The 53,202-nt window shown below is 70.7% G+C and carries 41 protein-coding genes and 4 tRNA genes; 27 read left to right on the top strand and 18 right to left on the bottom strand.

All coding sequences use genetic code 11. The features are described from left to right. The 8 genes from D9R02_RS03025 to D9R02_RS02990 all read left to right on the top strand — a co-directional run. Nucleotides 1–1,051, top strand: a 1,051-nt coding sequence (locus D9R02_RS03025; protein WP_147435325.1) for a PH domain-containing protein, incomplete at its 5' end; no start/stop codon positions are given. A gap of 52 nt (nucleotides 1,052–1,103) precedes the next feature. Further along, the gene (locus D9R02_RS03020; RefSeq protein WP_019310543.1) at nucleotides 1,104–2,093 is read left to right on the top strand and encodes a Rossmann-like and DUF2520 domain-containing protein; all 990 of its coding nucleotides are present in this window, start codon (nucleotides 1,104–1,106) and stop codon (nucleotides 2,091–2,093) included. Beyond that, nucleotides 2,090–2,938 carry a pantoate--beta-alanine ligase gene (panC, locus tag D9R02_RS03015; RefSeq protein WP_053069381.1) on the top strand — a complete coding sequence of 283 codons (849 nt, stop codon included), beginning with the start codon at nucleotides 2,090–2,092 and terminating at the stop codon, nucleotides 2,936–2,938. The genes D9R02_RS03020 and panC overlap by 4 nt, the downstream gene beginning before the upstream one ends. Nucleotides 2,939–2,962: 24 nt before the next feature. Then, the gene (lysS, locus tag D9R02_RS03010) at nucleotides 2,963–4,495 is read left to right on the top strand and encodes a lysine--tRNA ligase (protein ID WP_019310541.1); all 1,533 of its coding nucleotides are present in this window, start codon (nucleotides 2,963–2,965) and stop codon (nucleotides 4,493–4,495) included. Between the two features lie 61 nt (nucleotides 4,496–4,556). After that, nucleotides 4,557–4,832 (top strand): hypothetical protein, encoded by a 276-nt coding sequence (locus D9R02_RS03005; protein WP_035885298.1) that lies wholly within the window; start codon nucleotides 4,557–4,559, stop codon nucleotides 4,830–4,832. A 220-nt stretch (nucleotides 4,833–5,052) separates the two neighbouring features. Beyond that, complete coding sequence (locus tag D9R02_RS03000) at nucleotides 5,053–5,394, top strand: histone-like nucleoid-structuring protein Lsr2 (RefSeq protein WP_019310539.1); 342 nt, start codon at nucleotides 5,053–5,055, stop codon at nucleotides 5,392–5,394. 283 nt (nucleotides 5,395–5,677) lie between these two features. Continuing rightward, entirely contained in the window at nucleotides 5,678–8,296 is a 2,619-nt protein-coding gene (locus D9R02_RS02995) for an ATP-dependent Clp protease ATP-binding subunit (RefSeq protein WP_070636670.1), read from the top strand. Nucleotides 8,297–8,417: 121 nt separating this feature from the next. Then, nucleotides 8,418–8,936, top strand: a complete 519-nt coding sequence (locus D9R02_RS02990; RefSeq protein ID WP_029603384.1) for an amino-acid N-acetyltransferase — start codon at nucleotides 8,418–8,420, stop codon at nucleotides 8,934–8,936. On the opposite strand, the gene D9R02_RS02985 is transcribed toward D9R02_RS02990, so the two are convergent. Continuing rightward, nucleotides 8,920–9,903 (bottom strand): iron-sulfur binding domain-containing protein, encoded by a 984-nt coding sequence (locus D9R02_RS02985; RefSeq protein ID WP_121566303.1) that lies wholly within the window; start codon nucleotides 9,901–9,903, stop codon nucleotides 8,920–8,922. The two genes, D9R02_RS02990 and D9R02_RS02985, sit on opposite strands and share 17 nt — an antisense overlap. 25 nt (nucleotides 9,904–9,928) lie before the next feature. On the opposite strand from D9R02_RS02985, the gene D9R02_RS02980 reads away from it, so the two are divergent. Then, nucleotides 9,929–10,666: a DUF4232 domain-containing protein gene (locus D9R02_RS02980; protein ID WP_121566302.1), complete on the top strand. Its 738-nt coding sequence runs from the start codon at nucleotides 9,929–9,931 to the stop codon at nucleotides 10,664–10,666. A gap of 28 nt (nucleotides 10,667–10,694) precedes the next feature. Here D9R02_RS02980 and disA read toward each other — a convergent pair whose 3' ends face one another. The 3 genes from disA to D9R02_RS02965 form a co-directional block, all read right to left on the bottom strand. Next, nucleotides 10,695–11,771: a DNA integrity scanning diadenylate cyclase DisA gene (gene disA, locus D9R02_RS02975; RefSeq protein ID WP_039101049.1), complete on the bottom strand. Its 1,077-nt coding sequence runs from the start codon at nucleotides 11,769–11,771 to the stop codon at nucleotides 10,695–10,697. A gap of 127 nt (nucleotides 11,772–11,898) precedes the next feature. Then, complete coding sequence (gene radA / locus D9R02_RS02970; protein ID WP_039101096.1) at nucleotides 11,899–13,290, bottom strand: DNA repair protein RadA; 1,392 nt, start codon at nucleotides 13,288–13,290, stop codon at nucleotides 11,899–11,901. 105 nt (nucleotides 13,291–13,395) lie between these two features. Beyond that, the gene (locus D9R02_RS02965; protein ID WP_039101050.1) at nucleotides 13,396–14,553 is read right to left on the bottom strand and encodes an FUSC family protein; all 1,158 of its coding nucleotides are present in this window, start codon (nucleotides 14,551–14,553) and stop codon (nucleotides 13,396–13,398) included. A 236-nt stretch (nucleotides 14,554–14,789) separates the two neighbouring features. Here D9R02_RS02965 and pstS point away from each other — a divergent pair, with 236 nt between their 5' ends. The 4 genes from pstS (at nucleotide 14,790) to pstB (ending at nucleotide 18,924) form a co-directional block, all read left to right on the top strand. Beyond that, a complete protein-coding gene (gene pstS / locus D9R02_RS02960; protein WP_039101051.1) occupies nucleotides 14,790–15,896 on the top strand; it encodes a phosphate ABC transporter substrate-binding protein PstS in 1,107 nt (368 codons plus the stop codon). 148 nt (nucleotides 15,897–16,044) lie between these two features. After that, complete coding sequence (pstC, locus tag D9R02_RS02955; protein ID WP_047979436.1) at nucleotides 16,045–16,992, top strand: phosphate ABC transporter permease subunit PstC; 948 nt, start codon at nucleotides 16,045–16,047, stop codon at nucleotides 16,990–16,992. Beyond that, nucleotides 16,992–18,110 carry a phosphate ABC transporter permease PstA gene (gene pstA, locus D9R02_RS02950; RefSeq protein ID WP_102613582.1) on the top strand — a complete coding sequence of 373 codons (1,119 nt, stop codon included), beginning with the start codon at nucleotides 16,992–16,994 and terminating at the stop codon, nucleotides 18,108–18,110. The genes pstC and pstA overlap by 1 nt, the downstream gene beginning before the upstream one ends. A 34-nt stretch (nucleotides 18,111–18,144) precedes the next feature. Then, entirely contained in the window at nucleotides 18,145–18,924 is a 780-nt protein-coding gene (gene pstB, locus D9R02_RS02945) for a phosphate ABC transporter ATP-binding protein PstB (protein ID WP_019310528.1), read from the top strand. Nucleotides 18,925–19,025: 101 nt separating this feature from the next. Here the strand turns inward: pstB and D9R02_RS02940 are convergent, their stop codons facing one another. From D9R02_RS02940 to glsA, 4 genes are all read right to left on the bottom strand, one after another. Continuing rightward, complete coding sequence (locus tag D9R02_RS02940) at nucleotides 19,026–20,057, bottom strand: inorganic phosphate transporter (protein WP_039101054.1); 1,032 nt, start codon at nucleotides 20,055–20,057, stop codon at nucleotides 19,026–19,028. Between the two features lie 6 nt (nucleotides 20,058–20,063). Then, nucleotides 20,064–20,681: a DUF47 domain-containing protein gene (locus D9R02_RS02935; protein WP_121566301.1), complete on the bottom strand. Its 618-nt coding sequence runs from the start codon at nucleotides 20,679–20,681 to the stop codon at nucleotides 20,064–20,066. Between the two features lie 339 nt (nucleotides 20,682–21,020). Beyond that, on the bottom strand, nucleotides 21,021–21,641 hold the full coding sequence (locus D9R02_RS02930) for a hypothetical protein (RefSeq protein ID WP_019310525.1): 621 nt from the start codon (nucleotides 21,639–21,641) through the stop codon (nucleotides 21,021–21,023). Between the two features lie 275 nt (nucleotides 21,642–21,916). After that, on the bottom strand, nucleotides 21,917–23,758 hold the full coding sequence (gene glsA / locus D9R02_RS02925) for a glutaminase A (protein WP_052239247.1): 1,842 nt from the start codon (nucleotides 23,756–23,758) through the stop codon (nucleotides 21,917–21,919). 259 nt (nucleotides 23,759–24,017) lie between these two features. On the opposite strand from glsA, the gene D9R02_RS02920 reads away from it, so the two are divergent. Continuing rightward, nucleotides 24,018–24,093: transfer RNA gene (locus tag D9R02_RS02920), tRNA-Lys, on the top strand. A gap of 249 nt (nucleotides 24,094–24,342) precedes the next feature. On the opposite strand, the gene D9R02_RS02915 is transcribed toward D9R02_RS02920, so the two are convergent. After that, entirely contained in the window at nucleotides 24,343–24,735 is a 393-nt protein-coding gene (locus D9R02_RS02915; RefSeq protein WP_239357802.1) for an SRPBCC family protein, read from the bottom strand. A gap of 610 nt (nucleotides 24,736–25,345) precedes the next feature. On the opposite strand from D9R02_RS02915, the gene D9R02_RS02910 reads away from it, so the two are divergent. Both D9R02_RS02910 and D9R02_RS02905 read left to right on the top strand, forming a co-directional pair. After that, nucleotides 25,346–27,502, top strand: coding sequence for a RecQ family ATP-dependent DNA helicase (locus tag D9R02_RS02910; RefSeq protein ID WP_039101056.1), 2,157 nt, complete (start codon nucleotides 25,346–25,348; stop codon nucleotides 27,500–27,502). A gap of 90 nt (nucleotides 27,503–27,592) precedes the next feature. Further along, nucleotides 27,593–28,711, top strand: a complete 1,119-nt coding sequence (locus D9R02_RS02905; RefSeq protein ID WP_065118169.1) for a glycosyltransferase family 2 protein — start codon at nucleotides 27,593–27,595, stop codon at nucleotides 28,709–28,711. 44 nt (nucleotides 28,712–28,755) lie between these two features. Here the strand turns inward: D9R02_RS02905 and D9R02_RS02900 are convergent, their stop codons facing one another. Together D9R02_RS02900 and D9R02_RS02895 are read right to left on the bottom strand one after the other, a co-directional pair. Continuing rightward, on the bottom strand, nucleotides 28,756–30,267 hold the full coding sequence (locus tag D9R02_RS02900) for a lipopolysaccharide biosynthesis protein (protein ID WP_050899492.1): 1,512 nt from the start codon (nucleotides 30,265–30,267) through the stop codon (nucleotides 28,756–28,758). Nucleotides 30,268–30,277: 10 nt separating this feature from the next. Further along, the gene (locus D9R02_RS02895) at nucleotides 30,278–31,399 is read right to left on the bottom strand and encodes a glycosyltransferase (protein WP_019310519.1); all 1,122 of its coding nucleotides are present in this window, start codon (nucleotides 31,397–31,399) and stop codon (nucleotides 30,278–30,280) included. A 263-nt stretch (nucleotides 31,400–31,662) separates the two neighbouring features. Here D9R02_RS02895 and D9R02_RS02890 point away from each other — a divergent pair. The 3 genes from D9R02_RS02890 (at nucleotide 31,663) to D9R02_RS02880 (ending at nucleotide 36,012) form a co-directional block, all read left to right on the top strand. Then, nucleotides 31,663–31,752, top strand: a tRNA-Ser gene (locus D9R02_RS02890). A 192-nt stretch (nucleotides 31,753–31,944) separates the two neighbouring features. Further along, nucleotides 31,945–33,921, top strand: a complete 1,977-nt coding sequence (locus D9R02_RS02885; protein ID WP_121566299.1) for a S8 family serine peptidase — start codon at nucleotides 31,945–31,947, stop codon at nucleotides 33,919–33,921. A gap of 87 nt (nucleotides 33,922–34,008) precedes the next feature. Next, nucleotides 34,009–36,012, top strand: coding sequence for an FAD/NAD(P)-binding protein (locus D9R02_RS02880; RefSeq protein ID WP_121566298.1), 2,004 nt, complete (start codon nucleotides 34,009–34,011; stop codon nucleotides 36,010–36,012). 57 nt (nucleotides 36,013–36,069) lie between these two features. Here D9R02_RS02880 and D9R02_RS02875 read toward each other — a convergent pair whose 3' ends face one another. Both D9R02_RS02875 and D9R02_RS02870 read right to left on the bottom strand, forming a co-directional pair. Beyond that, nucleotides 36,070–37,005, bottom strand: coding sequence for a sugar-binding transcriptional regulator (locus D9R02_RS02875; protein WP_121566297.1), 936 nt, complete (start codon nucleotides 37,003–37,005; stop codon nucleotides 36,070–36,072). A gap of 31 nt (nucleotides 37,006–37,036) precedes the next feature. Beyond that, nucleotides 37,037–38,254, bottom strand: coding sequence for a NupC/NupG family nucleoside CNT transporter (locus D9R02_RS02870; protein ID WP_019310515.1), 1,218 nt, complete (start codon nucleotides 38,252–38,254; stop codon nucleotides 37,037–37,039). Nucleotides 38,255–38,428: 174 nt separating this feature from the next. Between D9R02_RS02870 and D9R02_RS02865 the strand changes: the two genes are divergently transcribed. The 3 genes from D9R02_RS02865 to D9R02_RS02855 all read left to right on the top strand — a co-directional run bounded on the left by D9R02_RS02865 (nucleotide 38,429) and on the right by D9R02_RS02855 (nucleotide 42,176). Further along, nucleotides 38,429–39,724: a thymidine phosphorylase gene (locus D9R02_RS02865; protein WP_121566296.1), complete on the top strand. Its 1,296-nt coding sequence runs from the start codon at nucleotides 38,429–38,431 to the stop codon at nucleotides 39,722–39,724. Between the two features lie 92 nt (nucleotides 39,725–39,816). Further along, the gene (gene deoC, locus D9R02_RS02860) at nucleotides 39,817–40,473 is read left to right on the top strand and encodes a deoxyribose-phosphate aldolase (RefSeq protein WP_039101062.1); all 657 of its coding nucleotides are present in this window, start codon (nucleotides 39,817–39,819) and stop codon (nucleotides 40,471–40,473) included. Further along, on the top strand, nucleotides 40,473–42,176 hold the full coding sequence (locus D9R02_RS02855) for a phospho-sugar mutase (RefSeq protein ID WP_070636679.1): 1,704 nt from the start codon (nucleotides 40,473–40,475) through the stop codon (nucleotides 42,174–42,176). Before deoC ends, D9R02_RS02855 begins: the two co-directional genes overlap by 1 nt. A 97-nt stretch (nucleotides 42,177–42,273) precedes the next feature. On the opposite strand, the gene D9R02_RS02850 is transcribed toward D9R02_RS02855, so the two are convergent. Further along, nucleotides 42,274–42,361: transfer RNA gene (locus D9R02_RS02850), tRNA-Ser, on the bottom strand. A gap of 223 nt (nucleotides 42,362–42,584) precedes the next feature. Here D9R02_RS02850 and D9R02_RS02845 point away from each other — a divergent pair. The 5 genes from D9R02_RS02845 (at nucleotide 42,585) to D9R02_RS02825 (ending at nucleotide 49,909) form a co-directional block, all read left to right on the top strand. Continuing rightward, entirely contained in the window at nucleotides 42,585–43,568 is a 984-nt protein-coding gene (locus D9R02_RS02845) for an NAD(P)H-quinone oxidoreductase (protein WP_070636680.1), read from the top strand. Nucleotides 43,569–43,684: 116 nt separating this feature from the next. Next, complete coding sequence (locus tag D9R02_RS02840) at nucleotides 43,685–45,970, top strand: carbon starvation CstA family protein (RefSeq protein ID WP_121566295.1); 2,286 nt, start codon at nucleotides 43,685–43,687, stop codon at nucleotides 45,968–45,970. After that, complete coding sequence (locus D9R02_RS02835) at nucleotides 45,970–46,194, top strand: YbdD/YjiX family protein (protein WP_039101066.1); 225 nt, start codon at nucleotides 45,970–45,972, stop codon at nucleotides 46,192–46,194. Before D9R02_RS02840 ends, D9R02_RS02835 begins: the two co-directional genes overlap by 1 nt. Nucleotides 46,195–46,240: 46 nt before the next feature. Further along, complete coding sequence (locus tag D9R02_RS12320; RefSeq protein WP_039101067.1) at nucleotides 46,241–46,858, top strand: hypothetical protein; 618 nt, start codon at nucleotides 46,241–46,243, stop codon at nucleotides 46,856–46,858. A gap of 375 nt (nucleotides 46,859–47,233) precedes the next feature. Next, a complete protein-coding gene (locus D9R02_RS02825; RefSeq protein WP_121566294.1) occupies nucleotides 47,234–49,909 on the top strand; it encodes an HAD-IC family P-type ATPase in 2,676 nt (891 codons plus the stop codon). A 92-nt stretch (nucleotides 49,910–50,001) separates the two neighbouring features. On the opposite strand, the gene D9R02_RS02820 is transcribed toward D9R02_RS02825, so the two are convergent. The 4 genes from D9R02_RS02820 to D9R02_RS02805 all read right to left on the bottom strand — a co-directional run. Further along, a tRNA-Thr gene (locus D9R02_RS02820) sits at nucleotides 50,002–50,077 on the bottom strand. Nucleotides 50,078–50,164: 87 nt separating this feature from the next. Beyond that, nucleotides 50,165–51,739 carry an alpha/beta hydrolase gene (locus D9R02_RS02815; protein ID WP_121566293.1) on the bottom strand — a complete coding sequence of 525 codons (1,575 nt, stop codon included), beginning with the start codon at nucleotides 51,737–51,739 and terminating at the stop codon, nucleotides 50,165–50,167. 16 nt (nucleotides 51,740–51,755) lie between these two features. Next, on the bottom strand, nucleotides 51,756–52,883 hold the full coding sequence (locus D9R02_RS02810; protein WP_121566292.1) for a DNA polymerase III subunit delta': 1,128 nt from the start codon (nucleotides 52,881–52,883) through the stop codon (nucleotides 51,756–51,758). After that, nucleotides 52,880–53,202, bottom strand: a 323-nt coding sequence (locus D9R02_RS02805) for a dTMP kinase (protein WP_369007866.1), incomplete at its 5' end; no start/stop codon positions are given. The genes D9R02_RS02810 and D9R02_RS02805, both read right to left, overlap by 4 nt.

Below are 53,202 nucleotides of genomic sequence, written 5' to 3'. Positions count from 1 at the left end.
GGTGGCCCCGTGGGCGCTGGCCCCCGCGGACGGCCCGGGCGGCGTCGCCCACTCCGGTGCGGGGACGCAGGGGGCGGCCGTACGACGCCGCACCGGCATGGACCTGCGCATGGCCGAGAAGTACGGCCTGCTGAACCAGCAGGACGAGCTGCGGCGCGTGTTCATCGTGCCCACGGGGCGCGTGCTGCTCGGGCTGGTCTGCTCGCCGCCCGCCGTGGCGCTGGTGCTGATCGCGCTCATCACCGCGGGTCTGGCGCTGTGGTTCCCGGAGGCCCTGATCATCGTGCTGCCCTCGGCGATCGCGCCGCTGCTGGGTGTGCTGTCCGGGCTGTACACGCGGCTGGAGCGCAGCTGGGGATTCACGCTGAGCGAGGTCCCCTCCGGGGTGCGCACGCGCGCGGGGCTGTTCAACGAGCGCTCCTCCACGATCCCCACCGGCCGGGTGCAGGCCCTGCAGGTCACCCGGCCCCTGCTGTGGCGCTTCTTCGGCGGTCACAGGGTGGTGGTCACCACCGCGGGCAAGGGCGGCGCAGGGGAGACGGAGGACCTCGGCTCCGTGGTGCTGCCCGTGGGCACGTGGGACAACGTCCAGGAGATCCTGCGTCTGGTGCTGCCTCTGGAGCACGCCCCGCGTGACCTCGTGCGGGAGGGACTCTCGGGGGTCGGGGGCTCGTCACGGTTCACGGCGAACCCCCGCCGCAGCCGGTGGCTGGACCCGGTCACGTGGCGGCGCAACGGCTTCGCCCTGGACGACTCCTCCCTGGTGCTGCGCTGGGGCCGGATCACTCGCCACGCCTGCGTGGTGCCGCACCACAAGACACAGTCCGTGGCCGTTCGCCAGGGCCCGGTGGAGCGACGGATGGGTCTGAGCGGTGTGGCGGTGCACGTGACCCCGGGCGCCGTGACCACCGCGCTCGACCACCTGGACGTCCGCACGGCCCGGGAGCTGCAGTGGCGTCACGCGCAGCTGACCCGCGCCGCCAGGGAGCGGGACGCCGCCGGCGGGTCCTGGGCCGCGCTCCCGCCCGAGGGATCCGCGTCCGAGGTGTGAGCGCCGTGCGCTACCCTGTGCGTGCCGTCGTCCCCCTGTGAGGAGTTCCCGCGTGTCCCAACCCAGTCACCGTCCCGGCCGTCTCGGCGTGGGCGTCATCAGCGCGGGCAGGGTCGGTGCCGTGCTCGGTGCGGCGTTGCGGGGCGCGGGCCACGCCGTGGTGGGTGTGCACGCGTCGTCGGAGGCCAGCCGCGAACGCGCCGCGACCCTGCTCCCGGACGTTCCCGTGCTGGACGTGCAGAGCATCGTGGAGCGCAGCGAGCTGGTCCTGCTCGCCGTGCCGGACGACCAGCTTCCCGGTCTGGTGAGCGGGCTCGCGGCCACCGGTGCGTGGCAGCCGGGCCAGCTCGTGGTCCACACGGCGGGCCGCCACGGCACGGGCGTCCTGGAACCCGTCCGGGCGGCCGGTGGCATCGGGCTCGCCGTGCATCCCGCCATGACCTTCACGGGGCTCAGCCTCGACCTGCAGCGCCTCGCGGACTGCAGCTTCGGGGTCACCGCCGCGGCACCCGTGCTGCCCATCGCCCAGGCCCTCGTGGTGGAGATGGGAGCCGAGCCGGTGGTGGTCGCGGAGGCGGACCGCCCGCTCTACCACGCGGCGCTCGCCCACGGCTCGAACCACGTGATGACGGTTCTGGGAGAGTCCATGCAGCTGCTCGGGGAGATCGGGGTGGAGCACCCGGACCGCGTGCTGGGCCCGCTCGTGCGCGCCACGGTGGACAACGCCCTGGCCTCCGGGGAGAACGCCCTCACGGGTCCCGTGGCCCGCGGTGACGTCACCACGGTGGCCGCGCACGTGGCCGCGCTGCGGGAACTGGCGGGCGGCGGTGCCAGGGCCGGGCACGACGCCGCGGGCCCCGTTGGCAGCGCCGACCACGACGCCGCGGGCCCCACCGGGAACGCCGACCACGACGCCGCCCGGCAGCTGCTGGCCGGCTACCGCGCCCTGGCGAGGCAGACGGCCCGGCGGGCGGCGGCGTCGGGCAGACTGGACGAGACGAGCTACCGAGCCGTCATGGCGGCGATCGAGGAGGAGCAGTGAGCAGCACCGGACCCCTGGTGTGCACGTCCATTGCGCAGGTGCGCGAACAGATCGAGTCCCGCGTGGCGCGGGGCGCCCGCAGCGTGGGGCTGCTGCCCACCATGGGGGCGCTGCACCACGGGCACGTGCAGCTGGCGCGGCGGGCGCGGGACGAGAACGACCTCGCGGTCGTGTCCGTGTTCGTCAACCCGTTGCAGTTCGGACCGGGGGAGGACTTCGAGAGCTACCCCCGGCAGCTGGAACAGGACCTCGCCCTGCTCGCGGAGGTGGGCGTGGACCTCGTGTTCGCCCCGGACGTGCAGGAGATGTACCCGGACGGTGTCCCCGTGGTCTCGGTGACGTCCGGCGCCGCGGGAGGAGTCCTCGAGGGGGCCACTCGCCCCGGACACTTCGACGGCGCCCTGACCGTGGTGAACAAGCTGTTCACCATCATGGCGCCCGGGCCCGGAACCCCTTTCCGGGCGTACTTCGGTGAGAAGGACGCCCAGCAGCTGCTGCTCATGCAGCGCATGGCCCGTGATTTCGATCACCGCGTGGAGATCCGCCCGGTGCCCATCGTCCGCTCGGAACGGGGCCTCGCCCTGTCCTCGCGCAACCAGTACCTCTCCGAGGAGCAGGCGGAGCACGCTCTCGTGCTGCACAGCACCCTGCGCGCCCTCGCGGCCGGGGAACTCACCCTGGAGCAGGCCCGTCAGCGTGTGGACGCGGAACCGGAGGTCTCCCTGGACTACCTCGAGACCGTGGACCCGCGCACTCTCGAGTTCGTCGCGCCGGAGCCCGGGGTGCTGGCCCTCGTGGCCGCGTGGGTCGGTCCCACCCGGCTCATCGACAACATGCGGATCTGAGCGCTACCGGTATCCTGGTCCACTGTGACCGAGCAGCCTGAAACCACCGTTCCCGCCCAGCCCGCCAGCACCGATCCGGAGCTGAGCGCGCACGAGCTCAACGACCAGATGGCCGTGCGCGCCGCCAAGCGGCAGGCGGCCGCGGACGCCGGAATGGCGCCGTACCCGGTGGGCGTGGGGCGCACGGACACCCTCGCGCACGTGCGCGAGCAGTTCGCCCACCTCGAGGCGGGGGAGGAGACCGAGCACCGCGTGACCGTGGCCGGGCGTGTGGTGCACGTGCGCAACACCGGCAAGCTGTGCTTCGGGACCCTGCAGGAGGGGGACGGCACCCGGCTGCAGGTCATGCTGTCCAAGGCGAACGTGGGGGAGGACTCCCTCGCGCAGTGGAAGGCCCTCGTGGACCTCGGGGACTTCGTGGCGGTCACCGGCAACGTCATCAGCTCCCGGCGCGGTGAGCTGTCCGTGATGGCGGGCTCCTGGACCATGGCGTCCAAGGCGCTGCGCCCCCTGCCCACCATGCACAAGGAGCTCAACGAGGAGACCCGGGTGCGCCAGCGCTACCTGGACCTCATCGTGCGCCAGGAGGCCCGCGACGTCGTCCTGACCCGCTCCCTGATCACCCGCACCGTGCGCCGCGTGATGGAGGAGCAGGGATACGTGGAGATCGAGACGCCCATGCTGCAGCTCGTCCACGGCGGAGCGGCCGCGCGTCCCTTCGAGACCCACCTCAACGCCTTCGACCAGGACATGACCCTGCGCATCGCCACCGAGCTCTTCCTCAAGCGCGCGGTCGTGGGCGGCATCGACCGGGTGTTCGAGATCGGCCGCGTGTTCCGCAACGAGGGTGTGGACTCCTCCCACAGCCCGGAGTTCACCACCCTGGAGGCGTACGAGGCCTACGCGGACCAGTTCGTCATGGCGGACCGGATCCGCGAGATCATCCAGGAGTGCGCCCGGCAGCTGGGCGTCGAGGGCATCGACACACCGCAGGGGCGCATCGAACTGTTCGGTGAATGGCAGTGGGTCTCCGTGTACCCGGGCCTGTCCGAGGCCGTGGGGCAGGAGATCACCCCGGAGACTCCCGCGGAGCAGCTGCGGGCCCTGGCCGCGGAGCGGGAGATCCCGGTCAACCCCGCGTGGGACGAGCAGAAGCTCGTGATGGAGCTCTTCGAGGAGATCGTGGAGCCCACCCTCATCCAGCCCACGTTCGTCTACGACTACCCGCCGGCGGCCCAGCCGCTGGCCCGCCCGCACCGCGAGAAGCCCGGGCTGATCGAGGCCTGGGACCTCATCATCGGCGGCATGGAGCGCGGAACGGCGTTCTCCGAGCTCATCGACCCCGTGGTGCAGCGGGAGCGGCTCACGGAGCAGTCGCTGCTCTCCGCGGCCGGGGACGACGAGGCCATGCAGCTGGACGAGGACTTCCTGCGGGCCCTGGAGCACGGTGCGCCCCCCATGGGTGGTCTGGGCCTCGGTCTCGACCGCCTGATCATGCTCTTCACGAACCTCGGAATCCGGGAGACCATTCTGTTCCCGTTGATGAAGCCGGAGTGAGCCGGACCCGCGGAATCCTCCGCACAGCATTCGCACAGTCCCGGAGAGGATGATCTGCATCATGGAATACGTGGCGGTCTTTTTGCCCTCGCTGGGCGTGGGTCTGGTGTTCTACCTGATCATGAGGTGGTTGCTTCGGGGGGACCGCGCCGAGCGGTCTGCGCAGGGCGAGGCGCAGGCGGATGCCGAGCGCTGGTACCAGGCCGTCCGGGAGCGCGAGGGTGACAGGACGCCCTTCGGCCACCAGGAGGAGAATCCCCGTCAGCAGAGGGGTCTGGGGCTGCGGCACAGCATTCCCATTCGTGATTCGGCGGAAGACCGGAATCCTGCGGAATAGCCCGTGATGACAATTCAGGAATTGCGTGCCATGATGGGCCACGTGATTCGGAGATGAATTCTGTTCCAGGATCCGCGATAACCGTCTGATCCAGGGTGTCGCGCTGGGGCATTGATCGGGCACATCGCGCGAATGCCCGGGGAATCTCCGCATGGACCACATATCTTTGCACACGAACAAAAGACCTATGCAGCCCGCGGGGCGTTTGGAGGAGCTGACCATGGCTCAGACCGTGAAAATCATCCTGGAAGACGACATCGACGGCGGAGAGGCCCACGAGACCGTGCGTTTCGGCCTCGACGGCGGCCAGTACGAGATCGACCTGAGCTCGGAGAACGCCACCAAGCTGCGCGACGCACTGCGTCCCTTCATCTCCGCGGGTCGCCGCGCCACCGCCAAGACCGGCCGCAGTGCGACCACCACCACGCGGCCCAGCCGCTCGGGCAACCCCGAGACCCCGAAGATCCGGGCGTGGGCCAAGGAGCAGGGCCTGCAGGTCTCGGACCGCGGGCGCATCCACCAGGACATCCAGGACAAGTACTACGCGGCCCACAGCAGCTGAGCCGCACGCCGGGCGCACCGGCGGGAAGAGCTCTCCCACCGGGCCCCGCGCCCGGGTCCCCGGCGAACGACTCGGGGCCCTTTCCACGACGGCCGGGGCACACCAGATCTGGTGTGCCCCGGCCGTCGACGTTCGTGCCGGGATCGGGCTGCGGAACCCCCGGGGCCGGGGGTGGAAGGGCGATTTCGCCCCCGGCCGAGCACCGTGCGCCAGTGGCGAACAGTGCCCATGGCGGCCATTGCGGTGCCTAGCATCGTGGGCAGAGATCAATGAAGGAGTATCCATGTTCGAACGCTTCACCGACCGTGCCCGCCGGGTGGTCGTGCTGGCCCAGGAAGAGGCCAGGATGCTCAACCACAACTACATCGGCACCGAGCACCTGCTGCTCGGTCTGATCCACGAGGGGGAGGGCGTCGCCGCCAAGGCCCTCGAGTCCATGGGCATCACCCTGAGCGCCGCGCGCGAGCAGGTCCAGGACATCATCGGCCCGGGCCAGCAGGCGCCCTCGGGCCACATCCCGTTCACGCCGCGCGCCAAGAAGGTGCTGGAGCACTCGCTGCGCGAGGCCCTGCAGCTGGGCCACAACTACATCGGCACCGAGCACATCCTGCTGGGCATCATTCGCGCGGGTGAGGGTGTGGCCTCCCAGGTGCTCGTGAAGCTCGGCGCGGACCCGGCCAAGGTGAGGGCCACGGTGCTCGAGCTGATCTCGGGCTACCAGTCCGGGAACTCCGGCGGCGAGAAGGAAGCGGCCGGCGTCGGCGGCGGTGGACGTGCCGAGGGAACCCCGGCCGGTTCCGCCGTGCTGGACCAGTTCGGGCGCAACCTCACGGCGGCGGCTCGCGAGTCCAAGCTGGACCCGGTGATCGGGCGCTACCGCGAGATGGAGCGCGTGATGCAGGTGCTCTCGCGACGCACCAAGAACAACCCCGTGCTGATCGGCGAGCCCGGCGTGGGCAAGACCGCCGTGGTGGAGGGCCTCGCGCAGGCCATCGTCCGCGGAGACGTCCCGGAGACCCTGAAGGACAAGCAGCTCTACACGCTGGACCTCGGCTCCCTGGTGGCGGGTTCTCGCTACCGCGGTGACTTCGAGGAGCGCCTGAAGAAGGTGCTCAAGGAGATCCGCACCCGCGGGGACATCATCCTGTTCATCGACGAGATCCACACCCTCGTGGGTGCCGGTGCCGCCGAGGGCGCGATCGACGCCGCCTCGATCCTCAAGCCCATGCTGGCCCGCGGTGAGCTGCAGACCATCGGCGCCACCACCCTGGACGAGTACCGCAAGCACATCGAGAAGGACGCCGCCCTGGAGCGTCGCTTCCAGCCCATCCAGGTGGACGAGCCCTCCGAGGCCCACGCCGTGGAGATCCTCAAGGGGCTGCGCGACAAGTACGAGGCGCACCACCGCGTGTCCATCTCGGACGACGCCCTGGAGGCCGCGGTGCACATGTCCGCGCGCTACGTCTCCGACCGGTTCCTGCCGGACAAGGCCATCGACCTGATCGACGAGGCCGGTGCCCGCCTGCGCATCAAGCGCATGACCGCCCCGCCGGAGATCAAGGCGCTGGACGAGAAGATCGCGGAGACCAAGACCGCCAAGGAAGCCGCGATCGAGGGCCAGGACTACGAGAAGGCCGCGTCCCTGCGTGACACCGAGCAGAAGCTCATTGCCGAGCGGGACGAGAAGGACAAGGCCTGGCGCGAGGGCGACGACCAGATCTCCGAGGTCACCCCCGAGGTCATCTCGGACGTGCTCTCGGCGTCCACGGGTGTGCCGGTCTACAAGCTCTCCGAGGAGGAGTCCGGGCGTCTGCTGCACATGGAGGACGAGCTGCACAAGCGCGTCATCGGGCAGAACGAGGCCATCAAGGCCCTTTCCCGCTCCATCCGCCGCACGCGCGCCGGTCTGAAGGATCCCCGCCGTCCCGGTGGCTCGTTCATCTTCGCCGGGCCCACCGGCGTGGGCAAGACCGAGCTGGCCAAGGCGCTCGCGGAGTTCCTCTTCGGTGACGAGGACGCCCTGATCACCCTGGACATGTCCGAGTACCAGGAGAAGCACACGGTCTCCCGGCTCTTCGGTGCCCCTCCCGGCTACGTGGGTTACGAGGAGGGCGGCCAGCTGACGGAGAAGGTCCGTCGCAAGCCGTTCTCCGTGGTGCTCTTCGACGAGGTGGAGAAGGCCCACCAGGACCTGTTCAACTCCCTGCTGCAGATCCTCGAGGACGGCCGCCTGACCGACTCGCAGGGCCGCGTGGTGGATTTCAAGAACACGGTGATCATCATGACCACCAACCTGGGCACCCGGGACATCTCCCGCACGGTTCCCGTGGGCTTCCAGGCCAGCGGGGACGCCGCCACCTCCTACGACCGCATGCAGGCCAAGGTGCAGGAGGAGCTCAAGGAGCACTTCCGTCCGGAGTTCCTCAACCGCGTGGACGAGATCATCGTGTTCCCGCAGCTGAGCGAGTCCGAGATCGTGCAGATCGTGGACCTGTTCGTGGCGCGGCTGCAGCAGCGGCTGCGCGAGCAGGACATGTCCATCACGCTCACGGACGAGGCCAAGAAACTGGTGGCCAAGAAGGGGTACGACCCCGCCATGGGCGCCCGCCCGCTGCGCCGCACCATGCAGCGCGAGATCGAGGACCAGCTCTCGGAGCGGATCCTGTTCGGTGAGATCGCCTCCGGCGAGAAGATCACCGTGGGCGTCGAGGGCGAGGGTGACGACGCCTCGTTCACCTTCTCCTCCACTCCCATGTCGGAGCTCTCCGACGAGGAGATCGCGGAGATCGAGAACACCCCCACCCTGACGGACAACGACGACAGCACGTCCGGCAAGGACGTCCCGCGCTCGCCGCACACCGGCGGGGACACGGGCGGGGGAGCGGCCCAGGCGCAGGCCTGACCCACCCCGGCCCGGGCGGGCCCCGGATGCTGCCGGCGGGCGGGGTCGTGAACCACAGCGGTTCGCGACGCCGCCCGCTCGCGTCCCGGGGGGCGCGGTCGGCCCGCGTACAGTCGTGGCCATGACCGAGATCCGCATCCGCCCAGCCCGCACGTCGGACGTCCACGGGATCAAGGAGCTCGTGGCCCCCATGGCCACGGAGCGCATCCTCATCACCAAGGACACCGTGACCTACTACGAGAGCATCCAGGAGTTCGTGGTCGCGGAGGACGAGTCCGGGGCGCTGGTGGGCTGCGGCGCGCTGCACGTGATGTGGGAGGACCTCGCGGAGGTGCGCACGCTCGCCACGTCACCGGCCGCGCGCGGCCACGGTGTGGGCGGGCGGATGCTGCGCGAACTGCTGTCCCGGGCGGAACGGCTGGGGGTGAGCCGGGTCTTCTGCCTCACGTTCGAGGTGGGGTTCTTCGCCGCCCACGGTTTCGAGGTCATGGCCAACCAGGAGACCATTCCCGCGGAGGTGTTCGCGGAGCTGCTGCGCTCGCACGACGAGGGCGTCGCGGAGTTCCTGGACCTCGCGCGGGTGAAGCCCAACACGCTGGGCAACACCCGGATGATCCGGCAGCTCACACCGGAAGGCTGACCCCGGCGTCGTCCGCGGCGGCGAGACCGTCGGTCAGCAGGCCGGCCAGGGCACGACGGCGCTGCTCCGGCGGGGCCGGCAGCCGCCACAGGGCCTTCAGCTCGTCCACCACCACGGCGGGTGGCGCCTGGTGCTCGGACGCCAGCTGCTCCGAGCCCGCGAGGTCCGTGAGCAGGAGGGCCTCCGGCACCGGAGCGGTGGCGGCCCTCAGCACGGCCATGACGGCGCCCCGGACCTGCCGGTCCGTCCCGTGCCACGACTGCCCGCGGGGCGTCTCCTCAGCCGGAGGACTGCCTGCGGCCACCCACGCGCACGCGTCCCGCACGGGGCACTGCCCGCAGCGCGGGGCGCGGGCGGTGCACACCAGTGCGCCCAGCTCCATCACGGCCTGGTTCCACGCCACGGACTCGGCCACGTCCTCGGGGAGCAGCCAGTCCGCGAGCCTCGTCTCCGCGGCGGTCAGGGAGCGTGAGGGAAGCGCGCGGCCCGAGAACAGCCGGGCCTCCACACGGCGGATGTTGGTGTCCACCACTGTGTGGCGCTGCCCGAAGGCGAACACGGCCACGGCCGCGGCGGTGTAGGTCCCGATGCCGGGCAGGGCGAGCAGCTCGGCGTGGTCGCCGGGCCCCCGCCCGCCGTGTTCGTCCCGGATCTTCTGGGCGGCCGCGTGCAGACGCAGTGCTCGCCGCGGGTAGCCCAGCCTGTCCCACTCGCGCACCACGTCCGCCGGCGCGGCCCCCGCGAGGTCACCCGGGATGGGCCAGCGCTCCAACCACCGCCGCCACACGGGCAGCACCCGCGCCACGGGGGTCTGCTGGAGCATGATCTCGCTGACCATCACGCCCCACGGGGTGCGCTCGGCCGCGCGCCACGGCAGCTCGCGCGCGTTCGCGCGGTACCACCGGAGCACCGCCTGGCGGACGTGGTGGGTGGCGGGCTGTCCATGGGTTTCGGCACTCGAGTTCATCACGGACCACGGTAGCCTGGAGCGCATGGCTTCCCACGGTTCCGATCGGCACGATCCTCCTGCTTCCCCCGCCGACCACGAGGACACCGAGGCCAGGCTCCCGCAGCACGTCTACCGGCGACGCCGCCTGGTGGCGCTGGGCGTCGTCGTCCTGCTCCTGCTTCTGCTGGTCTGGGGCGTCACCAAGGGGGTGCGTGCGGTCACCGGCGCGGGAGACGCGCCCGACGACGCCCCGGCCACGGCACAGGAGCCGGCCACCTCCCCGCAGGTGAGCGCGGATCCGGCACAGAAGTTCGCGGACTTCACGCCGCGCCCGAGCCCCTCCGGCTCGGCATCGCCCGGTGGCTCGGCCGGCCCGAGTGCCTCGAGCACGGCGGCCGTTGAGTGCCAGGCGGACCTTTCCGTGAGGGCCTCCACGAGCAAGGAGAGCTACGCGGGGGAGGAGGAACCGGTCCTCACCATGACCCTGGAGAACACGGGCGAGCAGCCCTGCACGGTCAATGCCGGGACCAAGCAGATGGCGTTCGTGGTCACCTCCGGCGCGGACACCGTGTTCGACTCCCGGCACTGCGCCGCGGGCGGCGAGGACCGCAAGGTCACCCTGGCCCCCGGGCAGAAGGAGACCTCCAACCTCACCTGGAACCGCGTGCGCACCGCGGAGGGCTGCCCCGCGGGACAGCCGAAGGCACTCGCCGGGTACTACAACCTGGCGGTGTCCCTGGGAGAGACCACCAGCGAGCAGGCCGCCTTCGTGCTGCAGTAGCGCGGCACCCTCGGGGGCCGCGCCCGGTTCACATGAACCGGTCCAGCAGGCTGGTCTCCGCCATCCGGGACAGGGACTCCCGCACCGTGCGGGCGCGCTGCTCGCCGATGCCCTCCACGGACATCAGGTCCTCCAGGTTTGCCGCCATGAGCGACTGCAGCCCGTCGAACTGGGCGACCAGCCGTTTGGCCACCGCGCCGGGCATGGACTTGATGCCCTCCAGCAGGCGGTACCCGTGCGGGTGCAGGTCCGTCTCCAGGGTGCCCTGGGGACCCGTGAGTCCTGCGGCCACCGCGACCTTCTGCAGGTCGATGAGGTCCACGGAGGAGAGCTCGGCGAGCGCGGCCAGGGACTGTGCCAGGGCCTCCGCGTCTGTGCCCTCGGGGAGGTAGTCGCGCAGCACCACGTCCGGGCCCGGGCCGTTGCCGGCGGTGAGCTCCTCCAGCTGGAGGGAGATCAGCCGGCCGTCCGTGCCGAGCTCCAGCACGTACCAGCCGATCTCCTCCGAGATCCGGCGCACCATCTCCATGCGCTGCAGCGTCAGGGCCACGTCCCGGATGGTGACCGCGGCCTCGATCTCCAGCGCTGAGAGGCTGCCCAGCACCTGTTCGAGCCGGTTGCTGTAGTGCTCGAGGGTCTGCAGGGCCTGGCTGGCCCGGGCCATGATGGCCTGGGAGCCCTCGATGACGTAGCGCTCCTCGTTCTTGTAGATGGTGATCACGTTCATGGACTGGCTCACGGAGATGACCGGCACCCCGGTCTGCTTGGCGGTGCGCTCTGCGGAGCGGTGCCGGGTTCCGGACTCCAGCGTGGTGATGTCCGCGTCCGGCATGAGCTGCACGCCGGCCTTCAGGATGCGGGTGGCGTCCTTGTCGCACACGATCGCGCCGTCCATCTTGGCGAGCTCGCGCAGCTTGGTGGGGGTGAAGTCGGTGTCGATGTCGAAGCCCCCGGAGCACAGGGACTCCACCGAGCGGTCGAATCCGAGCACGATCAGGGCTCCGGTGCGTCCGCGCAGGATGCGTTCGAGGCCGGTGCGCAGCTCCGTGCCGGGGGCGACCCTGGCGAGGGTCCTGCGCAGGGAGGTTTCGCGAGTTTTGGCCACGGGCTCATTCTAGGGTCGGGGCGGGGACGCGCGGCGGCACCGCGCGCGGCACTGGCGCGCTGCACGGCGGCGTGCGGCACGGGGGACGCGCGGCACGGGGGGACGCCGGACAGCCGACCCCGGCGCCTCAGTCCGGGCGCGCCGGGAACAGCAGCTCCAGGGCCTGCCCCACGGTGGTCACTTCGCGCACCGAGAACCCCGCGGGGATCTTCCCCGGGCCGGTGGGGGAGGCCGGCACCACGGCGTGGGTGAACCCGAGGCGCGCGACCTCCTGGATGCGTCGGTTGATCTCGGGCACCGGCCGCACCTCCCCGGCCAGGCCGATCTCCCCGAAGCACACGAGGCGCTGGGGCAGCGGGCGGTCCTGGGCCGCGGAGGCCAGGGCCATGCACACCGCGAGATCGGTGGCGGGCTCCGTGAGGCGCACCCCGCCCACGGTGGAGACGTAGCAGTCCAGGGAGGCGAGGGCGAGGCCCGCCCGGCGCTGCAGCACGGCCAGCAGCATGGCCACGCGGGAGCCGTCCAGCCCGGACGTGGCGCGGCGTGGCTGAGCGGTGCTGGAGGTGTCCAGCAGCGCCTGGACCTCGGCCAGCAGCGGTCTGCGCCCCTCCACCGTGACGCTCAGACACGTGCCCGCCACGGGCACGGGGGTGCGCGAGACGAACAGTCCCGAGGGGTCGGAGACGGAGCGGATGCCGTTCTCCTCCAAGTCGAAGCACCCGACCTCGTCCGTGGGTCCGAACCTGTTCTTCACGGCGCGCAGCAGCCGGATGCGCGAGTGCTTCTCCCCCTCGAACTGGCACACCACGTCCACCAGGTGCTCCAGCAACCGGGGCCCCGCGATCGAACCCTCCTTGGTCACGTGGCCCACCAGCAGAGTGGTCATGTTCCTGGTCTTCGCGGCGTGGATCAGGCTCGCGGCGACCTCCCGCACCTGGCTCACGCCGCCGGCGGATCCCTCGATCTCCGGGCTCGCGAGCGTCTGGACGGAGTCCACGACCAGCAGGTCCGGCTCCAGCTGCGCCACGTGGGCGAGGGCCACGGAGAGGTCGGACTCCGCCGTGAGGTAGAGGGTCTCGGAGATGGCACCGATCCGTTCGGCGCGCAGCTTGACCTGCGCCGCCGACTCCTCGCCCGTGACGTACAGGACGGTGCGGGGCGTGTCCCCGCCGGCCACCTTGGCGGCCGCGTCCAGCAGCAGGGTGGACTTTCCCACACCCGGTTCTCCCGCGAGCAGGATGACCGCGCCGGGCACGAGACCCCCGCCCAGCACGCGGTCCAGCTCCTCCACACGGGTGGGGGTGAACTGCGCCAGCGAGGAGTCCACCCGGGCGATCGGCTGCGCCGGGGTGGTCACGGCCGCCGCGGCCCTGGTGCGGCCGTGCTCCTGCTCCGCGCCCATCTCCTGGACGGTGCCCCAGGCCTGGCACTCGCCGCACCGGCCCACCCACTTGGCCGTGGTCCAGCCGCACTCGGTGCAGCGGTAGACGGTGGACTGCTTGCGGGTCTTTGTGGCCATGCCCACACGGTAGGTCCCCGTTCCGACGCGCACAGCGTTCCGGCGCACGACGCCGCTCCGCGGGCCTGGTCGGCGGGAGGTGAGCGGGCGGCGTCGTGCGCCGAATCAGCAGCGCTCGAGGGGCGGCAGGTGCTTGGCCGCGGTCTCGTGGGAGACGCCCGCGGCCTCCAGCAGGTCCACGACCATGGGGCGCAGCAGCAGCACGAGAGCCTCGCCCTCCATGGTGCGGATGCCCATCTGCGCGGGGGACAGCCGCTCCGCCACGGAGAAGAGCTCGTTGCGGGTCTGGCGCAGGTAGCTCTCACGGCTCTGGGCGTGGCTCTCGCGCAGGGCGTGGCCGTAGCTCAGCACCGCGTCGGAGAGGTCTGCGAGGGCCTCGGAGAGGGACTCGACGGCGGCGTCGGCCAGGGTCACACGGTTGAGCACCGAGGCGAGCCTGCGCGCGAAGACGCGGGAGTTGCGCACCGCGAGGTCCAGGTAGCGGATGCTCGCGCTGAGCTCGTCGATCTCCTGCCGGTGGCGCCGGTAGATGGGGGAGGCGTGGGCGATCTCCTTGGAGCCTGTCAGGCCGGTGCGCACGGAGTCCACGAGCGGCTGGGTCTGGCGTCCGCGCACGAGTGCGTGCCAGGCCAGCTGCGAGTCGGTGTCCGCCACGGCGCGGGAGCAGTCGGAGAGCATCCGGGTGAACTCGGTGATGAGGACGGTGAGGTCCTGTCGCGGCTCCCGGCGCGGGTCCTGGGGCACCACGTACGCGAGCACCAGGGCGCACAGGCAGCCCACCACGGCGTCCAGGGAACGGGCGAACACACCGTCCTGGGATGGCGGCAGCAGCACCACGAGCACGGACTGCAGGCCCATCTGCGTGGTGAAGATCGCGCCGTTGTCCAGGAAGCGGGCCAGCAGCAGCGAGATCAGCAGCACCACGGCCGCCTGCCACTCCCCGGGGCCCAGCACGTGGATGAGCAGGTCCCCCATGATGATTCCGAGCGTGCAGCCGACCGAGACCTCCAGCACCCGGCGGTAGCGCAGCCCGCCCTTGGCGTAGCCCAGGGACACGAGGGCGGCCGTGGCCGCGAAGATGGGGCCGTGGTGGCCCAGCACCCGTTCCGCGATGATGTAGGCGCCCACCGCGGCCACGGTCATCTGCACGGCCTGGAACAGGCCGGACGTCATGCGGTCCCAGCCCGTGCGGCAGCGCTGCCACACGAGGTCCGCGGCACGGCGGGTCCGGGAGCGGGAGAGTGCTGCTTCCGAGGACGCCATGACGCCATCTTAGGCGGGACCGGACCCCGCTCTGGCGCCACCCGGTGCCACGGGGTGGAGTCGGTTCCGGCATCCCCCGGCGTTGTTAATCGTCCGTTCACCTTCTTGGCTGAATCTGGCAACATCTGCTCCCTACCGTGATCCGCGGGCACGCTGCGCACGCAGCGGAGATGGGCGTCGGGCTGCGACGCCACACGCCGCCGGAATCGCCGGCAACCGTTTTCGAAGGAGAAACAGTGAAGGTTTCGAACGTCGGCCGCTCGGCCGCAATCCTGGCCATTGGCGCCCTCGCCCTGACCGCTTGCGGTTCCGACAACCCCACCGGCGAGAGCGGTGGCGGTGGCGGCGAGAGCAGCGGTGTCTCCGGCACCCTGACCGGCATCGGTGCCTCCTCCCAGCAGGCCGCCATGACCGCCTGGCAGAACGGCTTCCAGTCCTCCAACAGCGGCGCCACGGTGCAGTACTCCCCGGACGGCTCCGGCGCGGGCCGCGAGGCGTTCCTCGCTGGCGGCGCGAACTTCGCCGGCTCGGACGCCTACCTCTCCGAGAAGGAGATCCCGGACGCCAAGAAGCAGTGCGGCGACGCCGGGGCCATGGACCTGCCCGTGTACATCTCCCCGATCTCCGTGGCGTTCAACCTGCCCGGCGTGGAGAGCTTGAACCTGGACGCCCCCACCATCGCCAAGATCTTCAAGGGCGAGATCAAGAAGTGGAACGCCGAGGAGATCAAGAAGCAGAACCCGGACGCCGACCTGCCGGAGACCGCGATCACCGTGGTGCACCGCAGCGACGACTCGGGCACCACCGAGAACTTCACCGACTACCTCAGCCAGGCCGCTCCCAAGGACTGGACCGACGAGCCGGACCAGGCCTGGCCCTCCAAGTACGCCGCGGAGAACAACAAGGGCACCTCCGGTGTGGTCACCACGACCTCCGGCACCGAGGGCGCCATCACGTACGCTGACTCCTCCGCCGTGGGTGACCTCGGCACCGCCGCCATCAAGGTGGGCGAGGAGTACGTCAAGCACTCGCCCGAGGCCGCGGCAAAGGCCGTGGAGGTCTCCAAGCAGGTCGAGGGCCGCGGCGAGCACGACATGGCGATCGAGATCGCCCGCGACACCAAGGAGGCCGGCGCCTACCCGCTGGTGCTGGTGTCCTACCACATCGTGTGCGCCCAGTACGACTCCAAGGAGACCGCCGACCTCGTGAAGGCCTTCGAGACCTACGTGGTCTCCGAGGAGGGCCAGAAGGCGGCTGCGGACTCCTCCGGCTCCGCCCCGCTGTCCGAGTCCCTGCGCAAGCAGACCCAGGCCGCCGTGGACACCATCTCCGCCAAGGGCTGATCCGGCCCGAGGACCCTCGAGTGCGGCGTCGGTGCGTTGAGCGCGCCGACGCCGCACTCGCGCACGAGGTCGTCGACCGCCGCCACGTCCTACGCTGGGCGGTGGCCACCGCCCAGCTCGCACCACACCTGAACGAAGGGACTGGTCCATGTCCACCACCGTCAGCACACAGAAACCGGAGTCGAAGTCCTCCTCGGCCGGTCGTGCCGGGGACTCCATCTTCTCCGGGCTCAGCCTGGCCGCCGGCATCCTGATCTTCGTGGTCCTGGCGGCCGTGGCGATCTTCCTGTTCCTGCAGGCCGTGCCCACATTCACCGCCGCACCCGAGGACATCACCGGTGGAAAGGGCTTCGGCGCCTACATCGGTCCCCTGGTCGTCGGCACGATCATCTCGTCCGTCATCGCGCTGCTGATCGCCACACCGATCGGGATCCTGGTGGCCCTGTACATTTCCCACTACGCGCCCGCGAGGGTTTCCAAGCCGGTGGGCTACGTGATCGACCTCCTGGCCGCGATCCCCTCCGTGATCTTCGGCGCGTGGGGTGCCACTGTGCTGGCCCCCGCGATGGTGACGCTGTACAACTGGCTCGCGGAGCACCTGGGATTCATCCCGTTCTTCGCCGGCCCCGCCTCGCAGACCGGCAAGACGATGCTCACCGCAGGTGTGGTGCTGGCCATCATGATCCTGCCGATCATCACCTCCATGTCCCGCGAGATCTTCACGCAGACGCCCAAGCTCCACGAGGAGGCTGCGCTCGCACTGGGGGCCACCCGGTGGGAGATGGTGCGGATGTCCGTCCTGCCGTTCGCCCGTCCGGGCATCATCTCCTCCGTGATGCTGGCCCTGGGGCGCGCGCTCGGTGAGACGATGGCCGTGGCCCTCGTGCTCTCCTCGGGCCCGATGATCGCCTCGCTCATCAAGTCCGGCAACCAGACCATCGCCGCGGAGATCGCCCTGAACTTCCCCGAGGCCTACGGACTGCGGCTGTCCGAGCTGATTGCCGCCGGCCTCGTGCTGTTCCTCATCACCCTGGTGGTCAACATGATCGCCCGTGCCATCATCGCTCGCTACAAGGAATTCTCGGGGGCCAACTGATGTCATCGACCACGAACTCTCCGGGCGTCTCACCCGTCCGGCAGTCCAAACTGACCCGCGGGCAGCGCCCCGGGTGGCTGGTCCCGGTCATCGGCCTGGGTGCCGTGGTGGCGGGGGCCGCCATCGCAGCCCTGGTGGGCTTCAGCATCGCCCTGTGGGCACTGTTCGCCGCCGTGATCTTCCTGATCGCGGGGCCCCTGGCCGTCGGCCTCATCGAGGGCCGCCGCTCCGGTGCGGACTCCATGATGACCTTCCTGGTCTACGGCGCCTTCGTGCTGGCCGTGATCCCGCTGGTGTCGGTGATCTGGACCGTGCTGGCCAACGGCCTGCCCGGTCTCAGCGCGGACTTCCTGACCACGTCCATGAACGGGGTCACCGGGTTCCAGGACAACCAGGCCAAGACCTCCGGCGACGTGGTCGGCGGTGCCTACCACGCGATCGTGGGCACCGTGTCCATCACTTTCTGGGCCACCCTGATGTCCGTCCCGGTGGGCCTGCTCACGGCCATCTACCTGGTGGAGTACTCTCGCGGAGGCTGGCTCGGCAAGGCCATCACGTTCTTCGTGGACGTCATGACGGGCATCCCGTCCATCGTGGCCGGCCTGTTCGCCGCCGCGCTGTTCGGGCTGATCTTCGGCCCGTCCACCCGTACCGGCTTCGTGGCCGCCGTGGCCCTGACCGTGCTCATGATCCCCACGGTGGTGAAGAACACCGAGGAGATGCTGCGGATCGTTCCCAACGAGCTGCGTGAAGCCTCCTACGCGCTGGGTGTGCGCAAGTGGCGGACCATCCTCAAGGTGGTCATCCCCACCTCGATCTCGGGCATCGCCTCCGGCGTGACGCTCGCGATCGCCCGCGTGATCGGTGAGACCGCGCCGCTGCTCGTCACGGCGGGCTTCGCCACGGCCATCAACTGGAACTCGTTCTCCGGCTGGATGACCACGCTGCCCACGTACATCTACTACCAGATCATGAACCCCACGTCGCCCACGAACCCGGATCCGTCCCTGCAGCGAGCCTGGGCCGCGGCCTTGATCCTGATCCTGATCGTGATGCTGCTGAACCTCGTGGCCCGCCTCGTCGCCCGGGCGTTCGCTCCCAAGACCGCCGGCCGCTGATCTTCCGACCCACCTGAGCTAAGGACAAGCAACCATGTCGAAACGCATTGACGTCGATCACCTCAACGTCTACTACGGCGACTTCCTGGCGGTCCAAGACGTCAGCATGAACATCGAGCCCCGCTCCGTCACGGCCTTCATCGGCCCGTCGGGCTGCGGCAAGTCGACCTTCCTGCGCACCCTGAACCGGATGCACGAGGTCATCCCCGGCGCCTACGCCGAGGGCAAGGTGCTCCTGGACGGGGACGACCTCTACGGCAAGGGTGTGGACCCCGTGACCGTGCGGTCCATGGTGGGCATGGTCTTCCAGCGCCCCAACCCGTTCCCCACCATGTCCATCCGGGACAACGTGCTGGCGGGAGTGAAGCTCAACAACAAGCGGATCTCCAGCAGCGAGGCGGACGACCTGGTGGAGAGCTCGCTGCGCGGCGCGAACCTCTGGAACGAGGTCAAGGACCGGCTGGGCAAGCCCGGCTCCGGGCTCTCCGGAGGTCAGCAGCAGCGTCTGTGCATCGCCCGTGCCATCGCGGTCAAGCCGGACGTCATCCTCATGGATGAGCCCTGCTCCGCGCTGGACCCCATCTCCACCCTGGCCATCGAGGACCTGATCAACGAGATCAAGACCGACTACACGGTGGTCATCGTGACGCACAACATGCAGCAGGCCTCCCGTGTCTCGGACAAGACGGCGTTCTTCAACATCGAGGGCACCGGCAAGCCCGGCCGCCTGATCGAGTACGCACCGACCTCCGAGATCTTCAACACCCCGCAGAAAAAAGAGACCGAGGACTACGTCTCCGGCCGCTTCGGCTGATCGCGTCCTCCTGCGCCCGCCCGGCCCGTCACCGCTGACCGCGGTGGCGGGCCGGGCGTCGTCGTGCCGGGACACTGGTGCGCGGGACCTGCGCGCGAGGGTCAGCCGGCCGGGGTGGGGATCAGCGGGGACACGGCGAGGAAGAGGACCGCTGAGACCACGCCGCACACGGGCACGGTGAGCAGCCACGTGCCGAGGACCCGCACCAGGGTGGAGTGGTACACGGTGCGGAACTTCTGGGCCGAGCCCGCGCCCAGGATGGCTGCGGTGCTCGTCTGCGAGCTCGACAGCGGGATGGGGGAGAGGAAGGCGCCCAGGAACAGCAGCGTGCCGGAGACGGTCTGGGCGATCGCCCCGCGCAGCGGGTCCAGGGAGACCACGCGGGAGGACAGCGTGTAGGAGATGCGCCAGCCGCCCAGCAGGGTGCCGAACGCCAGGCACAGGCCCACGAGCAGGCTCAGCCACACGGGGATGCCGTCCCGGGAGCCGCCCTCACCGGCCATCAGCAGCAGCAGGACCAGCAGCCACAGGGTGCGGCGGGCGTGCTGGATCCCGTGGCCGAAGTGGATGGCGGCGGCGCCGGTGGCCTGCACCACGCCCGCGCGGAAGCCCACACGGCCCGGGGACTGGTGCTTGACCAGGTGGACCATGGGGATGACCAGCAGGAACGCGAGCACGAACGCGATGATCGGCGCCACGACGAGAGGTGCAACCACGTTCCACGAGAGGTACGGACCGAGGGAGAGGTCGCCGCCGGACAGTCCCACCGCACGAGCGCCCAGCAGCGATCCCACGAGGGCGCCGCCTATCGCCGCGGTCGAGGAGGAGGGCATGCGCCACCACCAGGTGAGCAGGTCCCAGCCGATGGCGCTGAGCAGCGCGCAGATCAGGGCGACCGTCCCCACGCCGTTGAGGGGCACGGGGATCTCGAAGGTGATCATGTCGGTCAGCACGATCCCCACGAGGAGGGCACCCACGAGGTTGAACACGGCCCCCATCCACAGAGCCACTCGCGGTGTGAGGGCGTTGAAGCGCACGGGCAGTGCCACGGCATTGGATGCGTCGTGGAAACCGTTGATCACGGTGAACGCGAGCGTCAGCAGGATGCCCGCGAAGGCCAGCACCTCGGTCATGACGGGTCAGTACTCCGCCACGAGGATCCGGCCCACCTCGGAGGAGACCTGGCCCAGGGCATGGGCGGCGTCGAAGAGCTGCTGGGCGGTGTCCATGCGGCGGATCGCCTGGGCGGCCTTGTAGTCCTCCATGAGGCGGGCCCGGTACGCCCGCTGGGTGCGCTCCGCCTGGCGGGTGAGGCGCATCATCTCGAACCAGTAGTCGTCCAGCTCGTCCATGCTGGTGAGACGCCCCATGGCCTTGCAGGTCATGTGGGCCATGTGCTGGATCACGGCCAGCTGCTCGGTGGCCTGGGAGCTGGGGCGCTCCACCTTGTACTGGCGGTGCAGCTCGGCGCACGCCACGAGGCACTGCACGGAGCGCAGCAACCAGTGGCCCAGGACGTAGACGTCCTGGCGGGGGATAGGCACCACGTACGAGGAACGAGTGGTGGTCATCAGCGAGAAGTAGAGGTTGGTGCAGCGGTCCTCGGTCTCCAGCAGGTCCGTGAGCGGTTGCTCCCAGACCTTGTCCACCTGCCCCACGTGCTCGGAGAGCTGCTCGACCGCGGTGACGACGCATCGGCTCATCTGGACCAGCAGGTCCGTGACCCGCTCGTCCTCCGGGAAGATCCGAAAGGCCATCCGTCCGTCCTTGGGTTACGCACCGTGAAGTTTCGGCGTCATGCTACCCAACGAAGGTTAACCGGTCGGATTCGCCACGAACCGGTGAGGAAGCGGTGCCGGACCGGGAGCGCCTCTCGGCGGAAGGCCGCTCGTAGCGGCTGAATGATGGAGCCCGGGGCTGCCACGGCCCGACACCTGCTCATCATTTTAGCGCCGGCCCCCGGGGGCCCACCAACCGGAGCGCACCCACCGGGCCGCGCTCGCCGGCGATCACCAACGGTGTGTCGCACCGGCCAAGGCGCGGCCACCGGACCGTGCCCGCCGGGAAGAGGCACCTGGGCGCCCGGTGGGTGCCGGTCACTCGAGGTGGCCGTGGCGCCAGGCCCGCGCGGCGGCGTCGAGCTCGTCGGCGGTGCGCAGCAGCCGGGGGATCCGCTCCCACGGACGGTCCACGGTGAGCCCGGGTGCGTCCAGCGTGTGCTCCTGGCCCACGGCGATCACACGGCAGAACGCGGCGAACCGTTCGAGGGCCACGTCGAACTCGCCGTCGAAGGCCCCGGAGAGGATGACGTCCGCCACGTCGCAGATCTCCTCCGCGCCTGGAGGGTCCGCCACGCCCGCGACCACGTTCGAGACCTGGGCGGCGTGGCGGCCCGTGGCGAACCACCGTCCCATGCGATGCGGATCGGTGCGGGCCGCCGCGCGCAGCGCGTAGAGCCGCCACAGCGCTCCTGGGAGGGAGACGGCCGGGGCCTCGGCCCACATCTCGGCGATCCCGTCCAGCCCCTGCTCGTCCGTGAGCCGCACGAGACGTTCGTGCACCTCGGGGTCGCGGGAGCGCCGCCCCCTGGACACGAGCGCCTGCGCCGCCAGGTGCGCCGCCTCCGAGACCCGCGCGGGGTCCGTCCCGCCCTCGTGGGCCTCGAACTTCTCGGGGGAGAACTTCACGGGTGAGTGGTGCATGCGGCGTTCGGACATGCGCCCGAGTGTACGCCCGGGGTCGTCCGGTCCGACCGGCCCGGGGGCGTCCCCCGGCGCGGACGGTGGGCCGTGGCGCGGGCGCACCCCGGGCGCCGTCGGGCCCGTGGGGCCCCCGCGCCCCGTGAAGGCCGCGCACTCCCGTGCGCAGGTCGGACGCACCCGCGCAGACCAGGCGCCCGCCCACAGGCCGGGCGCTCCGGTGCATGCCGGGTGACCGGGCCAGACCAGGTGCGCGGGCGGCGTCGTCCGGGGCGCGCACGACGCCGCCCGGCTCAGTCCGCGGTGTACGTCTCGCCGGCCTGCTGCCGCCAGCGCTCCTCGAGGCGCAGCATGGCCTGCTGGCTCACCGCGCGCCACCAGCGCAGGGCCAGGGCGGGGTCCTGCTCCTCGATGCGCGTGATGGCCTCGGGGGAGAGTCGGCGTGCGGTCACGTGGGTGAGCGCGGTGAAGCTCACGAGGTAGCGCAGCTCGGTGCCCAGGGCGATCTCGCCGAAGCTCATGCCGGGGCCGATCACCTCGAGCTCCACGCGGTCCCCCTGGGGAGAGCGGCGCGAGACCTCCACGCTGCCGGAGGTGACCATGTACACGCCGCTGAACTTCTGACCCGTGCGCAGAAGCGTGGTCCCGGCGTCCCACTCCACGGCCTCGGTGTGGGAGCGGATCTGGCGGACGTCGTCCTCGGCGAGGGTGCTCAGCAGCTCCGAGCGGGTGGAGTGGACGTTGTCCGGCATGCAGTCGGGGTCCCCGAACTGCTCCAGGATCCTGTCCTCAGCCCACGTCAGGGCCTCCGCGCGGGTGGCGAAAACCGTCATGGGGTGCTCCATCCCGCGGGTGTGCTCGTTGCTCTTCTCCGCGATCAGCACCATGTGGTGCCCGGTGCTCTCCACCTGTTCCGCGGTGCGGGAGAGCATGGGGATCACGAACCGCGCCATGTCGTCGACCTGCCGGATGTCCACGAGCACGTACTGGGAGCGCCGGGCGGCGTCGCGGACCGTGCGCACGGCGGTCTCCGCCCCCGCGAACCGCAGGTCCCCCTGCAGCTCGATGATCCGGGCGTCCTCACCGTGCTGCTCCAGGACCTCGCTGGCGGCCTCGTTGCGGCGCACCAGAGAGGGGGCTTCCGCGAGGGTGTACTCGGAGCGCACCGTGGAGTGGCCGTTGCGCTCGGTGCGTGCGAAGTGCAGGTCCAGGTCCTGGGTCAGGCGCTCGCACGCGGCCACACCGCGCACCGAGTTCCCGTGCCGGTCCAGGGGAGGGGAGAACACCGCCACCGCGAGCTGACCCGGGAGCACCGCGATCACGCCGCCGCTGACCCCCGACTTGGCGGGCAGGCCCACGCGCAGCGCCCACCGTCCGGCGTCGTCGTACATGCCGCACGTGCTCATCACGGACAGCACGTCGGAGACCACGGCGGGCTCCAGCACCCGCTCTCCCGTGACGGGGTTGCGCCCGCCGGCCGCCAGGGTGGCGCCCATGCGCGCGAGGTCCACGCAGTTGAGCATCACCGCGCACTGGCCGAAGTAGTCGTCCAGGGCACCCGTGGGGTCCCCGTCGATGATGCCCCGCGAGGTCAGCAGCCACCCGAGGGCCCGGTTGCGGTCCCCGGCCCGGCGCTCCTGGGCCTGCACGTTCTTGTTGATCCGCAGTCGGCGCCCCGCGCACGCCGAGTACAGCCGCAGGATCCGCTCCATGCGTGTCCCGTGGGACGTGTTGCGCACCAGGGAGGTGGCGGCGATCGCCCCGGCGTTGATCATGGGGTTGGAGGGGCGCCCCGTCTCGGGCTGCAGGGAGATCTCGTTGAACGCGTCCCCGCTGGGCTCCACGTCGATCTTCTCGAACACCCCGTCCGCTCCGCGGTCCGTGAGCGCCTGGGCGTACGTGAACGCCTTGGAGATGGACTGGATGCAGAACTCGTGCTTGGTGTCCCCGGCCTGGTACAGGGCGCCGTCCACGGTGGCCACCGCGATCCCCACGGTCCCGGGATCCGCTCCGGCGAGCTCCGGGATGGACGTGTTGACCGCACCGCCCTCAACCTCACGCAGCTCCGCCACGACCCGCCGCAGGTACTCGGTCACCGGGGACGGGCCCAGCTTGGACATGGGGACGGTGCTCATGGGTGTTCCTCGGGGGTCGGTGGGCTGGTGCGCCGGGGTGGACCGCGGCCGTGCACGCCGCGCTCTTCTCGGCCTCCAGGGTCCCACATCTGCGCGGTCCCGGCGCGCCGGGCCCCGGACGACGACGCCGCACGGCCGCCTCCCCGGCCCAGGGCCCGGCGCGGTTGGGGGCCCGGGCTGCGCACGGGTGAACTGGCGGCGGGTCGGTGCTGCGGTAGAGTGGGGCTGCTCGTGCGCGGGGTGACCCGGCGGCGAGCACGCGCCTTTAGCTCAGTTGGTAGAGCAGTGGACTTTTAATCCATGGGTCGTGGGTTCGAGCCCCACAGGGCGCACCACCCGTCCCGCGCCGGTCCCGACCGGCGCGGGACGTTCCATGTCCGGCCGCTGCGCGGCACGCGGCGTCGTTCTCCGGGAGCTGCGGCCTCGCCCGTGCGCATGCCCAGGGTCACAGACCCTGCTCTGGCCACGGCCCCCACTCACGGCCAGTGCCCAGGCCGTGGTGCTCCTGCCCGGGAGGGGCGGCGTGTGGGGAGTCCGGTGCCCTCACCCTGGTCCGTGGCGCCGGGACCGCCGGACCTCCGCGGTCAGCGCCCGGTGCCCACCCTGACGAGTCTCGAAAGCGCCCAGCCCATGAGGGGGCGGTAGGCCACGAGCACCGCGGCCGGTCCGTGGACCGTGACTCCCGCGCGGGTGCCGCCGCTCGAGGACGGGGAGACCCAGTGCGCCAGCGTCAGCTCGAGCGGTCCCAGGCGCACCCGCCACGACCAGCGGCCCTGAGCGGCCTGCACCGAGAGCACGCGGAACGGAACGGGAACCACGCGCAGCGCCCGCACCGTGCCCTCGGTGCCGGGCAGAAGCGTCTCGGTGTCCGCCCGCACGTTCGTCAGGTGCGGTGCCCAGGCGGTCCACAGGTCGAGGCGCTCGTAGTGCTCCCACACGTCCGAGGTGCGTGCCGGTCCGGTGCGGGTCACTGTCATCTTCACGAGGTCGAGTCTGCCCCCGTGCCACAGGAAGCGCCACCGGCGCCGAGGGGGTGAGGCTGTCCCCACTTTGCGCTACGTCCCGTGCGGTCGAGGCTGCGCCGTGCGCTGTCCGGTCTCGCGAAAGGTCGGCCTGACCTGGGCAAACATGCGAAATGGTCGGCTTGTCCACAAAATGGGGATGGTTCGGGGGCGCACTCGCAACCGGTGGAAATACGGGTGGGTGCGTGCCAGCATGAAGACATCGCAACACGGAGCTGGATGGTGCGGTGCGGTCATGACCGGGGGGGAAAACGGGCCGCCTGTGCCGCCGCTGATCCGAACGTCCACCACGCTGGGGGGTGTGGTGTGTTCGGAGCCTCCGTGTGGCGTTGGAACGAAGCCAGTGCCGGGGGGGCACAGGCTTCGAGCGGATCTGATCCGCGCCGGTTGCCGGCGTGTGCGTCCGCTGCGCCCACGCCGGCCCGTTCGGGGGAACGGGCCGGGGCGCAGCGGGCGCATCACGTTAAGGTGCGCCGCGCGCCCGCCATCTCCTCGCGACCGCTGCTCGACGCCGTGCCGTCGCCGCTCGTTGTGCGTGTCCGGACCCCCTGCGACACTGCAGCACATGACTCCGTCCGAGCCGTCCACCCCGTCCGATCTGCGAGCCCGTGCCCTGGGGCACCTGAGAGACCTCACGGGCAATCCGTCCGCGGACTTCCACCCGGGCCAGTTCGAGGCCGTCTCGGCGCTGGTGGAGGGGCACCGGCGGGCTCTCGTGGTGCAACGGACTGGTTGGGGAAAGTCCGCCGTCTACTTCCTCTCCGCGCTGCTCATGAGGGCGCAGGGCTACGGGCCCACGCTGATCATCTCCCCGCTGCTCGCGCTCATGCGGGACCAGGTCTCGGCCGCCCAGCGTGCCGGGGTCCGAGCGGCCGCGATCTCCTCCGCCAATCCCACCGAGTGGGCGGAGATCTCCAGTGCCCTGGACCGCGGTGAGGTGGATGTCCTGCTGGTCTCGCCGGAGCGGCTCAACAACCCGCGGTTCCGGGACGAGCAGCTGCCTCAGCTCATGGACCGGCTGGGGCTGCTGGTCGTGGACGAGGCGCACTGCATCTCGGACTGGGGCCACGACTTCCGCCCGGACTACCGGCGGATCAAGGACATGCTGGCGCAGCTGCCGGACTCCGTGGCGGTGCTGGCCACCACGGCCACCGCGAACGAGCGCGTGATCGAGGACGTCAGGGAGCAGCTGGGGGTGGGCTCCGGGTACGGGGGCGAGGTGTTCACCCTGCGCGGTCCGCTGTCCCGCGCGTCGTTGCGGCTGGGGGTGCTGCGCCTGCCCTCCACCTCGGCGAGGCTGGCCTGGCTGCTGGCCCATCTGGACGAGCTGCCGGGCAGCGGGATCATCTACGCCCTGACCATCGGTGCGGCGGAGGACACCGCCCAGGCCCTCACGGACGCGGGTCACCGCGTGGCCGCCTACACGGGCCGCACCGACGCCGCGGAGCGGGAGGACCTCGAGGCGGCGCTGAAGGACAACCAGGTCAAGGCCCTCGTGGCCACCTCCGCGCTCGGCATGGGTTTCGACAAGCCCGATCTGGGCTTCGTGGTGCACCTCGGTGCGCCGTCGTCCCCCGTGGCCTACTACCAGCAGGTGGGGCGTGCCGGGCGCGCCACGGACACCGCGGACGTCCTGCTGCTCCCCGGGCGCGAGGACCGGGACATCTGGGAGTACTTCGCCACCGCGTCCATGCCCACCGAGGAGAAGGCCACCGCCGTCCTCACCGCACTTGCGGAGCACGGCGGGCCGCTGTCCGTCGCGGCGCTGGAGCCCCGCGTCAACATCAAGCGCTCGCCGCTGGAGCTGCTGCTCAAGGTGCTCGCCGTGGACGGAGCCGTGGAACGCGTGGGCGGGGGATGGCAGAGCACCGGCAGGCCGTGGCACTACGACGCTCCGCGGTACGACCGTGTGGGCCGCGCCAGGGAGGCCGAGCAGCGGGCCATGCTGGACTACCAGGTCACGGACGGGTGCCGCATGCAGTTCCTCACGCGCCAGCTCGACGACCCCTCGGGGGAACCGTGCGGGCGGTGCGACGTGTGCGCGGGGCCGTGGTACCCCACCGACGTCGATCCCGAGGTCTCCTCCGCGGCGGATGCCGCCCTGCACCGCGCCGGTGTCCCCCTCGAGCCGCGCGCCCAGTGGCCCACGGGAATGGAGCGTCTCGGCATCCGTGTGAAGGGCAAGATCCCGGAGACGGAGCGCGCGGAGCGCGGTCGCGCCGTGGCGCGCCTCACCGATCTCGGCTGGGGGGCCCGGCTGCGGGAGATCTTCCGCGCGGACGCGAACGGGCAGCCGGTGGACTCCCAGGTCACCGCGGACCTCGGACGGGCCGCCCTCACGGTGCTGTCGCAGTGGGACTGGCAGCAGCGGCCCACGGCCGTGGTGGCCATGCCGTCCCAGTCCCGACCGCAGCTGGTGGACTCCCTGGCACGGGGCATTGCGTCGGCGGGCCACCTCCCGTTCTGGGGCGCGCTGGAGCTGAATCCCGACGTCCCCCGGGGCAGCCACGGGGGCAACAGTGCCTACCGGCTTGCCGAGGTGTGGGACCGGTTCACCGTTCCGCCGGACGTGACGGAGCAGCTCAGCGCTTCGGGGCGTCCCGTGGTCCTGCTGGTGGACGACCTCGTGGACAGCCGCTGGAGCCTCACGGTCGCGGCGCAGCAGCTGCGGCTGGCCGGTGCTGAGGCCGTGCTGCCGTTCGTGCTCGCGGCACAGGGCTGAGCGGTTTGAGTGCCCGACCGGGCCGGGGCCGCCGCCCCCCCCCCGGAGCGTCCCCAGCTCGGGTTCCGGACACTGAATTATCCTGACGGCATGGCCCAGCACTCAGGTGATCCGCTCGTGGAGATCGTCATTCCCGTCCACTCCACATCACGTCCCATCGAACGCGCCGTGTCCTCCGCGCTTCGTGCGAGCCGAGGAGCCCGCCCGGGGCAGTGCCGCGTGACGGTGGTGGCGCACCACGTGTCCGCTGACGAGGTCCGGGCCGTCCTGTCCGCTGAGCAGCGCGCAGCGGTCACGGTGATCGAGTGCGAGGACCGTGGGAGCACGGCGGCGGTGCCCCGCAACGAAGCCCTTCGCCGCACCAGGGCACGCTACATCAGCTTCCTCGACAGCGACGACACCCTCGACGCGGGCGCGGTGACCCGGTGGCTCGGGATCGCCGAGCGCAGGGGCAGCGACCTCGTGATCCCCTTCCAGCACCACACGGGCCATCGAGTGGACATCACCCCCATCCTCCGCCCGTTCCGCAGCTCCCGTCTGGACCCGGTGAAGGACCGGCTGGGGTATCGCAGCTCAGCGTTCGGCCTCGTCCGGGTGGCCACCATCCATCGTCTCGGGGCCCGGTTCGACGAGCATGTGCGCACGGGTGAGGACCAGGCCTTCGTGCTGGCTCTGTACGCCGGCGCCGCAAGGATTGACTACGCCCCGGGATCACCCGGATATCTCGTGCACGCGGACGCCGAGGTGCGGGTGTCCAGACAGCCGTTGCCCATCCGCGCGCAGGTCGCTGCCGCCCTCGACATCACGCACGGTCCGGGGGCACTGCCGGTTGGTTCGGGTCTGCGGGCGTCCTACATACTCAAGTACATCCGGGTGAACTTCTTTCCCTCCCTGGAAGAGTCGTTGCGGGCGGGGCAATGGGGCCCGCAGCTCGAAGAGGCTGCCAATCGCACGGCGCAGGAGATGCTGGCCTTCGCTCCCCATGTTGAGCAGCGCCTTTCCCACGCAGATGTCGAGGTTCTCCGGTTGCTGCGTGATGGAGCGGGTGGGGACGATCTCCTCAAGGCCTTGCAGGCACGCCGCCGGTTTGCCGCCCCAGCGGCGTTGATCACTTCGGATCCCCGCTGGGCGCTCGATCGGCAGAGCCCCTTGCGCATCGCTGCCGCGAGCGCCGTGCAGATGTTCCGCTACCGCATCGGGTCTCGCTGAGCAGAGTCAGGAGAAAGACCGAGCCCTCGCGAGCAGGCTCCGGTTCACCGCTCTCGGCGCAGCTGTGCCCGGCCCCGCAGGGAATGGAGGCGAGGAACTACATCTTGCCAAGAAATGGCGAACCAGGCGGTCAGGAACACCAGCGTGGCCAGGACGTTCGAGCCGATGCCCGGGTGGGTCGTGACGAACCACACCCCCGTCAGGACCAGAACGTAACCCGCTGCCACTCGCAGCATGAGCCCCGTCCAGGCCATGCGGTCGTGGATCCACACGATGACGAGCGGCCCGAGGGAGCTCACCAGGCAGCCCACCAGGTAGCCCAGGGCCGCAGCCATGACCCCCAGCTCGGGCCCCCACCACAGGATGGTTCCCACTCCCAGCAGCAGGCCCACGGCGTTGCCCGCGGCGAGGGCGCGCACGCCCCAGTTCTCGCCGCCGTTGAGTCGCGAGTTGGAGGCGTTGAAACTCGTGGCGGAGACCGCGAAGAAGAGCACGATGAGCAGCGGAGCGGCCTGGGTGAACTCCTCGGCCCGCGCGTTGTAGAGCAGGTGGATGATGGGCTCCGCCCACAGGATTCCCACCCCGAACACGGGCAGGAACACGAGCACCATGATCCGCAGGATCGAATCCAGCTGCCGACGCATGCCGGGGAGGTCTCCGGCCGTGAACATGCGCGCCACCGCCGGTGCGAGCGCCACCAGCATGGAGGAGGACAGCATGCTCGCGGGCGTCGCGATGCTCACGGCCGCGGAGTACTGGCCCACGGCTGAGGCCGTGTCGTAGTGCTTGCCCATGATCATGGAGAGCTGCAGCAGCCCGGAGGCCGTGAGGATGTTGATGGCCGCCCACACGGTGAACGTGTTGATCTCTCGCTTGAGCGGTCGGGGCAGAGGCCCGCCGGAGGTGCGGGGCCAGCCCGGGATCGCGTAGATGAGGTACCCCAGGCTCAGCGGGAGCAGCAGCAGGGGAGTGAACCCTCCCAGCAGGACCAGCAGCAGCAGGGTGAGGGTGACACCCGAGCTGATGCAGTCCCACACGGCAGTGGTGACGAACTGGTTGTTGCCGGTACGGACTCCACGCACGAAGTTGTAGGCGGACAGTGCGACCACCAGCAGGCCCGCCGAGACCGCGTAGGAGGGTGGCAGGTGCAGCGACCACGTGGCCACCCCGACCGCCGCCACGGCCAGCACGGCGGTGGCCAGCGCGGCCGTCCGGGACGTGTAGACCGCCACGGAGAGCTGCTCCTCACGGTGCTGCTGCCCGCGCGCCATGGCGATGAACTTGGAGGCGGCGTTGCCTGAGGCCTGCGGCCACAGCAGCACGAGGAACAGCGCCAGGGAGATCGCCAGGTTGACCTGGCCGAGGATCTCGCTGCCCAGCATGTTGCCGATCAGCAGGCTGTAGCCGAACCGGGACAGCCCCTGGACGAACACCGCCACCACGGTCAGAGCGAAGGACGACCCGATGGGGTTGTCCTTGTTCTCGTGGTTGGGCGGCGGGAAAAGAATCCGGCGCCACTTGCCGGGGGGCGCTGGAGAAGGGGGGCTTGACGTCACTCGTGGAAGTTTATCGATCGCCGCGGGTCCCTGGATCCTCGTGGGCGACCAATCGATAGATTCGGGAGAACGCGGAGCCGACTTCCGCCCGGGAGAACCGAGTGCGCACGGTGCTGGCGATCGCGGCCGGGTCAGCATTGTGGAAGGTGTCCCAGGCCCGCTGGACGGCGTCGGCGAGATCGGACACGTCCCAGCTGTCGGTGAGGACGGAATTCTCCTCAGTGCAGTAGTCGTCAAAACCGCCGCTCAACGGCACAGCGGCTGGCCGACCCGCGGCGATCGCCTCGGCCACTGCTGTGAAGAAATTTTCCTGCGCACTTGGCAGGAAGAAGATGTGGGCCGCGGCGAGCCGATCCGCAACCTCGGCCGGGGGAATCGGCCCGGTGAGTTCCACACGGTCCTCGATGCCCAGGTCGCGAGCCGTACTGCGCAGTGTGTTCATGAGAGGACCGTTGCCCACCAAGGTGTAGCGCACGTCCATGCCTCGTCGCACGAGTTCCGCGATGGTTTCCAGGGCCAGTACCGGGCGCTTGCGATCAATGAGGGCCCCGACCCCCACCAAACCGATCGGGGGGCTGCTGGGAAATGCCGTGGCGGGTTCCGGGTTCTGCACGACGCAGGGCACCACATGCGTGGCGCCAGGCCGGGAGAAACGGGCCATTTCCCGGCACAGTGCATCGGTCACGCCAGTGACGGCATGGGGCAACCGCAGGGCGTGCCGCAACCAGGCTGAACGCTCCCACAGAGGACCCACACTGCTCGGGTTCACCACGCCGTTCCAGTGTTCCGTGTGCACCCACGGCAGTCGGCGCACAGCCCAGGGCGCCGCGGCAAAGAGCACTGCGGAGAAAGCCATGGTGTGCAGCACGTCTGCGCCCCGTAGACCAGCAGAGATCACCCGTGTCACCTCGACATAGCTGCGTGGGTCCACGACATTGAGCCGAACACGCGTAACAGGGACGCCCTCGTAGCTCTCTTGAACGGTCGTGCCCGAGGCGCGTCCGATGAGGACGTGGACGACCGCCACCTGGTGGCCGGCCTCCTGCAGGGCCCAGCAGTGCTCGAGGATGAAGGGGGTGCGGCTGGGGGTCTTGGCATCGGGGAACCACGCGGTGACGACGAGGGAACGCACAGGACGACGGCCTTTCGGAAGAGGAGAGGGCGGCTTGACGCCGCACCTCCACGATTATCACTCAGGTCCACGCGGGTACTGGATCCCGTGGCGGCACGCCGGACGAACTGGGCCGACGCGTCAGGGCGGCCGACGTCCATCCGCGTGGGGCTCACGGCCTGCGTAGGCGACCGCTTTGACCGCCCGCGCACCAGCCCGATAGTCTGATAACCGTTGTTTTGTGGTGAGGCGTTCCCCGGGGCGCCCGTCGCCACGAATGACACGGAGACGTGCCAGAGCGGCCGAATGGACTTCACTGCTAATGAAGGGCTCGGATTAACCCCGGGCCGGGGGTTCAAATCCCCCCGTCTCCGCCCACGAGCAGAACGCCGTCCGCGATCACGCGGGCGGCGTTCTGCGTGTCTCCCCCTGTCACAATCCGGCGACCGACGTGTTTGCTCCTGCATATCGATGCACATGGATACACTCCAAAACAGCACCAGGTCCACTCCCGCCCGCTCGGGTCCGCGGCGTACCGGACCCGGGCCGGAGCAGGAGGAACGGGTATGAGCAACGTACGAGTGCGCGGCTGGATCGCGGCAGGACTGTCGGTGGCCGTGATCGCCGCCGCGGGACCCGCGGCTGCGGCGCCCCCGGATGGAGCGGCGTCGTCGGGAGAGCAGGCCGCGCAGGCGCAGCCGGCGGTGACCGGGGGAGTGGCCACCCTGGGCCGGGGGTCGGCAGGGCAGGGCCGTGTGCTCCCCGAGACGGACCGGTTCGTGGTGGAGTACAAGGAGGGCGCGCCCCGGGAGCACCGCAGTGCCGCGCTCGCTCAAGCCTCGCAGACCGCTGACGTCCCGCGGGCGGAGACGGTCCGGGCCACGGGCAGCGGTGAGGATGTCGTGGAGACGGACACCATGCTCTCCCCTGCGGAGCAGAAGGACATGGTGGCCGCTATCGAGGCCAACCCTGCCGTGGAGTCCGCGGAGCCCGACCAGATCGTGGTGGGGGCGCTCGCCGCGACACCTCCCGCCACCCCGAACGACACGAACTGGAACTACCAGTGGGGCCCGCGCAACATCGGCGTGCCGAACGCGTGGTGGCAGGGCACCGGTCAGGGCGTGGTGATCGGCATTGCGGACACTGGCCAGATCAACCACCCGGACCTCAACGCCAAGACGGTGCCCGGCTACGACTTCCTCTCCGACACCTACCACTCGCGGGACGGCAACGGGCGTGACGCGAACCCGCAGGACCAGGGGGACTGGAGCCCGGGGCGGCCGTCCTGGTGGCACGGTTCGCACGTGGCGGGCATCGCCGCCGCGCAGACGAACAACAGGATGGGCATCGCCGGTGTGGCCCCCGACGCGAAGGTCCAGCATGCCCGCGTTCTCGGGGCGGACGGCCGCGGGTACGTATCGGACATCGCGGACGGCGTGATGTGGTCTGCGGGCATTCCCATCCCGGGAGTGCCCCGGAACACGAACCCGGCCAAGGTGGTCAACCTGTCGGAGGCGTGGGACTCCGGTAGCTGTCCCGCGGTGATGCAGAACGCGATCAACCGGATGCACAAGATCAACGTGCCGCTCGTGGTGGCGGCCGGCAACGCGGCCAAGAGCGCGAACCTGGCCGCGCCCGCCAACTGCGGGGGCGCCATCGTGGTCGGGGCCACGTCGTACCGCAACCAGCTCACGGGGTACACGAACTGGGGACCGATGCTCGACGTCGTGGCGCCCGGGGGAGATGCGGGGTCGCCGATCTGGTCCACGGTCAACACGGGCACCTACTCGATCGGCAAGCCGACCTACGGAGACCTCAGTGGGACCTCCATGGCGGCACCGCACGTGGCCGGGGTGATCGCGATCATGAAGGAACGGAATCCGGACCTGGGGGTCGAGGCCATCCGGAGCACCCTTCGCAGCACCGGCACGAACGTGAGCGGTTACCGCAAGGTCAATGCCACTGCTGCGGCTCGGGCCGTCCCCCGTGCCAAACCAACGGTGCACGGTGCCATCGCCACCTACTACAACGCCCACGGTGGCGCTGCCGCCATGGGTGCGCCCACCACGTGGGAGCAGAGCACGGGGGTGGGCGGCGTGGTGCAGACCTTCACGAAGAACGGCAGGGTCACCAAGATCTACTGGTCCCACGAGACCGGTGCGCACAAGGTTGAAACCTGGAAGGGCATTGGAACGCGGTACGCGCAGCTGGGCGGCCCGACCGCTTTCGGGCTGCCCGCCAAGGACGAACTGCCCACGGCAACCGGCGGGGCCTACCAGAACTTCGTGCGCCCAGGGACGAAGCAGACCACCAAGATCATCTGGAGTGGGGCGACCGGCGCTCAACCGGTCGTTGAAACATCGGGTATCGGCAGGCAATGGTCCCGCGACGGCTACGAGGCCGGTGCCGGCTACCCCACCTCACCCGAGGTGAAGACCTCCGCGGGGGCGTACCAGCGCTTCCGCGACGTGAAGACCGGTGAGACCACGCAGTACACCTGGACACGGAGCACGGGGAAGGTGGTTCGCACCGCCGTCCGCTGACCGCTCGCAGAATGGCCCGGGGTGCGGCTCGGGCGCCTGACTCCGGGATGAACCTGCCCCGCCCTGCCCGTCGATATCCTGGACGGCATGGGTATTCAGCAGCGCGTGGTGGTGGTGGGGGCCGGTCCCCGTGGTCTGTCGGTCGTGGAACGGCTCGTGGCCCGTTCGGCGCACACGGGGGACCGCGTCTACATCGACCTGGTGGATCCCTTCCCTCCTGGCCCGGGACACGTGTGGCGCACGGACCAGTCGGACGTGTTCCTCATGAACACACCCTCCCTGTTCCCCACTGTCATCGCGGCACCCGGGGCCCTGGAGGTGCCCTCGCCGGAACCGCTGCGGGGGATGAGCTTCGAGCGGTGGCGCCGCGGCGTCGTCGCCGGGGAGATCACGCCCGTGACGCCGCTCTCGCCGGAGCAGAGCGCGGCGCTCGCGGAGCTCACCCCCCAGGGCTACCCGCCGCGCGCCGTCTACGGGCGCTACCTCGAGTGGGTGTTCGCCACGCTGCAGGAGAACCTCCCGGACACGGTGCGCCTGCAGGTGCACCGCGGAGAGGCCGTGGACGCGTGGGTCCGTTCCGAGGGCCGGCACCGCTACGCGGTGGAGCTGTCGGGCGGGCTCGTGCTCCCAGCGGACGCGGTGGTGCTCGCCCTGGGCCACCTGGACGCGCACCTGCGCCCGGCGCAGAAGGACCTGGTGGACGGGGCCGCCGAGCACGGCCTCACGTACTGGCCGCCCACCGTCCCCGCGGACGCCTTCTGGTCCGAGCTGCCGAGCGGTGAGACGGTCCTGGTGCGCGGCATGGGTCTGAACTTCTGCGACGCGCTGGCGCGGCTCACCGAGGGCCGTGGTGGCTCGTTCGACACCGACCCGAACAACCCCGAACGGTTGGTCTACCAGCCCTCGGGGCGCGAGCCGAAGATCGTGGCCGGGTCCCGGCGGGGCACCCCCTACCGCGCGAAGCCCGTGCTGCAGGGCTACTACGCGCAGTCCCTCCAGACCCGGTTCTTCACCCTGGACGCCGTGCAGGAGCTGGCGGAGGACTCGCAGCGTGCCCTGTCCTTCGAACGGCAGCTGTGGCCGCTGATCCGCAAGGACGTGATCTGGAACTACTACACGGTCCTGGCCCGCACCGCGCCCGAGGCCTTCCAGTCCGATCCGCAGCAGTTCCTGCGGGAGCTGGACGAGATCCTCCTGGACACCACCGACCCCGGCTGGTCGCACCACAGTGACGCCCTGATCTCCGACGCCGTGGTCCCCGGTCGGCAGCTGCAGCAGGCACGGCTGGCCCGTCCGTTCGAGGACGTCAGCTTCGCGAGCCACGACGAGTACGCCGCGGCGGTCGTGCACTACCTTGACCGCGATGTCCACGGCTCGCTGCGCGGCGAGGACGACCCCGTGAAGATGGCGATCGCGTCCCTCAACGCCGCCCGCACGGTGCTCAAGTGCGTCCTCGCGGAGATCGGGATCTCGGACTCCTCGTGGGTCCACGAGTTGCGCCGCCAGTTCGAGCCCCTCGTGGAAGGCCTCGCCTCGGGCCCGCCCGTGCTGCGGATCCAGCAGCTCGCGGCGCTCACCCGGGCGGGCGTGGTCCGCTTCCTCGGCCCCGAGCCCCGTTTCGTGGTGGACCGCACCGAGGGGTGCTTCGTGGCGGCCTCTCCGTGGGTCGAGGACGCACCGGTGCGCTCGCGGTGGCTCATCGAGGCGATGTCCCCCACCAACGACGTCCACCGCAATATCTCGCCGCTGCTCACCCACATGCACGAGCGCGGGCTGGTGCGCGCCCGCCTCATGGAGACCCAGGACGGCGCGAGCCCCGAGTCCAGCTCGGGTCTGGACGTGAGCATCGAGCGCGCCCGCGGTTCCCGGGACGACGACGCCGCGTCCCGGTCCTTCGTCTACCGCGCCGTGGGCGCCGGAGACCAGGCGGAGGAGGGGATCTACGTAATCGGCCTGCAGCTGTCCTCGGTGCAGTGGGGCGTGTCCATCGCCGCGGAGGCCGAGGCTCCGGCTCACCTTGGCTCCCGCACGATCGCGGACGCGGACCAGATCGCGCAGGACGTCTTCGCGGGGGCGCGGCGCGAACCGTGAGCGGGGCGCCCGGGGCGCCCGGGGCGCGGGCGGCGTCGTCGTCGTGGGGCGGTGTGCTCAGCCGAGGACGGCGCGGGCGGTCCGCTCGTCCGTGACCAGGTGGGAGACGAAACCCGCCTGCAGGACTGCGCGCAGCACGGGCACCTTGGCGGCCCCTCCGGCCACGCAGATCCGGATCTCCTTGCGGCGCAGCGCCTCCAGGGGGATGGACACGGTGCGTTCGTCCAGCTCGGGGACGGCCACCCGGCCGTGCTCGTCGATGAAGTGTGAGCACAGGTCGCCCACGGCGTCGCGCGTGACCCCGGCGCGTTCGGAGGGTGTCAGGACGTCCCTCATGAGCAGGGGAGAGTCCTCCGGCACCGATCCCACGGTGAAGATCGCGGTGCGTGCGCTGCGGCCCAGGTCCAGGACGTACTTGATGCTCCGGTCCTGCTCCACCACCTGCCTGACCTCGGGGCTGTCGAAGAGCATGGGCAACGGCAGGGTGTGGGGGTAGGCGGAAAACGCGGCGCACAGCAGCCGGATCGTCTCGTGGTGGCCCACGAGCGGTGAGGCCAGGCTGCTGCCGCCCTTGAGCTGGACCATGTGCACCCCGCTGCGCGGCTGGGGCGTCAGCGCCTGGGCCACCGCCCGCATGGTCCGGCCCCACGTGATGCCCACGAGATCGCCGTCGGCCACGTTCTCCTCGAGCACCTGGGCACCCATGCCGCCGAGCTCGTGCAGCAGCTCCTCGTCCGTGTCCGCCGCGGCCACCACGCGCGCCTGCGCGAGGCCGAAGCGCTCGCACAGCTGCCGGCCCACGTCCGAGGACACGGCGCGGGGATCGCGGATCTCGATGCTCACGAACCCCCGGTCCTTGGCGTGCTGCAGCAGCTTGGACACCGTGGGCCGGGAGATCGACAGCTTCCGGGCGATGTCCGCCTGGGGCAGGCCGCGCTGGTAGTACAGCCGCGCCACGTCCAGGGACTGGGCGTCCCGTGAGCTCAGCTCCACGCGTCGAGCTCCCGTCCGGGGAGGGAGCCGGTCACAGGCCCATGATCACGCCGACGAGCGCGGCGTTGAGCATGTTGGTGAGGAAGCCGGCGAACAGGGCGAACATGCCCAGCTGGGCCACGTCCGCGCGCCGGTCCGGTGCCAGCCCGCCGAACGAGCCGATCTGGATGGCGATCGACGACAGGTTGGCGAAGCCCGCCAGGGCGAACGTGGTGATCAGCACCGACTGGGGCTGCAGGTCCGGGATGGCCGGGCCGAAGGACGTGTAGCCCACGAACTCGTTGAGGATGGTCTTCTGGCCGATGAAGTTGCCCACCTGTGCGGCGTCCTCCCACGGCACGCCGATGGCCCAGGCGAGCGGTGCGAAGAGGATCCCGAACAGGCCCTCGAGGGACCAGCCCTCGAAGCCGAAGAGCGAGCCGAACCACTCCAGACCGCCGGACACCATGGCGATCAGGGCGATGAAGGCGATGAGCAGGCAGCCCACGATCACCGCGATCCTGCCGCCGCTCAGGGCGCCGTTGCCGATGGCGTCGATGAGGTTCTTGGACTCGGTGTCCTTCACCTTGAGCGTGTTGACCGACGCCACGGACTCCTCGGTCTCCGGCATGAGGGCCTTGGCGATCAGCAGGGAGCCGGGAGCGTTCATCACGGAGGCCGCGAGTAGGTAGGGCAGCGGCGCGCCCAGCAGCGAGTAGCCCACCAGGGTGGAGCCCGCCGCGGCGGCGAAGCCACCGGTCATGCACGTGAACAGCTCTGAGCGGGTCAGCTTGCTCAGGTAGGGCTTGATCACCAGCGGAGCCTCGCTCTGCCCCAGGAAGATCACCGTGGCCGCGAACACGGACTCCACCTTGGAGGTTCCCATGATCTTGTTCAGCGCCGTGCCCACGACGTGGACGAAAACCTGGATCACCCGCAAGTAGTACAGGCCACCGATGAGCGCGCCCAGGAAGATGATCACGGGCAGGACGCTCAGCGCGAAGACGAAGCCGTTGTCCTCGCTGACCAGCCCGCCGAAGACGAACATGACGCCCTCGTTGGTGAAGCTAATGAGCTTCTGGATCAGGTCCGAGACCCACTTCAACGCCGCGTAGCCGGCTTCCCACTTGAGGATCAGCAGCGCGACCCCCGCCTGCAGGGCGAGCCCCACGCCCAGCGTGCGCCACTTGATGGCGTGCCGGTGGCGGGAGAACAGGATGATGATGCCCAGGATGAGCGCAATGCCCACCAGGCCCTGGAAACGGCCCACGGTGACCCCAGCTTTCGTTGTCCGGCACGGCGGCGACGGTGCCGCAGCGTGCACATTTGTCAAAACTATAAGTGCCAGAATTTCCGAATCGACGCATAGGATGGAGAACGAGTCGTGTCGCGGGCGCGCACCCGCACCAGCACGGCGCCGCATCTACACGAGGGAGTGAGCACGATGGTCGAATCGTTCGACGCCGTTGACGTGATCCGCATGAAGAGGGATCGCCAGACGCTGTCCCCTGAGGCCATCGACTGGGTGATCGACGCCTACACCCGCGGTGTGGTGGCGGACGAGCAGATGTCCGCCCTGGCCATGGCCATCTTTCTCAACGGCATGGACCGCACCGAGATCTCCCGGTGGACGCAGGCCATGATCGACTCCGGCGAGCGCATGAACTTCCAGGCGCTGTCCCGGCCCACCGCGGACAAGCACTCGACCGGGGGCGTGGGGGACAAGATCACGCTGCCGCTCGCCCCGCTGGTTGCGAGCTTCGGGGTGGCGGTGCCGCAGCTCTCGGGCCGCGGGCTGGGCCACACGGGCGGCACCCTGGACAAGATGGAGGCCATCCCCGGGTGGCAGGCGGATCTGTCCAACGAGCGCATGATGGAGATCCTGGACACGGTGGGCGCGGTGATCTGCGCGGCCGGCAGCGGCCTGGCACCCGCGGACAAGAAGCTCTACGCGCTGCGCGACACCACCTCCACGGTGGAGTGCATCCCCCTGATCGCGTCCTCGATCATGTCCAAGAAGATCGCCGAGGGCACGGGTGCCCTGGTGCTGGACGTCAAGACCGGCCCGGGCGCGTTCATGAAGCTCGAGCAGGACGCCCGCGAGCTCGCGCGCACCATGGTGGACCTGGGCAAGGACCACGGCGTGAACACCGTCGCCCTGCTCACGGACATGTCCCGCCCGCTCGGACGCACGGTGGGCAACGCCCTGGAGGTGCGCGAGTCCGTGGAGGTGCTCGCCGGGGGCGGGCCCAGCGACGTCGTGCGCCTGACCGTGGCGCTCGCGCAGGAGATGCTCGCCGCGGCCGGTGTGAAGGACGCGGATGTGGAGGCCGCGCTGCGCGACGGCCGGGCCATGGACTCCTGGAAGAAGATGGTGGCCGCTCAGGGTGGCGACCCGGAGGCCCCGCTGCCCGTGGCGAAGCACACGCAGGACGTGCTGGCCGAGACGGACGGCGTGCTCACCGAGATGGACGCGATGTCCGTGGGCGTGGCGTCGTGGCGCCTCGGCGCGGGCCGCGCCCGGCAGGGGGACCCCGTGCAGGCCGGTGCCGGTGTGGAGATCCACGCGGTGCCCGGCGAGCGGGTCACCCGTGGGCAGAAGCTGTTTACCCTGCACACGGACACCCCGGAGCGCTTCGAGCGCGCGCTGGAGTCCCTGACCGGCGGCGCGACCATCGACCCCGACGCCGCGGACGGCACCGGCGCCCGCGAAGACGTCGTCATCGACAGGATCGACTGAGTCAGCGCCCCGCACTGCCGTGCCCGCGGCGTGCTCCACGACCGTTGCCGGTGCGGACCGCACGGCAGCCCGAAACCACTGAGGAGAACCACATGATCACCCGCGCAGAGCTGGCCGCCATGGTCGACCACACCCTGCTCAAGCCCGAGTCCACCGCCCAGCAGGTCGCGGACCTCGCCCGCGAGGCCGCTGACCTGGGGGCCTACTCCATCTGCGTCTCGCCGTCCCGTCTGGACGTGGAGCTTCCCGAGGGCGTGAAGCTGGCCACCGTGTGCGGCTTCCCCTCCGGCGCCCACCCCTCCGAGGTCAAGGCCGTGGAGGCCGCGGACTCCGTGGCCCAGGGCGCGGACGAGGTGGACATGGTCATCAACCTCGGTCTCGCGATGGACGGCGACTGGGACGGCGTGCAGGAGGACATCGAGGCCGTGCGTGCCGCGTGCCCCGAGCCCACCGTCCTGAAGGTCATCATCGAGTCCGCGGCGCTGGACGACGAGCAGATCGTGGCCGCGTGCCGGGCTGCCGAGGCCGCCGGGGCGGACTTCGTGAAGACGTCCACGGGCTTCCACCCCGCCGGCGGCGCGAGCGTGGAGGCCGTGCGGCTCATGGCCGAGACGGTCGGCGGCCGCCTGGGTGTGAAAGCTTCGGGTGGCATCCGCACCACGGAGGCCGCACTGGCCATGATCGACGCCGGGGCCACCCGCCTGGGGCTCTCCGGCACGGCTTCTGTACTGGAAGGACTGGATTCCTGATGAACACGCAGCTGGCAGATCGCGTCCAGCAGTGGCTGGAGCACGACCCCGACGAGCGCACGCGCGCCGAGCTGAGCGCGCTGCTGGAGAAAGCACGGGGCGGGGACGACGCCGCCGCGGCGGACCTCGAGTCCCGCTTCGAGGGGCCCCTCATGTTCGGCACCGCCGGGCTGCGCGCCGCGGTCGGTGCGGGGGAGTCCCGCATGAACCGCGCCGTGGTGATCCGCGCGAGCGCCGGGCTGGCCTCGTTCCTCGTGGACCGCGTGGGCTCCGAGCCCCTCGTGGTGGTGGGCTGCGACGCCCGGCACGGTTCCGAGGACTTCGCCGCCGATGCCGCCGCGGTGTTCGCCGCGGCCGGCTGCCGGGCGGTGCGCCTGCCCGCCCAGCTGCCCACGCCGCTCGTGGCCTACGCCGTGCGTGAGCTCGGCGCGGACGCCGGTGTGATGGTCACGGCCTCCCACAACCCGCCCGCGGACAACGGCTACAAGGTGTACCTCGGTGCCCGCGCCGTGGCCGGCGACGACGAGATGGGCGTGCAGATCGTGCCGCCGGACGACGCCCGGATCGCCGAGCGCATCGCGGCCGCCCCTTTCGCGGACGAGGTCCCCCGCGACCCCGAGTCCGTGACCAGCGCCGAGGACTCGGTGCTGGACGGCTACGTCCGCCGCGCCGCCTCCCTGCGGGCCGGCGCGGGCGAGGGCCAGGAGATCCGGATCGCCCTGACGCCCATGCACGGCGTGGGTCTGGGCACCGCCCTGCGCGTCCTGGACGAGGCCGGCTTCCCGAACGTCTCGGTGGTGGCCGAGCAGGCCGAGCCGGACCCCGACTTCCCCACCGTGGCGTTCCCCAACCCGGAGGAGCCCGGCGCCATGGACCTGCTCATGGCGCTCGCGGCCCAGGAGGACGCGGACGTGGCCATCGCCATGGACCCGGACGCCGACCGCTGCGCGGTGGCCATCCCCACCGGCGCAGGCACCGGGGACCCGCTGCGCGACTGGCGCCGTCTGAGCGGCGACGAGATCGGGGCCCTGCTCGGCGAGGACGCGGCCTCCGACCCCGACCGCGCGGGGGACACCCTGGCGTGCTCGATCGTCTCCGGTCGGCTGCTGGGGCGCATTGCCGAGAACCACGGGCTCTCCTTCCGCCAGACCCTCACGGGCTTCAAGTGGATCGCCCGCACCCCCGGGCTGCGCTTCGGCTACGAGGAGGCGATCGGCTACTGCACCGACCCCACCGCCGTGCGCGACAAGGACGGGGTGTCCACCGCGGTGCGCGTCGCCTCGCTGGTCGCCCGGCTCAAGGAGCGCGGCACCACGGTCCAGGACGAGCTGGACCGGCTGGCCCACATGCACGGGCTCTTCGCCACGGCACCGCTGACGTTCCGCGTGGCGGACCTCTCGCTCATCACCCGCGGCATGCAGCGGCTGCGCGAGAACCCGCCCACGGAGCTCGCGGGGTCCCCGATCGCGGAGTTCGTGGACCTGGCCAAGGGCAGCCCCGAGCTGCTGCCCACCGAGGGGATCCTCATGCGCACCGAGGCCGACGACCGCGTGATCGTGCGACCCTCCGGCACGGAGCCCAAGCTCAAGTGCTACCTGGAGGTCGTGCTCCCGGTGCTGGACGACGCCGTGGTCCCGCGGGAGGACGCCGCCCACCGGCTGCAGCAGATCAGCACGCAGCTGCGGGAGGTCGTGGGTCTGTGAGTTCCGGGCCCGGCGCCGCCTCCCCGGGGCGGTGACCGCAGCCCACGACGAAGCCCCTGTCACCTGGCGATCCAGGGGACAGGGGCTTCGTGCTGCGCGGAAGGTAAGGGATTTGAACCCTTGGTACGGGTTTACCGCACACTGGTTTTCAAGACCAGCTCCTTAGGCCGCTCGGACAACCTTCCTTCGCCCGGTCCCGCACGGGGCGGTCTCGGACAAGTGGCCATTATTCCACGCGGCGCGCACGGGGTGCCACCGTGCCGGCCCGGGGACGACGCCGCTCCGCCGCCTCCCACGGGGCGGTGCGGCTGTCCGCCAGGCGGGAACAGCGGCGTCGTCCCCTGGCGCGGGCGGCGGCACCGGCGGGAGGATGGGCACGAACGAGCCGACGAGCGAGAGGAAGCAACCATGCGAGCCGTACGAGATCTGCGGTCCGGTGGCCCCGAGGTCCTGGAGGTCACCGAGGTGGCGGAACCGGAGCTGACCCCCGGTGGGGTGCTGATCGAGGTGACCGCCGCCGGGCTGAACCGCGCGGACATGCTGCAGCGGCAGGGCCACTACCCGGTGCCCGAGGACGCCACGGACGTGTTCGGTCTGGAGGTCTCCGGGACCGTGCTGGAGCTCGGACAGGAGGTGCCGGAGACGCTGGGCTTCGCCGTGGGGGACCGCGTGGTCGCGCTGGTGGACTCCGGGGGCTACGCCGAGCGCGCGGTGGCTCCGTGGGAGCAGGTGCTCCCGCTGCCCGACGGCGTGGACCCGGTGGCTGCCGCGGGACTGCCGGAGGTTGCCGCCACGGTGTTCTCCAACGTGTTCATGGCCGCCGCCGCGCGCGAGGGGGAGACCCTCCTGGTGCACGGCGGTGCGGGTGGGATCGGCACGCACGCGATCCAGGTGGCGCGGGCCCTGGGCATGCGGGTGCTGGCCACCGTGGGCAGTGCGGAGAAGGCCCGGGTGGTGGAGGAACTGGGCGCCACCGCGATCAGCTACCGGGACGAGGACTTCGTGGTCCGCGCCCGGGAACTCACCGACGGTCGCGGGGTGGACGTGATCCTGGACGTCGTGGGCGCCAAGTACCTCGAGCCCAACCTGCGGGCGCTCGCCGCGAACGGGCGCATAGTGGTCATCGGGATGCAGGGCGGGGCCAAGGGTGAACTGGACGTGGGCCTGCTGCTGCAGAAGCGTGCCGCGCTCATCGGCACCACGCTGCGGGCACGCCCCGCCACGGAGAAGGCGGCGATCATGGCCGCGGTGCGTGAGCACGTCTGGCCGCTGCTGGCCTCCGGTGCCGTGCGGCCCCTCGTGTCCCGCACGTTCCCCCTCGACCAGGTGCGTGAGGCCCACGAGTACTTCGACAGCGGCTCCCACGTGGGCAAGGTGCTGCTGAGCATGTGACGCGCGCGGCGCCGGGCGGGGCCACCTGGGCGGGCGCGTGGCGCGGCTCGCATACAATCGTGCGCACCATCACACGCGTTTTCCAGCGTGCTGGCACGACGTTCGGAGCCTTCCCCATGAGCACCACACACCACCAGGCGGCGGGAGCACCCCGCCCGGCGGACGAGAGCCACGCCGGTCTTCCGCCCAACCACGTGGACCCCGAGGTCCTGGACCGCGAACAGACCCGGTGGACCCCGTTGCGGATCGCCCTGTGGGTGGGCGTGGCCCTGCTCGGTGGGGTGGCCTGGTCCATGATCGCGTTCGCGCGCGAGGAGTCCATCAACGCGATCTGGTTCGTGTTCGCGGCCGTGTGCAGCTACTTCATCGCGTACCGCTTCTACTCCAAGTTCATCGAGATGAAGCTGACCCGGCCGGACGACCGGCGCGCGACCCCCGCGGAGTACCACGCCAACGGCAAGGACTACATGCCCACGGACCGGCGGGGGCTCTACGGACACCACTTCGCCGCGATCGCGGGGGCGGGACCGCTCGTGGGACCCGTGCTGGCCGCGCAGATGGGCTACCTGCCGGGGACCATCTGGATCATCGTGGGCGTCATCCTGGCCGGCGCGGTCCAGGACTACCTGGTGCTGTTCTTCTCCATGCGCCGGGGCGGGCGCTCCCTCGGGCAGATGGCCCGTGAGGAGCTGGGCGTGGTCGGTGGCTACGCCGCGATCGTGGCCACGCTCGCGATCATGGTCATCATCGTGGCCATCCTGGCCCTCGTGGTGGTCAACTCGCTGGGCGAGTCCCCGTGGGGTGTGTTCTCGGTGGGGATGACCATCCCCATCGCCCTGTTCATGGGCGTGTACCTGCGCTACCTGCGCCCCGGCAAGGTCATGGAGATCTCCGTGATCGGCTTCGTGCTCCTCATGGCGGCCATTGTGGGCGGCGGCTGGGTGGCGAACACCGAGCTGGGCGTCCAGCTGTTCACCCTGGACCGGGTCACCCTCGCGTGGTGCGTGATCGGCTACGGCTTCGTGGCCGCCGTGCTGCCCGTGTGGCTGCTGCTCTCCCCGCGCGACTACCTGTCCACCTTCATGAAGGTGGGCACCATCGCGCTGCTCGCCGTGGCCATCGTGGTCGTTCGGCCCGAGATCACCACGCCGGCCGTCAGCGAGTTCGCGAGCCGCACGGACGGGCCGGCCTTCACGGGCTCGCTGTTCCCGTTCCTGTTCGTGACCATTGCGTGCGGAGCGCTGTCCGGCTTCCACGCCCTGATCGCCTCCGGAACGACCCCCAAGATGATCGAGAAGGAGCGCCAGGCGCGGTTCGTGGGCTACGGCGGCATGCTCATGGAGTCCTTTGTGGCCATCATGGCGCTCGTGGCCGCGGTGTCGATCGACCGCGGCATCTACTTCGCCATGAACGCCTCTCCCGCCGCCACCATGGGCACCGTGGAGGGCGCGGCGGCCTACGTGAACTCCCTCGGGCTCTCCGGCGTGCACGTGACCCCCGAGATGCTCCAGGGGACGGCGGACGCGGTGGGCGAGGAGTCCATCGTCTCCCGCACGGGCGGCGCCCCCACCCTCGCGGTGGGACTGGCCCACATCATGAACCAGTGGTTCGGCGGAGCCTCCATGATGAGCTTCTGGTACCACTTCGCCATCATGTTCGAGGCGCTGTTCATCCTCACGGCGGTGGACGCCGGGACCCGCGTGGCCCGGTTCATGCTCACCGACACCCTGGGCAACTTCTTCCCCAGGTTCCGGGACGCGAACTGGCGCGCCGGAGCGTGGCTCACCACCGCGGTCATGGTCGCGGGCTGGGGTTCCATCCTGATCCTGGGCGTCACCGACCCCCTCGGCGGGATCAACACGTTCTTCCCGCTGTTCGGCATCGCCAACCAGCTCCTGGCGGCCATCGCCCTGGCCGTGTGCCTCGCGATCGCCGCGAACATGGGGCGGTTCAAGTACCTCTGGATCATCCTGCTGCCGCTCGCGTTCGACGTGGTGGTCACGGTGACCGGTTCGTGGCTGAAGATCTTCTCCTCGGACCCCAAGGTGGGGTACTGGGCCAGTCACTTCGCGGTCAAGGACGCCCTGGAGCAGGGCAGGACCAGCTTCGGGACGGCCAAGGACGTCGCGGCCATGGAGGCGGTGGTCCGCAACACGTTCGTGCAGGGCAGCCTGTCCATCCTGTTCGTGGTGCTCACGATCATCGTGGTGGTGATGGCCGTGGTGGAGACGGTAAAGGCCCTGCGGGGCCACCAGCGCCGCACGCGCGAGGACCCCTTCGTCGAGTCGCGGATCTACGCGCCGTCGGGGCTGATCGCCACCCCGTCCGAGAAGGCGCTCGAGAAGCAGTGGGCGGCCCTTCCGCTCGAGCTGCGCACCCCCACGGGCGGAGGCCACCACTGATGCCCGGGGCCGAGGAGGCGGAGCTCACCACGCGCGGTGTGCTCGTGTCCTGGTGGCAGCGCGCGCTGCGCTTCGGCAACGGTGTGCTGGGCGCGGACAAGTACGAGCGCTACCTCGAGTACCACCGGGCCACCGGGAGTGCTGCGGCTCCCATGACGGAGCGGGAGTTCTGGCGCGACTACCAGGACTGGCAGGATGCGCACCCCGAGGGGCGGTGCTGCTGAGGGGATAGCATGGACCGCTGCCGGCGGACACGGGAAAGAGGCTTCGGTGGGATTCTTCGGTGAGTACAGGGCCACGCGCCGTGACGAGCGCGAGCTCGGGGAGGGCGTATGGCGCCGCGCGCACGACCGCTTCAAGCGGGGCCTGGACCGGTACCACCAGATCCTCGAGTCCGTGCGGGACCCCGAGCTGCGGGAGGCCGCGGTCCCGGTGGCGAACGACCTCGCGGACCTGCTGCCGCGGGTGCGTGCCGTGTGCACGGAGGCCCACCTCCGTGCCCCGTCCCAGACCCAGGACATTCCGCACTCCTCGTCCGGCTACCTCTCGGACGTCCACCGCCAGCTCTCCCGTGCCGGCAACGCCATGGCACAGACCGCGGAGGCTCTAACCATGGCGCGTTTCGCCGCCCAGGGCACTCAGCGCTCCGGGGCTCCCGACTCCGCGGAGGGTGACCGGGGTCCCGGAGCTGCCGGCTCTGCGGAGGGCGCGCGGGTCCCCCGGCAGGGGCTGTCCGCGGGGGGCGACGCCGCCGGGGCCATGCGGCGACCCGACGCGCCGAGCCCGGGGGTCGGCTCCGTCCAGCGCCGCTTCGCGGTGGTACAAGAGCACGTGGATTCGGCGGAGTCCCTCTTGGCGGCCCACCAGGGAGATCGAGCCGCACGCTGAGCGGGCGGCCGCCGAGGGCATCCCTGGACTGCGGTGAGCCGAACGACCGGTCGGGCAGAGACGCGCCGAGCGGCGTTGGGCGGGCGGGCACTCCAGGTGCTGGCCAGGGGCCGTGGAGAGGTCTGCCGGGTTGTGTCCGGGCGGTGCCCCGGGACCCCTCCAGCCCTCGACCGTCTCCGGTCACCGGAAGCGTCTCCGGGGCACCGGTGTGTCCCCTGTGGTGGACCTTGCGGCCGCCTGAGCCGCACCGTCCTGGTCGCAAGTTTATAAAACACCGTTGTGCCACGGTAGGCCTGCGCGGGATTGTTGCCGCCCCCGGTGCGTTCGCGGTGCTCATAGACTGAAGGGTGTAGCGGTGCCGACCCGAGGAGAACCATGCCCCAGCGGACGCAGAGCCCGTCGCCCAAGCCGGCCACTGTCGACGACGGCGTCCTCGTCCGCCAGGGTCTCAGCTCGGACGCCGTTGCCGAGCGGATCGCCCTCGGACTGACCAACGCGTCCTCCAGCACCACGTCCCGCAGCGTGTGGGCCATCGTCCGCACCCACGTGTTCACCCTCTTCAACCTGGTGCTGGGGCTGTGCGCGGCGGTCATCATCGCACTGGGCCGGTGGCTGGACCTGCTGTTCTGCCTGGCCGCGGTGAGCAACGTGGTGATCGGCTTCGTCCAGGAGTACTCCGCCAAGCGGCAGCTGGACAGGATCGCCCTGCTGCGCCGGGACCCCGCGCGGGTGCTCCGCGACGGTGCCACCGTTCGGATCCCCCTCGAGGAGATCGTGCTGGACGACGTCCTGCTGCTCTCCCGCGGGGACCAGGTCCCGGCGGACGCCGTGGTGCTCGAGGCGGACGGCCTGGACCTGGACGAGTCGCTGCTCACGGGGGAGAGCGACCCCGTGGTCAAGCGCCGGGGGGACCAGGTGTTCTCCGCCTCGAGCGTCACGGGCGGCGCAGGGAAAGTACGGGTCACGGCCGTGGGGGAGGCGTCCCACGCCTCCAGACTTGCCACCGAGGCCAGGCAGTTCGCCCCCATCAACTCAGAGCTGCGGGCCTCGCTGGCTCGCGTGGTGCGGTGGCTCACCATCGCGCTGCTGCCGATCGTGGCCGTGGTGCTCAACGGGCAGATGCTGGCCGCCGGCGGGTGGCAGCACGCGTTCACCTCGGGGGGCTGGGCGGACGCCCTGGTCGCGGCCGTCTCCTCCGTGGCGTCCATGATCCCGCAGGGTCTGGCGCTCATGACCACCATCAGCTTCGCGGTGGCGGCCGTGAAGCTCGCCCGTGACGAGGTGCTGATCCAGGAGCAGCCCGCGGTCGAGGTGCTCGCCCGCGTGGACACCGTGTGCTTCGACAAGACCGGCACGCTCACGGAGGGCGGGGTCTCGTTCGACGCCGCCCGCAGCCTGACGGCCGGGGCGCGCCCGTCTCCCGGCGGCGTCGGCGAGCGCACCGCCGCCACGCCGGACCGTGGCCGCGCTGACCGTGCTCCCGGGCGGAGCGCCGCCTGCGAGGCGACCACCACAGCCTGCACCGCGGCGTCGACGTCTGCCGGGGACAGGCCCGACGGCGTCACGGGACGAGAGGCCACCGACGTGGTGACGCCCGAGCCCGACGCCGCGGCCGCGCTCGCGTGGTTCGGAGCGGACCCGCACGCGAACCCCACGGCGGCCGCGCTCGCCGAAGGCTTCGAGCACCCGAACCCGCTGCCGCCGGTGGCCGTGCTGGCCTTCTCCTCCGCCAACAGGTTCTCCGGCGTGGAGTTCCCGGACAGCGGGGCCTGGATCCTGGGTGCCCCGGAGGTGCTGCTCGCGGCGCCGGAGCACGACGCGGCGCGGGGGCACGCGCACGCCCTGGCGGCCGCGGGAATGCGCACCATGGTGCTCTCCCACGCGCCCCATCTGCTCCTCGCGGACGAGGGCGGGGCGGACGAGAAGCCGCGCGCCGCGCAAGTGCTGCCCCCCGGGCACGAACCCCAGCTGCTGCTGACCTTCTCGGAACAGGTGCGCTCGGACGCACGGCAGACCCTCGAGTACTTCCGGGAGCAGGGTGTGGACCTGAAGGTGCTGTCCGGGGACAACCCCGCCACGGTGGCGGCGGCCGCGGCCACGGCCGGGATGGACGTCTCCCACGGGGCCGTGGACGCGAGCACGCTGCCGGAGGACGGCGAGGAGCTGCACCGCGCCGCGCTGGAGCACAGCGTGTTCGGCCGGGTGTCACCCCACCAGAAGAAGAACATGGTGCTCGGACTGCAGCAGAGTGGGCGCGTGGTGGCCATGACGGGTGACGGGATCAACGACGCCCTGGCCCTCAAGCACGCGGACCTGGGGATCGCGATGGGCAACGCCGCGCCGGCCACCAAGGCCGTGTCCCGCCTCGTGCTGCTGGACGGGCAGTTCTCCCGGCTGCCCTCGGTGCTGGGCGAGGGGCGCAAGATCATCGCGAACATCGAACGGGTCACCAACCTGTTCCTCACCAAGACGGGCTTCGCGGTCATGATGGGGCTCGCGCTCGGGCTGCTGGCCTGGACCTTCCCGTTCCTGCCGCGTCAGTACTCCACCGCGGATGCGCTGATGATCGGCATACCGTCCTTCGTGCTCACGATGCTTCCGAACCCCCGCCGCTACGTCCCCGGGTACCTGCGCCGGGCCCTGCACTTCGCGCTGCCGAGCGCGGCGATCGTGACGCTCTGCGTGGTCGGTCTGAACTTCTACGAGCGCACCGTGGATCCCGCCCACAGCACGGAGGCGTTCCAGACCGCCAGCTTCATGGTGCTCGTGCTCGTGGGCCTGTGGGTGCTGTGCGTGGGCTCCCGGCCGCTCACGCCCGTGCGCCTCGCGCTGGTGCTGGCGATGTACGCAGGGCTCGTGCTGGTCCTGGTGGTGCCCCTCTCCCTGGCGTACCACCAGTTCGAGCTGCCCCACGAGTCGTTGTTCTGGGCGTCGCTGGCGATTGCGGTGGCGGGTTCCGTGCTCGTGGAGATCAACTTCCGGGTGCACACGCGGTGGCTGCGGCGCACGCAGCGGGAGGCGTACCGGGCGGCGGAGAACGCGCAGCAGTAGCACCGTGCTCACCGAACACGCAGAACGGGCGGCCCCGAGGAATCCTCGGAACCGCCCGTTCTGTGGCCGCGGAAAAGCTGCCCGGGGCCGTGTGGAGCCGCCTGCCGGAATCGAACCGGCGACCTATTCATTACGAGTGAATCGCTCTACCGACTGAGCTAAGGCGGCGTGACCGGGATGCGGACACCCCAGATGCACGCCGAAACAGTATCAGATGCCGGTCAGGCACCACCAATCACGCCCTGCGCGGCGAGCTCAGCTCTGCTCGCACACGGTGCCCTCGTCCGGCAGCCGGCCCCGGAGGAAGTAGTCGTCCACGGCGTCCGTGATGCACGAGGAGCCGGAGGTGTAGGCCGTGTGGCCGTAGCCGTCGTGGGTCAGCAGACGGGCGTCCCCGAGCTGATCGGTCAGGGACTCGGCCCAGGCGTGGGGCGTGGCCGGGTCGTGGGTCGTGCCGATGACCATGGCCGGGGTCTCCACGTCCGCGCGGTAGTCCTCGAGCGGGGTGACGGGCTCGTCCGGCCAGCCCTGGCACGCCGCGGCCCCGTAGCCCAGGTAGGGGCCGAACGTGGGGGTCTGCTGAGCCATGTCGCGGGCAGCCCGCGCCATCTGCTGGTCCGTGACCTCTGCGGAGGAGGTGTCCAGGCAGCTCACCGCGGTGAAGGCCATGGACACGTTGGAGGTGTACTCCCCGGAGGGGCTGCGCCCGTGGTTGGAGTCGCTGAAGGCCATCAGGGCGTCGTAGGTCCCGTCGAAGGCCTCCTGCAGCGCGGAGTTCAGCTGGGAGTAGCCGGTGGTGGAGTACAGGGGCACCAGGATCCCCTCGATCGCGTTCGTGGCGGTCACGGTGCGCCCGTCCGACGTCTTGGCGTGCCCCTCGGAGACGGTGGCCAGCATGTCCTGGATCCGGGAGATCCCCGCGTCCACGTTCGCGCCGGCCACCGCACAGTCCTTGGTGGTCTCCTGGCAGTCGGCCACGAAGTGGCGCAGGTTGTTCTCGAATCCCTTCGCCTGCGCGAGTGCTGCGGACTGCTCGTCCAGGATGGGGTCCACCGCGCCGTCCAGCACCATGCGTCCGGTGCGGGCGGGGAAGAGGTGGGCGTACGTGGCACCGATCTCCGTGCCGTACGAGAAGCCCAGGTAGTGCGTGGTGGGCTGCTGCAGCACGGCCCGCAGGACGTCGAGGTCCCGGGCCACGCTCTGGGTGTCCATGTGGGACACCACGGCCGAGGAGTTCTGGTGGCACTTCTCCCCGACCTCCCGGGAGCTCGCCCGCAGCTCGTCGAGAGACTGCTTCTCGGGGTCGAACGCGGGTTCGGAGCGCCACGCATCCATCTCACGGTCCGTGAGGCACTCGATGCCGTCCGAGCGGTCCACCCCGCGCGGGTCGAAGCCCACGAGGTCGTACTCCCTGCGCATGTCCTTGGAGGAGAAGTAGTCCGCGGACGCCATCATGTCCACGCCCGAGCCACCGGGGCCACCGGGGTTGAGGAACAGGGTCCCGGCGGCGTCCCCGTCCGAGGCCTTCAGCCGCGCGATCTCCACGGTGGTGTCGCCGGCGTCCGGTCGGGCGTAGTCCACGGGCACCGTGACGCCGGCGCACTCCAGGCCCCGGGGGAACTCCTGCTGCTCGGAGGTCTTCTCGCACTCGCCCCACTGCGGGGTCTGCGTGTAGAACCGCGTCAGCGCAGGATCCGTGCCGGCCGCGAACTTCGGGTCTGCGCTGCCGGTGGCGTCGGACGCCCCGGTTCCCCCGCTCGAGCACGCGGACAGGGACAGCGCGGCCGCGCACAGCAGGACGAGCGCGCGGTGGGAAAGTCTGCGGTTCACGGGGTCCTCTCGGCGGTCAGACGATGGAGACCATCATGGCCTCGAACGCCAGCTGCGCGCTCACGTTCGTGCGGATCCTCCGGCGCGTCTCACTGATCACGTCGATGGTGTGCAGCGTCTGCTCCGCGGCTGTGTTGGTGGCGTAGCCGCGGATCTGATCACTCAGGTGCACGTTGATCAGGGGCATCCCGGTGTCCAGCTGCACGCTCAGCACGTCCCGGTAGAACGTGGTGAGGTCGATCAGGAACCGGTCCAGGGTGTCGGTCTGGATCCGGCGGGAGCGGCGCTTCTGATCCGCCTCCAGCCGGTTGAGGGCCCCCCGGATGGCGGGAGGAACCCGACCCGTCTCGGGGGCGCCCAGGGACACGAGCAGCTGGGCCCGCTCCTCGTCGTTGCGGGCCTCCGCGTCCGCCGCGGACTCGTCCACGGCGAGGCGGTGCAACCGGTCCGCCGCGCGGACGGCCTGGGTGACCCCGCGCATGGACAGCGGGAGGGAGACGACCTCCTGCCGGCGGGTGCGGGCGTCGTCGTACAGGGCGAGGCGCGTGGCCACGCCCACGTGGCACTGGGCGAGCCGCGCGCACTCCACGGCCCGCTCCTCGGTGACGCCGTGGCGGGCCACGAGCAGCCGGGCGACGTCCTCGGGGGAGGGGACCTTGAGGGTCACGGCGCGGCACCGGGAGCGGATGGTCACGAGCACGTCCATGGGGGAGGGTGCGCACAGCAGCCAGATGGTGTGCGGGGGCGGCTCCTCGATGCTCTTGAGCATCACGTTGGAGGTGCGCTCCGTCATGCGGTCGGCGTCCTCCACGATCATGATGCGCCAGGAGCCCACGGACGGCCGGTCCTGAGCCCGCACCACGAGCTCACGGGCCTCCTCGATGCTGATCTGGGGGTTCTCCGTGACGAAGTTGGTGACGTCCGCGTGGGTGCCGGCGAACGCCGTGCGGCACGCGTGGCACTGCCCGCACCCGGTGCCGTGCTCGCACAGCAGCGCGGCCGCCAGCGCGCGTGCTGCGGTGGAGCGGCCCGAACCGGGTGGGCCCGTGAACAGCCAGGCGTGGGTGGGCTCGTTGTCCCGCGCGGCGCGCTGCAGCTGCTCCACCACGCGGGGCTGCCCCACGACCTCGTCCCACACGCTCACAGTGCGCCTCCCGGGGTTCCGGGCAGCAGCGGCGCCACGCGAGCTGCCACCGCGCGCGTGATCGCCTCGACGGGCTCGGCCGCGTCCAGCACCAGGTACCGCTCGGGGCTGCGGGCGGCCAGCTCGAGGAACGCCGCGTTCACGGCGTGGTGGAAGGCGCGGTCCTCGGCCTCCATGCGGTCCACGGCCACGCCGCGGTGGAGGCGTCGGGACTCGGCGGTGGCCGGGGCCACGGCCAGGACCACCGTGAGCTGCGGAACCAGTCCCTGCAGGGCCCAGTGGTTCAGCTCGAGCACGTGCTCGGTGCCCAGACCCCGCC

Source organism: Kocuria rhizophila (genome assembly GCF_003667225.1).
Lineage (GTDB): Bacteria > Actinomycetota > Actinomycetes > Actinomycetales > Micrococcaceae > Kocuria > Kocuria rhizophila.
Note: the sequence above shows the minus strand (reverse complement) of the source record. Positions and strands in the feature narration are given on the sequence as shown.

Bases quoted from the DNA above. Each gene is read 5' to 3' on its own strand.
- D9R02_RS02835 (WP_039101066.1), top strand. From the start codon at position 45,970: ATGCCCGGGGCCGAGGAGGCGGAGCTCACCACGCGCGGTGTGCTCGTG.
- D9R02_RS03005 (WP_035885298.1), top strand. From the start codon at position 4,557: ATGGAATACGTGGCGGTCTTTTTGCCCTCGCTGGGCGTGGGTCTGGTG.
- D9R02_RS02840 (WP_121566295.1), top strand. From the start codon at position 43,685: ATGAGCACCACACACCACCAGGCGGCGGGAGCACCCCGCCCGGCGGAC.
- D9R02_RS02935 (WP_121566301.1), bottom strand. From the start codon at position 20,681: ATGGCCTTTCGGATCTTCCCGGAGGACGAGCGGGTCACGGACCTGCTG.
- D9R02_RS02880 (WP_121566298.1), top strand. From the start codon at position 34,009: ATGGGTATTCAGCAGCGCGTGGTGGTGGTGGGGGCCGGTCCCCGTGGT.
- pstB (WP_019310528.1), top strand. From the start codon at position 18,145: ATGTCGAAACGCATTGACGTCGATCACCTCAACGTCTACTACGGCGAC.
- D9R02_RS02915 (WP_239357802.1), bottom strand. From the start codon at position 24,735: ATGACAGTGACCCGCACCGGACCGGCACGCACCTCGGACGTGTGGGAG.
- pstC (WP_047979436.1), top strand. From the start codon at position 16,045: ATGTCCACCACCGTCAGCACACAGAAACCGGAGTCGAAGTCCTCCTCG.
- D9R02_RS02990 (WP_029603384.1), top strand. From the start codon at position 8,418: ATGACCGAGATCCGCATCCGCCCAGCCCGCACGTCGGACGTCCACGGG.
- radA (WP_039101096.1), bottom strand. From the start codon at position 13,290: ATGGCCACAAAGACCCGCAAGCAGTCCACCGTCTACCGCTGCACCGAG.
- D9R02_RS03000 (WP_019310539.1), top strand. From the start codon at position 5,053: ATGGCTCAGACCGTGAAAATCATCCTGGAAGACGACATCGACGGCGGA.
- D9R02_RS02980 (WP_121566302.1), top strand. From the start codon at position 9,929: ATGGCTTCCCACGGTTCCGATCGGCACGATCCTCCTGCTTCCCCCGCC.
- D9R02_RS02845 (WP_070636680.1), top strand. From the start codon at position 42,585: ATGCGAGCCGTACGAGATCTGCGGTCCGGTGGCCCCGAGGTCCTGGAG.
- D9R02_RS02965 (WP_039101050.1), bottom strand. From the start codon at position 14,553: ATGGCGTCCTCGGAAGCAGCACTCTCCCGCTCCCGGACCCGCCGTGCC.
- D9R02_RS02905 (WP_065118169.1), top strand. From the start codon at position 27,593: ATGGCCCAGCACTCAGGTGATCCGCTCGTGGAGATCGTCATTCCCGTC.
- D9R02_RS02855 (WP_070636679.1), top strand. From the start codon at position 40,473: ATGAACACGCAGCTGGCAGATCGCGTCCAGCAGTGGCTGGAGCACGAC.
- D9R02_RS02825 (WP_121566294.1), top strand. From the start codon at position 47,234: ATGCCCCAGCGGACGCAGAGCCCGTCGCCCAAGCCGGCCACTGTCGAC.
- D9R02_RS02985 (WP_121566303.1), bottom strand. From the start codon at position 9,903: ATGAACTCGAGTGCCGAAACCCATGGACAGCCCGCCACCCACCACGTC.
- D9R02_RS02930 (WP_019310525.1), bottom strand. From the start codon at position 21,641: ATGTCCGAACGCCGCATGCACCACTCACCCGTGAAGTTCTCCCCCGAG.
- D9R02_RS02995 (WP_070636670.1), top strand. From the start codon at position 5,678: ATGTTCGAACGCTTCACCGACCGTGCCCGCCGGGTGGTCGTGCTGGCC.
- D9R02_RS02940 (WP_039101054.1), bottom strand. From the start codon at position 20,057: ATGACCGAGGTGCTGGCCTTCGCGGGCATCCTGCTGACGCTCGCGTTC.
- D9R02_RS02910 (WP_039101056.1), top strand. From the start codon at position 25,346: ATGACTCCGTCCGAGCCGTCCACCCCGTCCGATCTGCGAGCCCGTGCC.
- deoC (WP_039101062.1), top strand. From the start codon at position 39,817: ATGATCACCCGCGCAGAGCTGGCCGCCATGGTCGACCACACCCTGCTC.
- D9R02_RS02865 (WP_121566296.1), top strand. From the start codon at position 38,429: ATGGTCGAATCGTTCGACGCCGTTGACGTGATCCGCATGAAGAGGGAT.
- pstA (WP_102613582.1), top strand. From the start codon at position 16,992: ATGTCATCGACCACGAACTCTCCGGGCGTCTCACCCGTCCGGCAGTCC.
- D9R02_RS02885 (WP_121566299.1), top strand. From the start codon at position 31,945: ATGAGCAACGTACGAGTGCGCGGCTGGATCGCGGCAGGACTGTCGGTG.
- glsA (WP_052239247.1), bottom strand. From the start codon at position 23,758: ATGAGCACCGTCCCCATGTCCAAGCTGGGCCCGTCCCCGGTGACCGAG.